Annotated in this window: 48 protein-coding genes and 1 riboswitch (2 of these 49 cut by a window edge); of the genes, 22 read left to right on the top strand and 26 right to left on the bottom strand. The window is 71.9% G+C overall.

Going from position 1 to position 56,562, the window contains the following annotated elements; all coding sequences use genetic code 11:
• Nucleotides 1-1,198, top strand: the 3' portion of a protein-coding gene (locus ACF07B_RS16965; RefSeq protein ID WP_369480583.1) for an NADH-quinone oxidoreductase subunit M. 374 nt of this gene lie to the left of the window's left edge; the window shows 1,198 of its 1,572 coding nt (coding positions 375-1,572); the start codon falls outside the window, past its left edge; its stop codon occupies nucleotides 1,196-1,198.
• The gene (gene nuoN / locus ACF07B_RS16960) at nucleotides 1,195-2,853 is read left to right on the top strand and encodes an NADH-quinone oxidoreductase subunit NuoN (protein ID WP_384234936.1); all 1,659 of its coding nucleotides are present in this window, start codon (nucleotides 1,195-1,197) and stop codon (nucleotides 2,851-2,853) included. Before ACF07B_RS16965 ends, nuoN begins: the two co-directional genes overlap by 4 nt.
• A 61-nt stretch (nucleotides 2,854-2,914) precedes the next feature.
• Here nuoN and ACF07B_RS16955 read toward each other — a convergent pair whose 3' ends face one another.
• A complete protein-coding gene (locus ACF07B_RS16955; RefSeq protein ID WP_392179471.1) occupies nucleotides 2,915-3,505 on the bottom strand; it encodes a hypothetical protein in 591 nt (196 codons plus the stop codon).
• Nucleotides 3,506-3,795: 290 nt separating this feature from the next.
• Between ACF07B_RS16955 and recQ the strand changes: the two genes are divergently transcribed.
• Nucleotides 3,796-5,805, top strand: coding sequence for a DNA helicase RecQ (gene recQ / locus ACF07B_RS16950; protein WP_392179543.1), 2,010 nt, complete (start codon nucleotides 3,796-3,798; stop codon nucleotides 5,803-5,805).
• A gap of 222 nt (nucleotides 5,806-6,027) precedes the next feature.
• Here recQ and fahA read toward each other — a convergent pair whose 3' ends face one another.
• Complete coding sequence (gene fahA / locus ACF07B_RS16945; protein WP_384234939.1) at nucleotides 6,028-7,257, bottom strand: fumarylacetoacetase; 1,230 nt, start codon at nucleotides 7,255-7,257, stop codon at nucleotides 6,028-6,030.
• Between the two features lie 611 nt (nucleotides 7,258-7,868).
• On the opposite strand from fahA, the gene ACF07B_RS16940 reads away from it, so the two are divergent.
• The gene (locus tag ACF07B_RS16940; RefSeq protein WP_369480579.1) at nucleotides 7,869-8,678 is read left to right on the top strand and encodes an HAD family hydrolase; all 810 of its coding nucleotides are present in this window, start codon (nucleotides 7,869-7,871) and stop codon (nucleotides 8,676-8,678) included.
• 215 nt (nucleotides 8,679-8,893) lie between these two features.
• Here ACF07B_RS16940 and ACF07B_RS16935 read toward each other — a convergent pair whose 3' ends face one another.
• Nucleotides 8,894-9,655 (bottom strand): transglycosylase SLT domain-containing protein, encoded by a 762-nt coding sequence (locus ACF07B_RS16935; RefSeq protein ID WP_384234941.1) that lies wholly within the window; start codon nucleotides 9,653-9,655, stop codon nucleotides 8,894-8,896.
• A gap of 5 nt (nucleotides 9,656-9,660) precedes the next feature.
• A riboswitch (cyclic di-AMP (ydaO/yuaA leader) is annotated at nucleotides 9,661-9,819 on the bottom strand.
• A gap of 694 nt (nucleotides 9,820-10,513) precedes the next feature.
• The gene (locus ACF07B_RS16930; RefSeq protein ID WP_392179470.1) at nucleotides 10,514-12,511 is read right to left on the bottom strand and encodes a CocE/NonD family hydrolase; all 1,998 of its coding nucleotides are present in this window, start codon (nucleotides 12,509-12,511) and stop codon (nucleotides 10,514-10,516) included.
• 345 nt (nucleotides 12,512-12,856) lie between these two features.
• On the opposite strand from ACF07B_RS16930, the gene ACF07B_RS16925 reads away from it, so the two are divergent.
• Nucleotides 12,857-13,867 carry a polyprenyl synthetase family protein gene (locus ACF07B_RS16925; RefSeq protein WP_261704940.1) on the top strand — a complete coding sequence of 337 codons (1,011 nt, stop codon included), beginning with the start codon at nucleotides 12,857-12,859 and terminating at the stop codon, nucleotides 13,865-13,867.
• 284 nt (nucleotides 13,868-14,151) lie between these two features.
• Here ACF07B_RS16925 and ACF07B_RS16920 read toward each other — a convergent pair whose 3' ends face one another.
• Nucleotides 14,152-14,721 (bottom strand): hypothetical protein, encoded by a 570-nt coding sequence (locus ACF07B_RS16920; protein ID WP_392179469.1) that lies wholly within the window; start codon nucleotides 14,719-14,721, stop codon nucleotides 14,152-14,154.
• A 426-nt stretch (nucleotides 14,722-15,147) separates the two neighbouring features.
• On the opposite strand from ACF07B_RS16920, the gene ACF07B_RS16915 reads away from it, so the two are divergent.
• From ACF07B_RS16915 to ACF07B_RS16905, 3 genes are read left to right on the top strand one after another with little or no spacing between them, the layout of a single operon-like run.
• Nucleotides 15,148-16,413, top strand: coding sequence for an outer membrane lipoprotein carrier protein LolA (locus ACF07B_RS16915; protein ID WP_392179468.1), 1,266 nt, complete (start codon nucleotides 15,148-15,150; stop codon nucleotides 16,411-16,413).
• 32 nt (nucleotides 16,414-16,445) lie between these two features.
• Nucleotides 16,446-17,549: an ABC transporter ATP-binding protein gene (locus ACF07B_RS16910; protein ID WP_392179467.1), complete on the top strand. Its 1,104-nt coding sequence runs from the start codon at nucleotides 16,446-16,448 to the stop codon at nucleotides 17,547-17,549.
• On the top strand, nucleotides 17,536-18,492 hold the full coding sequence (locus ACF07B_RS16905; RefSeq protein ID WP_392179466.1) for an ABC transporter permease: 957 nt from the start codon (nucleotides 17,536-17,538) through the stop codon (nucleotides 18,490-18,492). The genes ACF07B_RS16910 and ACF07B_RS16905 overlap by 14 nt, the downstream gene beginning before the upstream one ends.
• Nucleotides 18,493-18,501: 9 nt before the next feature.
• Here the strand turns inward: ACF07B_RS16905 and ACF07B_RS16900 are convergent, their stop codons facing one another.
• Both ACF07B_RS16900 and ACF07B_RS16895 read right to left on the bottom strand, forming a co-directional pair.
• The gene (locus tag ACF07B_RS16900) at nucleotides 18,502-19,086 is read right to left on the bottom strand and encodes a flavodoxin family protein (protein WP_392179465.1); all 585 of its coding nucleotides are present in this window, start codon (nucleotides 19,084-19,086) and stop codon (nucleotides 18,502-18,504) included.
• A gap of 263 nt (nucleotides 19,087-19,349) precedes the next feature.
• Nucleotides 19,350-21,929: a hypothetical protein gene (locus tag ACF07B_RS16895; RefSeq protein WP_392179464.1), complete on the bottom strand. Its 2,580-nt coding sequence runs from the start codon at nucleotides 21,927-21,929 to the stop codon at nucleotides 19,350-19,352.
• Between the two features lie 250 nt (nucleotides 21,930-22,179).
• On the opposite strand from ACF07B_RS16895, the gene ACF07B_RS16890 reads away from it, so the two are divergent.
• Nucleotides 22,180-22,737, top strand: a complete 558-nt coding sequence (locus ACF07B_RS16890; protein WP_392179463.1) for a hypothetical protein — start codon at nucleotides 22,180-22,182, stop codon at nucleotides 22,735-22,737.
• Nucleotides 22,738-22,805: 68 nt separating this feature from the next.
• Here ACF07B_RS16890 and ACF07B_RS16885 read toward each other — a convergent pair whose 3' ends face one another.
• From ACF07B_RS16885 to ACF07B_RS16835, 11 genes are all read right to left on the bottom strand, one after another.
• Nucleotides 22,806-23,927, bottom strand: a complete 1,122-nt coding sequence (locus tag ACF07B_RS16885) for a zeta toxin family protein (protein ID WP_392179462.1) — start codon at nucleotides 23,925-23,927, stop codon at nucleotides 22,806-22,808.
• A complete protein-coding gene (locus tag ACF07B_RS16880; RefSeq protein ID WP_369480568.1) occupies nucleotides 23,924-24,235 on the bottom strand; it encodes a hypothetical protein in 312 nt (103 codons plus the stop codon). Before ACF07B_RS16880 ends, ACF07B_RS16885 begins: the two co-directional genes overlap by 4 nt.
• Before the next feature lie 17 nt (nucleotides 24,236-24,252).
• Complete coding sequence (locus ACF07B_RS16875; protein ID WP_392179461.1) at nucleotides 24,253-24,702, bottom strand: DUF4913 domain-containing protein; 450 nt, start codon at nucleotides 24,700-24,702, stop codon at nucleotides 24,253-24,255.
• Between the two features lie 112 nt (nucleotides 24,703-24,814).
• Nucleotides 24,815-26,572, bottom strand: coding sequence for a type IV secretory system conjugative DNA transfer family protein (locus ACF07B_RS16870; protein ID WP_392179460.1), 1,758 nt, complete (start codon nucleotides 26,570-26,572; stop codon nucleotides 24,815-24,817).
• A 205-nt stretch (nucleotides 26,573-26,777) separates the two neighbouring features.
• A complete protein-coding gene (locus tag ACF07B_RS16865; RefSeq protein WP_392179542.1) occupies nucleotides 26,778-28,292 on the bottom strand; it encodes an ATP/GTP-binding protein in 1,515 nt (504 codons plus the stop codon).
• A gap of 32 nt (nucleotides 28,293-28,324) precedes the next feature.
• Nucleotides 28,325-29,818: an SCO6880 family protein gene (locus ACF07B_RS16860; RefSeq protein ID WP_369480565.1), complete on the bottom strand. Its 1,494-nt coding sequence runs from the start codon at nucleotides 29,816-29,818 to the stop codon at nucleotides 28,325-28,327.
• A gap of 142 nt (nucleotides 29,819-29,960) precedes the next feature.
• Nucleotides 29,961-31,097, bottom strand: coding sequence for a hypothetical protein (locus ACF07B_RS16855; protein WP_392179459.1), 1,137 nt, complete (start codon nucleotides 31,095-31,097; stop codon nucleotides 29,961-29,963).
• 1 nt (nucleotide 31,098) lies between these two features.
• Entirely contained in the window at nucleotides 31,099-31,872 is a 774-nt protein-coding gene (locus tag ACF07B_RS16850; RefSeq protein ID WP_392179458.1) for a hypothetical protein, read from the bottom strand.
• A 39-nt stretch (nucleotides 31,873-31,911) separates the two neighbouring features.
• A complete protein-coding gene (locus ACF07B_RS16845) occupies nucleotides 31,912-32,211 on the bottom strand; it encodes a hypothetical protein (RefSeq protein WP_329301164.1) in 300 nt (99 codons plus the stop codon).
• 461 nt (nucleotides 32,212-32,672) lie between these two features.
• A complete protein-coding gene (locus tag ACF07B_RS16840; RefSeq protein WP_392179457.1) occupies nucleotides 32,673-32,930 on the bottom strand; it encodes a hypothetical protein in 258 nt (85 codons plus the stop codon).
• Nucleotides 32,927-33,523 carry a hypothetical protein gene (locus ACF07B_RS16835; RefSeq protein WP_392179456.1) on the bottom strand — a complete coding sequence of 199 codons (597 nt, stop codon included), beginning with the start codon at nucleotides 33,521-33,523 and terminating at the stop codon, nucleotides 32,927-32,929. The genes ACF07B_RS16840 and ACF07B_RS16835 overlap by 4 nt, the downstream gene beginning before the upstream one ends.
• A 196-nt stretch (nucleotides 33,524-33,719) precedes the next feature.
• Here ACF07B_RS16835 and ACF07B_RS16830 point away from each other — a divergent pair, with 196 nt between their 5' ends.
• Genes ACF07B_RS16830 through ACF07B_RS16820 form a run of 3 tightly spaced genes read left to right on the top strand, consistent with a single transcriptional unit; the run spans nucleotide 33,720 to nucleotide 37,899 of the window.
• Nucleotides 33,720-34,754 carry a peptidoglycan DD-metalloendopeptidase family protein gene (locus ACF07B_RS16830; RefSeq protein WP_392179455.1) on the top strand — a complete coding sequence of 345 codons (1,035 nt, stop codon included), beginning with the start codon at nucleotides 33,720-33,722 and terminating at the stop codon, nucleotides 34,752-34,754.
• Between the two features lie 14 nt (nucleotides 34,755-34,768).
• Nucleotides 34,769-35,524 (top strand): hypothetical protein, encoded by a 756-nt coding sequence (locus ACF07B_RS16825; RefSeq protein WP_392179454.1) that lies wholly within the window; start codon nucleotides 34,769-34,771, stop codon nucleotides 35,522-35,524.
• An 8-nt stretch (nucleotides 35,525-35,532) separates the two neighbouring features.
• A complete protein-coding gene (locus tag ACF07B_RS16820) occupies nucleotides 35,533-37,899 on the top strand; it encodes a hypothetical protein (protein ID WP_392179453.1) in 2,367 nt (788 codons plus the stop codon).
• A 41-nt stretch (nucleotides 37,900-37,940) separates the two neighbouring features.
• Here ACF07B_RS16820 and ACF07B_RS16815 read toward each other — a convergent pair whose 3' ends face one another.
• The 3 genes from ACF07B_RS16815 to ACF07B_RS16805 form a co-directional block, all read right to left on the bottom strand.
• Entirely contained in the window at nucleotides 37,941-38,417 is a 477-nt protein-coding gene (locus ACF07B_RS16815) for a VOC family protein (protein WP_369486547.1), read from the bottom strand.
• Between the two features lie 254 nt (nucleotides 38,418-38,671).
• Complete coding sequence (gene rarD / locus ACF07B_RS16810) at nucleotides 38,672-39,757, bottom strand: EamA family transporter RarD (protein WP_392179452.1); 1,086 nt, start codon at nucleotides 39,755-39,757, stop codon at nucleotides 38,672-38,674.
• A 190-nt stretch (nucleotides 39,758-39,947) separates the two neighbouring features.
• Nucleotides 39,948-40,802: an SDR family oxidoreductase gene (locus tag ACF07B_RS16805; RefSeq protein ID WP_392179451.1), complete on the bottom strand. Its 855-nt coding sequence runs from the start codon at nucleotides 40,800-40,802 to the stop codon at nucleotides 39,948-39,950.
• A gap of 91 nt (nucleotides 40,803-40,893) precedes the next feature.
• Between ACF07B_RS16805 and ACF07B_RS16800 the strand changes: the two genes are divergently transcribed.
• The gene (locus ACF07B_RS16800) at nucleotides 40,894-41,307 is read left to right on the top strand and encodes a winged helix-turn-helix transcriptional regulator (RefSeq protein WP_392179450.1); all 414 of its coding nucleotides are present in this window, start codon (nucleotides 40,894-40,896) and stop codon (nucleotides 41,305-41,307) included.
• Between the two features lie 18 nt (nucleotides 41,308-41,325).
• Here the strand turns inward: ACF07B_RS16800 and ACF07B_RS16795 are convergent, their stop codons facing one another.
• The 5 genes from ACF07B_RS16795 to ACF07B_RS16775 all read right to left on the bottom strand — a co-directional run bounded on the left by ACF07B_RS16795 (nucleotide 41,326) and on the right by ACF07B_RS16775 (nucleotide 48,593).
• A complete protein-coding gene (locus ACF07B_RS16795; protein WP_392179449.1) occupies nucleotides 41,326-42,405 on the bottom strand; it encodes a 2-oxoacid:ferredoxin oxidoreductase subunit beta in 1,080 nt (359 codons plus the stop codon).
• Nucleotides 42,398-44,341 (bottom strand): 2-oxoacid:acceptor oxidoreductase subunit alpha, encoded by a 1,944-nt coding sequence (locus ACF07B_RS16790; protein WP_369480899.1) that lies wholly within the window; start codon nucleotides 44,339-44,341, stop codon nucleotides 42,398-42,400. The genes ACF07B_RS16795 and ACF07B_RS16790 overlap by 8 nt, the downstream gene beginning before the upstream one ends.
• A gap of 236 nt (nucleotides 44,342-44,577) precedes the next feature.
• Nucleotides 44,578-45,237, bottom strand: a complete 660-nt coding sequence (locus ACF07B_RS16785; protein ID WP_392179541.1) for a LuxR C-terminal-related transcriptional regulator — start codon at nucleotides 45,235-45,237, stop codon at nucleotides 44,578-44,580.
• Between the two features lie 463 nt (nucleotides 45,238-45,700).
• Nucleotides 45,701-47,056, bottom strand: a complete 1,356-nt coding sequence (locus ACF07B_RS16780) for a sensor histidine kinase (RefSeq protein WP_392179448.1) — start codon at nucleotides 47,054-47,056, stop codon at nucleotides 45,701-45,703.
• 337 nt (nucleotides 47,057-47,393) lie between these two features.
• Nucleotides 47,394-48,593, bottom strand: coding sequence for a sensor histidine kinase (locus ACF07B_RS16775; protein WP_369480897.1), 1,200 nt, complete (start codon nucleotides 48,591-48,593; stop codon nucleotides 47,394-47,396).
• 271 nt (nucleotides 48,594-48,864) lie between these two features.
• Here ACF07B_RS16775 and ACF07B_RS16770 point away from each other — a divergent pair, with 271 nt between their 5' ends.
• The 9 genes in view from ACF07B_RS16770 to ACF07B_RS16730 are tightly spaced (at most 6 nt apart) and all read left to right on the top strand, a layout consistent with a single transcriptional unit that may run on beyond the window.
• Nucleotides 48,865-49,278, top strand: a complete 414-nt coding sequence (locus tag ACF07B_RS16770; RefSeq protein ID WP_362404155.1) for an NADH-quinone oxidoreductase subunit A — start codon at nucleotides 48,865-48,867, stop codon at nucleotides 49,276-49,278.
• Entirely contained in the window at nucleotides 49,269-49,916 is a 648-nt protein-coding gene (locus tag ACF07B_RS16765; protein WP_392179447.1) for an NADH-quinone oxidoreductase subunit B, read from the top strand. Before ACF07B_RS16770 ends, ACF07B_RS16765 begins: the two co-directional genes overlap by 10 nt.
• The gene (locus tag ACF07B_RS16760) at nucleotides 49,913-51,400 is read left to right on the top strand and encodes an NADH-quinone oxidoreductase subunit C (RefSeq protein WP_392179446.1); all 1,488 of its coding nucleotides are present in this window, start codon (nucleotides 49,913-49,915) and stop codon (nucleotides 51,398-51,400) included. The genes ACF07B_RS16765 and ACF07B_RS16760 overlap by 4 nt, the downstream gene beginning before the upstream one ends.
• On the top strand, nucleotides 51,397-52,365 hold the full coding sequence (locus ACF07B_RS16755; protein WP_369480893.1) for an NADH-quinone oxidoreductase subunit H: 969 nt from the start codon (nucleotides 51,397-51,399) through the stop codon (nucleotides 52,363-52,365). Before ACF07B_RS16760 ends, ACF07B_RS16755 begins: the two co-directional genes overlap by 4 nt.
• 2 nt (nucleotides 52,366-52,367) lie before the next feature.
• Nucleotides 52,368-53,096 carry a 4Fe-4S binding protein gene (locus tag ACF07B_RS16750; protein ID WP_392179445.1) on the top strand — a complete coding sequence of 243 codons (729 nt, stop codon included), beginning with the start codon at nucleotides 52,368-52,370 and terminating at the stop codon, nucleotides 53,094-53,096.
• Nucleotides 53,093-53,758: an NADH-quinone oxidoreductase subunit J gene (locus tag ACF07B_RS16745; protein WP_392179444.1), complete on the top strand. Its 666-nt coding sequence runs from the start codon at nucleotides 53,093-53,095 to the stop codon at nucleotides 53,756-53,758. The genes ACF07B_RS16750 and ACF07B_RS16745 overlap by 4 nt, the downstream gene beginning before the upstream one ends.
• Complete coding sequence (gene nuoK / locus ACF07B_RS16740) at nucleotides 53,758-54,141, top strand: NADH-quinone oxidoreductase subunit NuoK (protein WP_369480890.1); 384 nt, start codon at nucleotides 53,758-53,760, stop codon at nucleotides 54,139-54,141. Before ACF07B_RS16745 ends, nuoK begins: the two co-directional genes overlap by 1 nt.
• On the top strand, nucleotides 54,138-56,129 hold the full coding sequence (locus ACF07B_RS16735) for an NADH-quinone oxidoreductase subunit L (RefSeq protein ID WP_392179443.1): 1,992 nt from the start codon (nucleotides 54,138-54,140) through the stop codon (nucleotides 56,127-56,129). The genes nuoK and ACF07B_RS16735 overlap by 4 nt, the downstream gene beginning before the upstream one ends.
• A gap of 6 nt (nucleotides 56,130-56,135) precedes the next feature.
• Nucleotides 56,136-56,562, top strand: partial view of a NuoM family protein gene (locus ACF07B_RS16730; RefSeq protein WP_392179442.1) — the 5' portion only. The gene runs 1,148 nt beyond the window's last position; 427 of the gene's 1,575 nt are visible here — the first part of the coding sequence; its start codon is at nucleotides 56,136-56,138; its stop codon lies off the right edge, out of view.

Here is a 56,562-nt window from a genome sequence, read left to right as displayed (position 1 = left end):
GATCCTGGCCGTCGAGGCGATGGTGATCATCTCCTTCGAGGCCACCGACGTCTTCCTCTTCTACATCTTCTTCGAAGCCATGCTGATCCCGATGTACTTCCTCATCGGAGGCTTCGGGGACCGTGCCCACGAGCACGGCGACGAGGCGGCGGCGACACAACGCTCGTACGCCGCGGTGAAGTTCCTCCTCTACAACCTGGTCGGCGGCCTGATCATGCTGGCCGCCGTGATCGGCCTCTACGTGGTCGCCGGGAGCTTCTCGCTCCAGGAGATCGTCCAGGCACGGGCCAACGGCTCGCTGCACATGGCGACCAGCACGGAGCGGTGGCTCTTCCTCGGCTTCTTCTTCGCGTTCGCGGTGAAGGCGCCTCTGTGGCCGCTGCACACCTGGCTGCCCAACGCGATGGGCGAGGCCACCGCGCCGGTCGCCGTGCTGATCACGGCGGTCGTCGACAAGGTCGGCACCTTCGCGATGCTCCGCTTCTGCCTCCAGCTCTTCCCGGAGGCGAGCAAGTGGGCGACGCCCGCGATCCTCGTACTGGCGCTGATCAGCATCATCTACGGGGCGTTGCTCGCGGTCGGACAGCGGGACATCAAGCGGCTGGTCGCCTACGCGTCGATCTCGCACTTCGGGTTCATCATCCTGGGCATCTTCGCGATGACGACCCAGGGTCAGTCCGGCGCGACGCTCTACATGGTCAACCACGGGATCTCGACCGCCGCCCTGATGCTGGTGGCCGGCTTCCTGATCTCGCGGCGCGGCTCGCGTCTCATCGCCGACTACGGAGGGGTGCAGAAGGTCGCCCCGGTGCTCGCGGGCACCTTCCTGATCGGCGGCCTCGCGACGCTGTCGCTCCCGGGCCTCGCGCCCTTCGTGAGTGAATTCCTGGTCCTGGTGGGCACGTTCACCCGTTACCCGGTGGTCGGCATCATCGCCACCTTCGGCATCGTCCTCGCCGCGCTCTACACCCTCGTCCTCTACCAGCGGACGATGACGGGCCCGGTCAAGGCCGAGGTCGCCGAGATGCCGGACCTCAGGGTGCGCGAGCTCCTGGTCGTCGCCCCGCTGATCGCTCTGCTGATCTTCCTGGGCGTCTACCCGAAGCCGGTCACCGACATCGTCAACCCGGCGGTCAAGCAGACCATGTCAGATGTACACAAGACGGACCCCCAGCCCGAGGTGGAGGCGGCCAAGTGAGCGCATCAGCCGTCCACAGCCTGTGGACAACGGCCGCGACCGCGGCCGATCCGATCTCCAAGATCGACGCACCGAAGATCGAATATGCCCAATTGTCGCCCACCTTGATCGTTCTCGGTGCGGCGGTCGTCGGGGTTCTGGTCGAGGCCTTCGTGCCGCGCAAGTCGCGTTACTACGCACAGGTGTTCGTCGCCGTCGTCGCGCTGGCTGCGGCCTTCTCCGCGGTCGTCGCGCTCGCGGCGGGCGGATACGGCACCACGAAGGCGCACATCGCGGCGATGGGCGCGGTCGCGGTCGACGGACCGGCCCTCTTCCTCCAGGGCACGATCCTGCTCGCCGGAATCCTCGGCGTCTTCACCTTCGCCGAGCGGCGCCTCGACCCCGAGGCGCACGGGAACCGGGTCGACGCGTTCGCCGCGCAGGCCGCGTCGGTACCCGGCAGCGACAGCGAGAAGGCCGCCGTGAAGGCCGGGTTCACCACCACCGAGGTGTTCCCGCTGCTGCTCTTCGCGATCGGCGGCATGCTCGTCTTCCCCGCGGCCAACGACCTGCTGACGTTGTTCGTCGCGCTGGAGGTCTTCTCCCTGCCGCTGTACCTCCTGTGCGCCGTGGCCCGCCGCAAGCGGCTCATGTCGCAGGAGGCGGCGGTCAAGTACTTCCTGCTCGGCGCCTTCGCCTCCGCGTTCACGCTCTTCGGCATCGCCCTGCTGTACGGCTACGCGGGCTCGGTGTCGTACGCGACGATCGCGCATGTCGTCGACGGCACGGTCACGAACGTCGACCCCGCCCTCGCCGGCACCATGGGCAACGACGTGCTGCTGCTCATGGGTATGGCCCTGGTCGTCATGGGCCTGCTCTTCAAGGTCGGCGCGGTGCCCTTCCACATGTGGACGCCCGACGTCTACCAGGGCGCGCCCACCCCGGTCACCGGCTTCATGGCGGCGGCGACGAAGGTGGCGGCGTTCGGCGCGCTGCTGCGCCTGCTGTACGTCGTCCTGCCGGGAATGCGCTGGGACTGGCGGCCGGTCATGTGGGCCGTGGCGATCGTCACCATGCTGGGCGGCGCGATCGTCGCGATCACCCAGACCGACATCAAGCGGCTCCTGGCGTACTCGTCGATCGCGCACGCCGGATTCATCCTCGCGGGTGTCATCGCGACCTCGCCGGACGGTGTCTCGTCGGTCCTCTTCTACCTGGGCTCGTACTCGTTCGTCACGATCGGCGCCTTCGCCGTCGTCACGCTCGTACGGGACGCGGGCGGCGAGGCGACGCACTTGTCCAAGTGGGCCGGTCTCGGACGCAGGTCCCCGCTGGTGGCCGCGGTGTTCGCGGTCTTCCTGCTGGCCTTCGCGGGTATCCCGCTCACTTCGGGATTCGCCGGAAAGTTCGCCGTGTTCAAGGCGGCTGCCGAGGGCGGCGCGGGAGTGCTGGTCGTGGTCGGTGTGATCTCGTCGGCGATCGCGGCGTTCTTCTACATCCGCGTGATCGTGCTGATGTTCTTCAGCGAGCCGAAGCCGGAGGGGCCGACGGTCGCCGTGCCGTCGCCGCTGACGACGACGGCGATCGCGGTGGGTGTGGCCGTCACGCTGGTGCTCGGTGTGGCGCCGCAGTACTTCCTGAACCTGGCCAGTCAGGCCGGGGTCTTCGTGCGCTGAACGGTTCCTCGCGCGGCTCGGGCCCCGCTCCCCTTCCGGGGGAGCGGGGCCCGAGCCGTTCTCAGTGGCCGGTGTGGGCCGTGTGGGACTTTCCGGTGTGGGCCGGGGCGGCCGGGCACTTCACCCTGGGGTTCCAGCGGTCGAACAGCCCGTTGGGGTTCTGCTTCCACAGCCAGACGTGCAGGTCGTAGTGGATCGGCATGCCGGGGTAGTGACCCGGCATCGGACCCTCGAACTTCTGGCCGCCGAACATGGACGGCCGGTCCTTGCTGGTCTTCAGGTTCTGGTCCGAGTCCAGGACGATCCACTCGACCCCGGCGAGCCTGCGCCTTCCGTTCTTGCCGTCCTCGAACAGGAGCGCCGAGGGCTTCGCCGGATCGAGCGAGCCGTAGCGGGACTCGTTGAAGTAGTGGTAGCCCATGCTGCCGTGCCCCGCGGGGTCCGAGGAGCACTGGCGGGGCACGTATCCGTCGGCGAGGGCGACCTTCTCGTCGAGGTATTTGACGCTGGCCAGGTACGCCGTGGCCAGATCCCGCAAGGTCTTCGGGTCGGCGGGGCGGTCCGCGGCCGGGGCGGGGCCGGCGGACAGGGCGAGCGACGCGGCGGCGGCTGTCACGAGGGTGATGACGGTCCGGAGGGGACGCTGGGGCATGCGAGGACTCCTAGGGGAACGAGAGAGGCGTACGGACTGCACGGGTCCGTCGGCTGCGGGCCCCCTCCTCCCGCCCGAGCAGCATGTCCCTCGGCCCCGAAGCACCGCCATGCGAGCGGGGCCAACGGGTTGAACCCCGTCGGGGCGCGCCGTGCGGCGGGGTGAGACCGGACAAGCGCCGATACGTAGGGAAGCCGGTCCCTCGCAGCCTGTGGACAACTCTCGGACTGTCGGCGCGGACCCCTATCGTGGACGCAGTGGTCGAGGCGCGACGTACGGGGGACGAAAAGATGGGCGGGACGGGTGTGATGACCGAAGCGGACGCGACGGAGACGCTGGGCGAGAGCGAGGCACTGGCCGCACTCCACCGAGTCTTCGGGTACGACGCCTTCCGCGGCGAGCAGGAAGCGATCATCGACCATGTGGTGGCGGGCGGTGACGCCGTCGTCCTGATGCCGACCGGTGGCGGAAAGTCCCTCTGCTACCAGATCCCTTCCCTGGTCAGACCGGGTACGGGTGTGGTGGTCTCCCCGCTCATCGCGCTCATGCAGGACCAGGTGGACGCGCTGCGGGCGCTGGGCGTGCGCGCCGGGTTCATGAACTCCACGCAGGACTTCGACGAGCGGCGCGTGGTCGAGGCGGAGTTCCTGGCCGGCGAGCTCGACCTCATCTACCTGGCCCCCGAGCGGCTGCGTCTCGAAAGCACGCTGGACCTGCTGTCCCGCGGGAAGATCTCCGTCTTCGCGATCGACGAGGCGCACTGCGTCGCCCAGTGGGGCCACGACTTCCGTCCCGACTATCTGGCGCTCTCGCTGCTCGGTGAGCGCTGGCCGGACGTCCCGCGCATCGCGCTGACGGCCACCGCCACACGGGCGACGCACAAGGAGATCACGCAGCGCCTGGGCATGCCCGCGGCCCGTCATTTCGAGGCGAGCTTCGACCGCCCCAACATCCAGTACCGGATCATTCCCAAGGCCGACCCGAAGAAGCAGCTGCTGTCCTTCCTGCGAGAGGAGCACGTGGGCGACGCGGGCATCGTGTACTGCCTCTCGCGCAACTCCGTTGAGAAGACCGCCGAGTTCCTCGCCCGCAACGGCATCGAGGCGGTGCCGTATCACGCGGGCCTGGACTCGGGTACGCGTGCCGCGCACCAGTCCCGCTTCCTTCGGGAGGAGGGCCTCGTGGTGGTCGCCACGATCGCCTTCGGCATGGGCATCGACAAGCCGGACGTCCGCTTCGTCGCCCACCTCGACCTGCCGAAGTCGGTCGAGGGCTACTACCAGGAGACGGGCCGCGCCGGCCGGGACGGACAGCCCTCCACGGCCTGGATGGCCTACGGCCTTCAGGACGTGGTCCAGCAGCGCAAGATGATCCAGGGCTCGGAGGGCGACGAGGCGTTCAGGCGCCGGGCCACCGCCCATCTGGACTCGATGCTCGCCCTGTGCGAGACGGCCCGGTGCCGGCGCTCCCAGCTCCTGGCCTACTTCGGCCAGGACCCCGACACCCCGGACTGCGGCAACTGCGACACCTGTCTGACGCCTCCGGAGACCTGGGACGGCACGGTCGCGGCGCAGAAGCTGCTGTCCACGGTGGTGCGCCTCCAGCGTGAGCGGGGCCAGAAGTTCGGCGCGGGCCAGATCGTCGACATCCTGCTGGGGCGCAAGACCGCCAAGGTGATCCAGTTCGACCACGACCAGCTGTCCGTCTTCGGTATCGGCGAGGACCTGGCGGAGGCCGAATGGCGTGGTGTCGTAAGGCAGTTGCTGGCCCAGGGGCTGATCGCGGTCGAGGGTGAGTACGGCACGCTGGTGCTGACCGACGCGAGCGGGACGGTGTTGCGGCGCGAGCGCGACGTGCCGCTGCGCAAGGAGGCGCCGAAGCCGGTCACGTCCCGGTCGTCGGCGCCCAAGGGTGAGCGCAAGGCCAAGGCGGCGGCGGTCGAACTGCCCGCCGAGCTCGTTCCCGCCTTCGAGGCGCTGCGTGCCTGGCGGGCGGAGCAGGCACGCGAACAGGGAGTTCCGGCGTACGTCATCTTCCATGACGCCACGCTGCGGGACATCGTCACCGTGTGGCCCACCTCCGTGAAGGAGCTGGGCGGTATCAGCGGGGTGGGCGAGAAGAAGCTGACGACGTACGGGGAGGGCGTCGTCGGGGTGCTCGCCTCGCTCGCCGACGGTCCGCCCGCGGCCGCGGGGGACAGCGGCAGACCCGAGGCCGCACCGGTTGCGGCGGCTGCCACGGGACCGGACCCGGACTGGCCCGAGCTGGACCAGGAGCCGGAGCCCGAGGACTGGATGTAGCCGGCCCGACGCGGCGGACCGGGGACGGGGGCGACGCACCACCGGTCCAGCCGGTCCCGCGGCTCGGCGAGCCCCGTGGGGGCACGGTGGACCCTCGGCGAGCCCCGTGGGGCACGGTGGCCAGGATCCTGGCCACCGTGACACGGACCCGGACTCGTTCCCGCCGGGTACCTCGCCCAAGGCCTCTGCCGGAGCCTCCTGAGGCGCCGGCCCCGGAGGCCTCTACCGGGAGACGGCCGGCGTGATGCGGCCCCGGACCTCGCCGAGGCCCACCCGGGTCCCGCCCGGACCGGGAGCCCAGGCCGTCATGGTGACCTCGTCGCCGTCCTCGAGGAACGTGCGCTTGCCGTCGGGGAGTTCGAGGACGTCGCGCCCGTTCCAGGTGAGTTCGAGCAGCGAGCCGCGCTCGCCCTCGGAGGGGCCGCTGACGGTTCCGGAACCGTAGAGGTCACCGGTGCGCAGGGAGGCGCCGTTGACCGTCATGTGGGCCAGTTGCTGGGCGGCCGTCCAGTACATGGTGGAGAAGGGGGGTTCCGAGACGACGTGGCCGTTGAGGGCCACGGAGATCCGGAGGTCGTAGCCGCCCGGTTCCTCGGAGGCGTCGTCGAGATAGGGGAGAAGGGGGTGCGTGCGGACGGGCGGGGCCACCAGGGCGTCGTCGAGGGCGTCCAGCGGGGTGATCCACGCCGACACGGACGTGGCGAAGGACTTGCCGAGGAAGGGACCGAGCGGGACGTACTCCCAGGCCTGGACGTCGCGCGCCGACCAGTCGTTGAGCAGGCAGAGGCCGAAGACGTGGTCGCGGTAGTCGCTCAGGGGCACCGGACGGCCCTGTTCCGAGGGGGTGCCGACGACGAAGCCGACCTCCGCCTCGATGTCCAGGCGGACCGAGGGGCCGAAGACCGGGGCGGCGTCCGTGGGGGCCTTGCGCTGGCCCGAGGGACGGACGACATCCGTGCCGGACACCACGACCGTGCCGGAGCGGCCGTGATAGCCGATCGGCAGGTGCTTCCAGTTCGGCGTGAGGGAGTCGGCGGCATCGGGCCGGAAGATCTGGCCGACGTTCCGGGCGTGGTTCTCGGAGGCGTAGAAGTCGACGTAGTCCGCGACGGTGAAGGGGAGGTGCAGTGTCACGTCGGTGAGCGGGTGGAAATGGGGAGCGAGGGTCTCCCGGTGGGCCGGGACGGTCACCCAGGCCGTCAGCGCGCGCCGGACATCGGACCAGGCGGTGTGGCCCGCGGCGAGCAGCGGGTCGAGGGTCGGCTGTGCGAGCAGCCCGGCGTAAGGGGAGCCGAGCGATCGGGCGGCCGCGCCCGCGTCGAGCACGTGGTCGCCGAGCCGTACGCCGACGCGTCGTTCGGGGTCGCCGGCCGGGTCGGTCAGGGAGAACACGCCGTACGGCAGGTTGTGCGGGCCGAAGGGGTCGCCCTCGGGGACATCGAAGGGGGGCATCGGTTGGTGCCTCGCTTTCGGATTCGTACTCGCCATGTGATCCATGCGTTCCACGCGTTTCATGTGGTCGGGGCACACGTTACGGGGGAGTGTCCCCACTGCGGCAGGGCCTAAAGGGTTTGCAATGTCCGTATTGGTCCCGCACTGAGCCGGAGATCGGTGGTCCGTGGGTGCGTCGAAGCCGGACGACGGGTGCCGTTCCTCGGTTCGGTGGCCGCGCTTCACCGGCCTGCCCGCGCCTGCCCGAGGCCGTTCCGGGGTTGCCTCGTTCGGTTCTGTGGCGCGCCGCTCATAGGGGGTGGGGTTCATCGCTGCCCCGCCCAACGGGCATGCCCGCGGCCGGACTTGCCGATGCCAGGCCCCGATGGCCGGCGTGGTGTGTGCGGCGACCGAGGTGGCCTGATGGCTAGTTGGCCTTGATGCAGGGGGTGTTGGGGAGTTGTGGTCGGTCGTGTGCGGGAAAGTCGGTGTGGACGGAAGTGGAGCCTGGGTGATCCGAAGCGGTCGCAACGCGCTTACCACCGTGCGGTGAACGGCGATGCTGACGGGATACCGGACGTCGTCCGGTTCAGGCCGGGCCGATGAGTCGTTCGATCCGTATTCTTCGGATCATGGCCGCTCCGACTGCATATTCACTCATCGCCACTGACCTGGACGGAACGCTGCTGCGCGGCGACGACACCCTCTCCGACCGGTCACGCGCCGCGTTGGCGAAGGTGACCCAGGCGGGTGCCCGGCATCTCGTGGTCACGGGCCGACCCGCACCGCGTGTGCGACCGCTTCTCGATGAACTCGGCGGCGAGGGACTGGCGGTGTGCGGGCAGGGGGCGCAGCTGTACGACGCCGGCACGGACCGCATGCTGTGGTCGGTGACCCTGGACAGGGAACTGGCGGAGACGGCGCTCGGCAAGATCGAGGCGGAGGTCGGGCTGCTGTACGCGGCGGTCGACCAGGACGGCGTGGACGGGCTGACGCTCATCGAGCCGGGCTATGTCATGCCGCATCCGACGCTGCCGGCGGTGCGGGTGCCGCGCCGGGACGACCTCTGGGCGGAGCCGATCAGCAAGGTGTTGCTCCGTCACCCCTCTTTGTCCGACGACGAGTTGGCGTCGGCGGCACGGGGAGTGGTCGGTTCGCTGGCGACGGTCACCATGTCCGGTCCCGGCACCGTCGAACTCCAGCCATGCGGGGTGACCAAGGCGACCGGACTGGCTCTCGCCGCGGCGCACCTCGGGCTCACCCCGGACGCCACGCTCGCGTTCGGTGACATGCCCAATGACATCCCGATGTTCGACTGGGCGGCCCGCGGTGTGGCGATGGCCAACGCCCATCCGGAACTGAAGGCGGTCGCCGACGAGATCACCCTGTCGAACGAGGACGACGGGATCGCGGTCGTGCTGGAGCGCCTCTTCGGCTTCTGACAAATCCCGTCTGCCCGGCGAGGCCAAAGGCCCCAGCGGTGCGGAGTGCGGCAGCGAGGCTCGCTGCCGCACTCGCGGACCCGCTTCCGCCGGCATGTTCGGAGCGCAGCCGGTGACGCGACCGCAACGCACCCGCCGACGGGCCGGGAGGGCGCCGTCGGCGGGTGCGGATGAAGACGTGGTGCGCGGTGCGGGGTGCGCGGTGCGGGGTGCGATCAGTAGGCGCCGTTGACGTTGTCCATCGAGCCGTACTTGTCGGCCGCGTAGTTGCAGGCCGCGGTGATGTTGGCGACCGGGTCGTAGATGTTCCACGACGTGCCGGCCACGTGGTACGCCTGGAACGTGGGGTCGATCACCTGGAGCAGGCCCTTGGAGGGGATGCCCGCGGCGGCGTTGGAGTCCCAGTTGTTGATGGCGTTGGGGTTGCCGGAGGACTCGCGGATCACGTTGCGGTGGATGCCGTCGTAGCTGCCCGGGATGCCGGCCTTGGCCATGACGTCCAGGGATTCCTTGATCCAGCCGTCGAGGTTGTTGGCGTACGTCTTGGCGGCGGCCTGGGTGACGGTGGTCGCCTTGGACTTGGCGACGGCGGTGGTCGCCTTGGCCGTGGTGCTGACGGTCGTCGACTTCAGCGTCTTCGTGCCCACGGTCAGCTTCAGGCCCGGACGGAGCAGGGCGGGGTTGTCACCGATGACCGCGCGGTTCGCCGCGTACAGCTTCTTCCAGCCGCCGCTCTTGGGGTACTTCTGCGCCACCTTGGACAGCGTGTCGCCGGCGACCACCTTGTAGGTGACGAGCTGCACGTTGGGGACCACCGCGGTGTGTGCGGCCTGCGGGGCCTGGGCCGGGGTGGCGGCGCTGGCGCCGGTCGCGCTCACGAGCGGGAGGGCGAGGGCGAGACCGCCCGTTCCGGCGGCGATCATGCCCCGGGTGATGACGTTGGTCTTCATGCGGCTGTGCTTGCCTCGTACGGGCATGACGAAAGTCCTCTCCGACGCCTGCGAGGTGAGCTGTCGGGTTCGGGCGGGAGATGCCCGGCCGCGCTGTGAGCGCGGCTTCACCCCAAGCCGGTCCGGTGTGCCCGGATCGGCGGCTTACCTGTGGTTCCCCCGCTCCTGCCGTGCGTGGGTCGATGGGTTGCCGGGCGGCGGCAGGATTCGGCGATCCGCCCGGGGTCGACCAGAACGTATGCGAGAGCACATGTCCGAAACAAGATGAGATTTGACCGCGAAGATCGCTTTCTCCTGGTTGATGCGCGGGTAAAAAGTCCGATTGCGCCGGAATTGGATCCTCAACTTGCCTTTGGCAAACGGGTTGGGCCGGGAGGGGTGCGCGTCGGGGGCCGACCTCGCCGGTGACTCAACTCACCAGACCAAAGAGCATCAAGGCGTCATGAGGGGGTAATTCGGGCATTGCGCTTGTGGTGGGAGTCGCCGCCGAGCCCTTCGCGGGGCGCCGAGCGGCCCTTGATGCGGCGGGAATTGTGGCGCGGGACACATGGGGGACGTGGCCGTCCGGCGGTGGGAGCGCCGCGTCTGCGCGAGCCAGAGCCGCCCGGACGCGAGCCAGAGCCGCCCGGACGCGAGCCGAAGCTGCCCGAGGACGCGAGCCGGACCCGGGCCGGTGGCCGGTGAAGTGCGCCTCGCGTCAACGGTGTTCGCCACGCGAGCCACACGCCACTGACCTGCCGCTGTACCGGCGCCGTCCTGTCGCTGTCCGGCCTCTGTCCGGCGCGCGGCGATACGCCGGCGCTCGCGCCGTGAGCGCGTCACGCCGGCCCGGGCATGGGGTGCGCGGGGGTCCGGGGGAGTGAACTCCCGTGCCCGTGAGCCCAGTCAGCCGGCTGTGCGCGGGATGCGCTTCTCCCAGGTCCGGTGGAAGACGACCTCGTCCCCGTCCTTGCAGACGAGCTCGTCGGTCGTGACGAAGTCCTGTGCGTCGCAGGTGACGGCGGAGACCGTCTCGACGCGGGCGTCCCACGGCAGGTCCGGGCGGTGCAGCCGGATCGACCAGGTGGAGTGGGCGCGGGCGGACAGCGGGTCCGTGGCGTCGATCGTGTACGTCTCCCGGGCGTCCTCCGTGCATTCGAGGCCGTCGGGGTACACGCGGGTGCCGCCGCGCCCCGGGTTCTCCTCCAGGCGCCAGGTCTGCGCGGCCACGTCGCGCAGGACCAGACGTCGGGGGCGCGGCTCGTCCAGGGTCGCGGAGACGGTCACGCCGAGGGGCTCGAACTGCTCCGGTTCCTCGAAGGCGACCGAGGGGTCCGACTCCGTTGCCCGTACCGGGAGTTCCAGGACGCTGCCGATCGGCTCCAGGGTGAAGCCCGCCTCCGAGCCCGGCTGGGGCCAGATCCAGGGCCAGTACGCGGAGGAGACGCCCAGCCGGATCCGGTGGCCCGCCGGGAACGCGTAGCCGATGGCGTTCAGGTCGAACACCACGTTCTCCGTGGTGCCCGGTTCCCAGGGGACCGCCCGGTCGGGGCCCTGGCGCGCCGAGAGGTTCAGGGCGCCGCGGGTGACGAGCGTGGACGCTCCGTCCGGGGCCACGTCGCACAGCCGGGCGATCACCTGGCCCCTGGGCGCCGCGGACGTCAGCCGCAGATTGACCCGGGGGCGGCCCAGCACCCAGATGTCCTCCGGCACCTCGAACTCGAAGCAGGCCGACCGTGCGTCCTCCTCCCGTTGGTCCGGCGGCAGGTCGGCCTCGTCGCCGGAAGGGGACAGCCGGCCCGCGTCGACCCCCGTGTGCTGCGGGGACCGCACCGGCAGCGGGGCGCCTTGGAGCGCGTACGCGACCGGGGTCACCGAGGGGGAGGGCCAGGCCGGGTCGCCCACCCAGCGGCCGGGGATCCGCGCGTACACCGTCGCCGGAGGGTGCGCGTCCATCACGTACGAGCGCAGCAGGGGGACGGAGAGCGCGTCCGTCTCCTTGTCCTTGAGCCAGTGGTCCCACCAGCGCAGCGTCTCCTGGAGGAAGCCGATCGCCGGGCCCGGCGGCAGGCTCCGGTCCGGGTACTGGCGGGACCAGGGGCCGATGAGACCTCGTACGCGATCCGGTGGCAGGTTCCGCACCAGACGCAGCACCGTGTCGCGGTGCGGGTCGTGCCAGCCGCCGACCGCGAGGACCGCGGCGCGGATGGCCCCGTACTCCTCGCGGACGCTGCCGTGGCGCCAGTACGCGTCCCTGGTCTGGTGCGCCAGCCAGGTGTGCGCGGCGGGGCCGACCGCCTCCAGTCGCTTCTCCCACATGTCCCGCCACATGCCCTCGCCCACGTGCGCGGGGTCCGGCGGGCGGGCGGCGAAGGCGAGCAGTCGGGCCGACCGGGCGTGCGTGTCGACGGCGAGGACGGAACCTCCCGCGTGGTGCGCGTCGTTGTCATAGAGGTCGTCGGTCGAGCAGACCGTGACGATCGCCTTGAGCGGCTCGGGCGCGCGGGCCGCGATCCGGAGGGAGCCGAAACCGCCCCACGCGATCCCGAACATGCCGACCCGGCCGGAGCACCAGGGCTGGGCCGCCAGCCAGGAGACCACCTCCACCCCGTCGTCCGGCTCGGTCCCCACGTCCTCGTCCCCCGGCAGTCCCTCCGAATTGCCGTGGCCGCGCACGTCCACGCGGACGGAGGCGTAGCCGTGCCCGGCGTACCAGGGGTGGCGCTGCTGGTCGCGCGGGGCCGTCCAGTCGGTCAGGCGGTACGGGAGGTACTCCAGGAGCGCCGGTACGGGCTCCTCGGTCAGCGGCCGCCAGATCCGGGCGTACAGACGGGTGCCGTCCGGGAGAGGGATGAGGACGTCCTCGTGAGTGGTCTCGTAAGGAAAGGACGTACGGATGTGCATGAGCGCCACCTCAGAGGGCGGAATGCCGGGCATTTCGCCGCATGTCATCGCGAGTCGGTTCACATCATCTGATCATGAACATACCGTCGGTGACGGGGTGGCGCCCGTGAGCCGGGGTACCCGCCGTTGGGGCACGCAGGTGCTTCCCGTGTGCCTTCCGGGTGTACTCGCGCCTACCGTCTGGCGGAGCGAAGCGGACCGGGGGACGGTGGGCGCTCGTGGTGATCGAAACGTGACCGGATACGCTGACTTGAGTGATGGCAGCGACACATCGACAAACCGTGTCATCGACCGAATGATCGACCGAGTTCGCCATGTGATCGTCAGCAGACAGGAGAACCTCTCGTGACCGTCGTCGGGCCGTTCGGGCTGAGCGTGCGGGACCAGGCTCTCGAAGCCGATGTCCAGGCCGGATTGGCGGCTGTCGAGGAGGGTTTGCTCGAAGCCACCAAGAGCGAGGTCCCGTTCATCACGGAGGCCGCCCAGCACCTCGTGCGGGCCGGCGGCAAGCGGTTCAGGCCGCTGCTCGTGATGCTCGCCGCGCAGTTCGGCGACCCCTACGCGCCGGGTGTCGTGCCCTCGGCCGTGGTCGTCGAGCTGACCCACCTCGCCACGCTGTACCACGACGACGTGATGGACGAGGCCGAGGTCCGGCGCGGGGTGGACAGCGCCAACGTGCGCTGGGGCAACTCGCTGGCCGTCCTCACGGGTGACTTCCTCTTCGCCCGTGCCTCGTACATCCTGGCCGACCTCGGGCCCGAGGCCGTCCGGATCCAGGCCGAGGCGTTCGAGCGGCTGGTGACCGGGCAGATCCTGGAGACCGCGGGGCCGCGCGACGGCCGCGACCCGGTCGACCACTACCTCGACGTGCTCGGCGGCAAGACCGGGTCGCTGGTCGCGGTCGCGTGCCGGTTCGGCGCGATGATGTCGGGCGCCGACGAGACGGTCGTGGACGTGCTCACGCAGTACGGCGAGCGGCTGGGCGTCGCGTTCCAGCTCGCGGACGACGTCCTCGACATCGCGTCCGACTCGCACGAGTCCGGCAAGACGCCGGGGACCGACCTGCGCGAGGGCATCGCCACGCTGCCGGTGCTGCGGCTGCGCGAGCGCGCGGAGCGGCTGGGGCTCGCCGAGGACATCGCGCTGTGCGAGCTGCTCGACTCCGACCTGACGGACGACGCGCGGCACGCGGAGGCGCTGGCCCGGCTGCGGGAGCACCCCGCGCTGGAGCAGGCGCGCCGGGACACCGTGCGCTACGCGGAGGAGGCGCGCGCCGCGCTGGCCCCGCTGCGTGAGTGCGACGCGAAGGCCTCGCTGGTCGAGCTGGTGGACGCCGTGGTGCACCGGGCGGGCTGAGCACCGACCCGGATGCCACCGGTCGTGGGCGGGCTGTGACGCCGGTTCGGGTGCCACGGGTCGCGGGCCGGTCGGGACCGACCCCGCACGGGCCAGGCCGTGACCGGCCTTGTACCGGCCGGGCCGGGATCAGCCGCGTACCGGTCGGGTGGGTACCGGCCCCGTACAGGCCGGGCCGGGATCAGCTCCGTACCGGCCAGGTTGTGACCGGGCCCGCGTCAGCCAGGTTGTGACCGGGTCCGTACCGGCCGGCCCGGGATCAGCTCCGCGCTGGGGGGCGACTGTCAGTAGCCTCCACCGCCTCCCGTGCTCGTCGTGGCCGGTGCCGGTGTCGACGACGTCGAGGCGGGTGTGGTGATCTTCGCTCCGGCCGGCGTCACCGCGAACCACGTTCCGTCCACTCCCTGGCCGGAGGGCTGCTTGGGCTCGGCGTCCTTGGCGTACCGGTAGAGGGGCCAGCCGGCGAGGGTGACCTGGGTGCCGCCGTCGGCGCGTTTCACCGTGGAGACCAGGCTCTTGTCGATGCCCTTCGTGGTCACCCCGCCGTGGGCCGTGGACGCGGGCCAGACCGTGGCGCAGGTGTCGTAGCAGGTGACCTTGGTCGGATTCGCCGAGTCCGCGTCGAAGCGGTACAGGACGTACCCCTTGCCGTCGGTGACGACCGTGCCCAGTTTCGGGACCTCGGCCGTGGCCAGCGTGGACGTCGCCGATCCCGTGGCGCCGCTCTGTGACGAGCCGCCGCTGGTCCCGCTGCCGCTGCTTCCGCCCCCGCCCCCTCCGCATCCGGCGAGCGTGAGGGCCAGGGCGGCGGCGCCCGTGGCGGCGTATCCCGTGAGGTGCCTGATGGCGATCATGGCGATCCCTCGATCCTTTGATCTCTGGAGTGCTGGGTGCTCCGATCGCTGCCACCTGTACGTACGGATTCGAGCCGTTTTTTGCTCGAATGGTCGCCATATCCGATGGCTTCTGGGCGATGCCCCCCACGGGCGGTCCTACGAGTGACCGCCAGGAGTGACCCCAGGGAGTGACCCCCACGAGTGACCCCACGAGTGACCCCAGGAGTGACCCCAGGAGTGACCCCTACGGGTCGGGGGGAGGCACCGGCTCTCACGTCATACCGCAGGACTACGCGGAGTTGAGTCCGGGGGTTGACGCTTTCATCCCGCGATTTTGGTCAGATGGAGAACATCACTCCTCACCGGTCCGGGTGAGAATGGCGGCTTAGGAGTGGAGCACGGAACGAGGGCAGGGCCGCCGCCGACGACGGAGGTAAGTCACACATGGCACCGTACGAATCCGACGACAGCGCGAGGGCCGCGGAGGCCGACGACAGGCTCGCCGGGCGACGCAAGGCCGCGCGGTACGTCGTTCCGGCCGCGGTGGTGGGGGTGGCGGCCGCGACGATCGGACTCGTCCCGGCGCTCGCCGACTCCGGAGACCCCGACCTGCCGAAGGTCACCGCACAGCAACTCATCGAGAAGATCGCCGAGTCGGACGTCCAGCAGCTCTCCGGCACGGTCAAGATCAGCACCGATCTGGGGCTGCCCGACCTGGGCGGTCTGGAGAGCGGCCTGCTGTCCGGCGCGGTCGAGGGCCACGGCGGCTCCTCCGCCGACCCGCAGTCCAAGCTCCTCGAACTGGCCTCGGGCACGCACACGCTGCGCGTCGCGGCCGACGGCCCGGACAGGGGCAAGGTCTCCCTGCTGGACAACGCCGCCGAGTACAGCCTCATCCACAACGGCAAGGACGTGTGGGGCTACGACAGCAAGTCCAACGAGGTCTTCCACTCGACGTCCGCCGAGTCCGGGCACGCCGACGGGGACGCCAAGGGCAAGGCGCCGCGTGATGTCCCGGCCACTCCGAAGGACTTCGCCGACGAGGCGCTCAAGGCCGTGGACGACACGACCTCCGTGACCGTCGACGGCACCGCGCACGTCGCGGGCCGCGACGCCTACAAGCTGGTCGTCAAGCCCCGGCAGTCCGGCACCACGGTCGGCGCGATCAGCATCGCGGTGGACGCGAAGACGGGGCTGCCGCTGAAGTTCACGCTGACCCCGGCGAGCGGCGGCGCGGCCGTCGTGGACGCGGGCTTCACGCAGGTCGACTTCTCCCGGCCGGCCGCGTCGACGTTCGCCTTCACCCCGCCGAAGGGCGCGAAGGTCACCGAGGGCGACGAGCTGAAGGGCGCGAAGGGCGGAGCGTCGAAGGGCGACGAGCCGAAGGACTTGAAGAAGGAGTGGCCGAAGGGTCACGAGGGAACGGCCGACGGCCTCGGCGGTCCGAAGACCATCGGCGAGGGCTGGAACTCGATCGTCGTCCTCGACACCGGTGGCGAGGGCATGCCGTCCGGCGCGTCCGGTTCGACCGGCAACAGCGACGTCGACGGGTTCCTGAACTCCCTCGGCGACCACGTCACCGGCACGTTCGGCTCGGGCACGGTCTTCTCGACCCGCCTCGTCAACGCGCTGATCACGGACGACGGCAAGGTGTACGCCGGTGCCGTCACCAAGGCCGCGCTGGTGAAGGCGGCCGACGCGGCCCAGTAGGCGCGGCCGGGCGAACCGAACCGAGGGAGTCCATGGAGGAGCTGTCCGCCGACGAGCCCGATCCGGCGAGGGCCGGGGGCGCCGCCGTCCCCGAGGGGCGGACGGAGAGCGACCGCGGTGAGCCCGCCCGGGAGCCGGGAGGTTCGCCCGCCGTGTCCGCACGGCGGGCGGGTGACGCCGGGGGACCCGGTGCCGTGTCCGCCGAGGACGCGGTGATCGCCACCCGCGCGCTGAGCAAGCGGTACCGCGGCGGACAGCTCGCCGTCGACGGTCTGGACCTCACCGTCCCGGCGGGCAGCGTCTTCGGCTTCCTCGGGCCGAACGGCTCGGGCAAGACCACCACCATCCGGATGCTGATGGGCCTGATCGAGCCGACCTCGGGCACGGCGCGCGTGCTGGGGCGGCCCATGCCCCGGTCCGCGCGCGCCGTGCTCCCGCACGTCGGGGCGCTGATCGAGGGCCCCGCCCTGTACGGCTTCCTCTCCGGTCGGGACAACCTCGTCCGGTACGACGCCGCCGACCCGATCGCCGATCCCCGGACCCGGAGGGCACGCGTCGGGACCGCGCTGGACCGGGTCGGGCTGACCGCCGCGGCGGGAAAGAAGGCGAAGGCGTACTCGCTGGGCATGAAGCAGCGGCTCGGACTCGCGGCGGCGCTGCTCCAGCCCCGTCGGCTGCTCGTCCTGGACGAGCCGACCAACGGTCTGGATCCCCAGGGCATGCGCGAAATCCGTTCGCTGGTCAGAGAGCTGGCCTCCGACGGCACGACCGTCTTCCTCTCCTCGCACCTCCTCGACGAGATCGAGCAGGTCTGCACCCACGCGGCCGTGATGGCCCAGGGGCGGCTCATCGTCCAGGGTCCGGTGGCCGACCTCGCGGCCGGAGCCCGGGGCCGGCTGGTGGTGACCACCCCGGACGCCGGGGAGACGGCGCGGATTCTGAAGGAACAGGGCGTCACGGATCTCGTCGTGACCGGGACGGGAGTGACCGCGGAGCCGCCTGGCCGTGAACTCGCCGAACTGAACGCCGCGTTGGTCATGGCAGGCGTCCGGGTCCGCGGCTTCGGAGTCGAACGGGCCTCGCTGGAGGACGCGTTCGTGGCACTGACCGGGGAGGGTTTCGATGTCGCGGGCTGAGAGTCCCCCGAAGCGGGATGCCGAGGCGGCGACGGCGGTGACGGGGACGGGGCCGTCCCCGTCCCGGGCCCCGTCGCCGGAGCCGGTGGCCGTCCGCGGGCCGAGCCCGCTGTGGACACTCGGACTCTTCCGCGACGAACTCGTCACCACGTTCCGCCGATGGCGCACGATCGCGCTGCTCGGCGTGCTCGCGGCCGTGCCGGTCCTCATCGGCATCGCCGTCAGGGTCGAGACGAGCGGCGGCTCGACCGCGGGTGGTGGCGGCGGCGAGGGTCCCGCGTTCATCGCGCAGATCACCAACAACGGACTGTTCCTGGTGTTCACCGGGCTGGCCGCGACCCTCCCGTTCTTCCTGCCGATGGCGATCGGTGTCATCGCGGGCGACGCGATCGCCGGCGAGGCCAACGCCGGAACCCTGCGCTATCTTCTCGTCGCGCCCGCCGGCCGCACACGGCTGCTGCTCACGAAATACGCGACGACGATGACGTTCTGCCTGGTGGCGACCCTGGTGGTGGCGGTCTCGGCGTTCGCGGTGGGCGCCCTGCTGTTCCCGCTGGGCGAGCTGACCACGATCTCCGGAACCCGCATCGGTTTCGCCGAGGGGCTCGGCAGAGCGCTGCTCATCGCCCTGGTCGTCGCCGCGTCACTGACCGGTGTGGCCGCGCTCGGCCTGTTCGTCTCCACCCTCACCAACAGCGGCATCGCGGCCATGGCGACGACGGTCGGCCTGCTGATCACCGTCCAGATCCTGGACCAGATTCCCCAGCTGCACGCACTCCAGCCGTACTTCTTCTCCCACTACTGGCTGTCCTTCGCCGACCTCATGCGCGACCCCGTCTACTGGGACGACCTGGTGCGCGACCTCGGCCTCCAGGGCCTGTACGTCGCCGTGTTCGGGTCGGCCGCGTGGGCGCGGTTCACGACGAAGGACATCACCACCTGAGCGGCCGCGTCACGCCTCGTAGGGGAAGCGGGCGAGCGGTGCCTCCTGGGCGAAGAACGTCTTCGCGCGCGTCAGCGCCCCGGTGTCGTCCAGCACGTCACCGGGCCGGCTGCCGTTGCCGAGCAGGACACCGCCGAAGCGCATCCTCATGTAGGCCGCCGTGTGGTTCAACGTACCGATCAGCGGGTCGGCGACCTCCGGCTCCTCGTGCGCGAGCGCGGTGACGCCCCAGAGCGTGCGCCCGGCCAGGGTGGCCTTGAAGTCGACGCCGGGCGTGCGCAGCCAGCCGGACCAGTAGTCCAGGTAGCGCTTGGTCAGTCCGGACACCGAGTACCAGTACAGCGGTGAGGCGATCACGATGTCGGTGGCGGCGAGGGTGGCGTCGAGCAGGAGGCTTTGGGTGCTGGAGGCGGGAGGACGTACGTGGTCGCCGTCCCGGCGCAGGTCCACGAAGTCGGGGAGCGGGTGCTCGGCCAGGGACAGCCAGCGCTGCTCCACGTCGGCGGGCAGTTGTTCGGCTGCCCTGCGGGCCAGCGACTCGGTGTTGCCGCCGGGGCGGCTGCTGCCGAGCACGAACAGGAATTGGCGGGTCACGGCTCCCCCTGAGATACGTCGGCGTCGATTACACGCGTGAACAATATATGCACGCGCATGCACCTGTCCAGGCTGGGGTCTCCCGCCGGGCTCAGGCGGGTGCCTCCGCTGCCACAGCTTTCTCTCGCCCCCTCGGCCCCTACCCGTCCCACCCCTGGGGCTCCGCCCCAGGCCCCTGCTCCTCAAACGCCGGAGGGGCTGGAATTCCCCGGAACCACCACGCGCCCGCAGGCGGGATCCGCGAACGCCGGCGCGAGCGGGTCTCACCGGGCCGGGTGTGGAGGCTTCTGGATCCGAGGTGCAGTGCCCGGCATCGAGCCGGGCACGCCCCCGGCCGGGGAGGCGGAACCCCGGCCGGACTGAAGGCGGGCCGCGCTCGCCACGGGGTTCGTGGGCCCACCGGACGGCGCAGTCGTCGTCGCCCCCGCCACAGCCGGCCTGCGCCAGCTCTCCGGAACCGACGCGTGCCGCTCCACCGTCCCCCGCGCACGCGCCTCCGCGAGCCGGGCCGTCTGCTCGGCCACAGGAGCGAAGCCGGGAGCCGCGTTGCCGCTCTGGGAGGGCACCTGGCGGGCGGCCATGGCTCCCAGAGCGGCCTGGGTGTCCCGAGGGAAGACATCACGGGGCAGCAACTGCGAGGCCGCACCGGTCACCTCGACACGGTGCTGCCTGCCCCCCGCCTCGAAGGTGACCCCGTAGCCGAGGTACTGCCGGTCCCGGTCGAACATCAGATCCCCCCGCACCTGCCCGCCCCCGGCCCGGGTCCGCTCACTCAGCTCCTGGAGGGCTTCCGGCATCGGCGCGGTCCGCCCGAGGCTCGCCACATAGGCCTCCGCCTCCACCCGCCCCTCCCGGAACCGCGGCTTGCCGTCCGGCCCGGTGGACATCCGCACGGCACCCACCCGGTTGTCGGGGTGGATGTCGATGGTGAGGCGGCCGTCACCGCCGTACTCGCGGACGAACCGCTCCCGCAGCGCGGTGAACTGCACCTGGTTCTCCAGCGCGGGAGGAAGGTTCGGTCCGTAGATGGTGACCCGCGCCCCCGTGTCGGCCTCCAGGATGATCTCGGCGTTGGCCACGCCCGTTCCGCCCGCGCCCGCGACCAGCCACGTCTTCGGGGCGTCCTCCGCTCCCGCCGCCCGCGCGTCGAAACGGTTCTCGGCGATCTCGTCCCCGATGAAGACCCGCCCGGGCGCGGCGGCCCTCGCCCGCTCCCACTGGGCGGTCGCGTCCAGCGTCTGGAGCGCGGCCCGCGCCCCGCCGCCCGAGCGCAGCCCGTCCAGCACGCCTTCCTCCCGCAACACCTGGAGTGCCCGCTCCGCGCCGGTCTCCCCGGTCAGCCGGGCGTGCGCCGGTGATCCGGCGGGGAGTTGGCCGCGTACGGCGTCGAGGGCCTCCGGCACGTTCACCGCGTCCCGGCGGTCGACGCCCGGCACCATCTCGGGCGGCAGCCCGGTGGCCACGGTCGGCGTGCCCTCGACCTTCACGTAGACGTCCGGGGAACCGTCGCCGGGCCGGATGTGCGCGTAGAGGCGGCCGTCCTGCCCCGGGACCAGCGCCGCAGTCCCGTCGACGACGGGACCGCGCACGGCGAGCTGGTCCTCCCACAGGCGTACGGCGTCGCGCGGCACCCGCGCGGTCGGGTCGGCGAACTGGTGGGCGTCGCCGAGCCCGTTGGCCCGCATGTCCCTCGTCTGGTCGGGGGACTGGACGATGCCCTGGCCGGGGTCCAGGTGCCAGCGGCCGCGGGCGTCGACGAGCAGGGCCTCGGGGTCGCGTCCGACGAGGCTGGCGCCACCCCCGATGACGACCTGGCGGGCGGGCCACTCGCCGGTCGTGGCGATCTCCGCGCGCAGCTCGGCCAGGGTGGCGGCACCGGCCCGGGTGCGCTGGTCGGCCGCCTGGGCCGCCGCCGCGGCGAGCTCCTCGCGGGGTACGGGGGAGCCGTCGGGCCGGAACCCCGGCAGGGGAGGGGCGTGGGCGGACGCCCCGAGGGGGCGGGCGTGCTCGGCCCGGGACCGGAACTCCCGTAGTTCGGCGGCATCGGCCGCGCTCAACCGCTCGACGGGGACGGCCAGTTCACGCAGGGCGTCGGTCGCCGTCGGGGTCAGGTGCGGGTCGATGATGTCACGGCGGACATCGGCGGCCTGGAGCTCGGGAGTGAAGCGGTCGGAGTCGGCCGGGGCCTGCGGCCGCAGGCCCGCGTGGTCGATGAGCGCCGACAACTCACTCCGGGATGCCGCGCGTCGGGTGGCGTCGAGGGTGACGTCGTTCATGCGGGCGGCCAGGTAGTTCAGTTCGCCGACCCGGCCGAGGTCCTCCTCGGTGAGGCTCAGGCGCCGGTCCGCGTTCCCGAGCCCGCCGCGGGCCAGCAGTTCGTCACGGTTCGGCGCGACGCCCGCGACCTCGGGGTCACCGGCGGCCGCGCGGGTCGCCCGGTCGCGCACCGCGAGCAGTTCGCCGACCTCGTGGCTCAGCGCCCGGCCCACCTGGCGCGGGTCCATCCGGTCGGAGAGCTGGACGACGTGCTGGTCCGAGGTGGTGTTGACGTGGGTCCGCGCGACGGTGCCGGAGGGGAGCGGAACGGCGTCCAGACGCAGGGTGAGGTCCCTGCCCCGGTCGTCGGTGAGCGCGAAGAAGCGGTCGCCCGCGGCGCCGGACCGCAGCTCGACGGAGCTCAGCCGCTGGGCGTACAGGCTCCGCACCACCATCGGCAGGGTGCTCTCCGCCTGCGCGATGACGGCCGCCTGCCGCCCCGGATCGGGCGCGGCGCCGGTGCCCGACACGAAGCGGCTGCCCGCGACGTCGGTCGCGGTGATGACGACGGGCTCCGCGCGCGGCACCGTGCCCGCCCCGGAAGGGCCCGGGCGGACATCCCCCTGGACCTCAGGCGGGACACCCCCTTGAGAGTTCCCCCGGGCATCCCCCGGGGCGTCCCCCCGGACATCGCCTCGGACCTCCCCCCGAGGATTTCCCTGGGTGTCGCGCCGGGCGTCCGCCCGGTCGGAACGGCCGGCGTTCCCGCGGTCGAGCGGTTCCTGGCCCACTGGCACTTTCCCCCTTGAACGGCCTCGTGGCACGTAAGATCTCGGCATGCTGATCGCCCGTTCGACGCAGGAAGCACACCTCTACATGGACCTGCACGCGTGCGTGTGCGGGGCGGAGAGCTTCGAGCGCGAGCACCGTCTCGACGAGCGTGACGGTGTCCTGGTCGCGGTGTACGAGGGCGTCTGCCCCCAATGCGGCCGCGCCCGCTCCTTCGCCTTCCGGCTCACCGACGAACTCCCGCCCGCGCCACCGGTGTTCGGCGGGGCCGAGCCCTCGCGGATCATCGACCCCGGGGAGTTCCTGTGGGTCAGCGACCAGGTCGCCACGGACACGGGACTGCGCCTGCTGCACACCCCGCCCGCCGAGCGCCATCAGCGGCGCGAGGGCTCCGCGTTCGCGCTCGCGGCGGTCGAGGAGGTCCTCAAGTTCCTTCCGGGGGGCGCCGACAGGGTTCCCGGGGAACTGTTCACCTCGGAGCGCGGCCTCGAGGTGTACGACAGGACCCCGCACCGCTTCGAGCGGGCCGCGCTCCTGGAGAACATCGCCCGCAAGCGCCGCATCCTGGAGAGCGTCGACCCCGTCGGCCCGCACCCGGGCGCCTAGACACTGAGCGGCGCTCACGGCGCTCACGGCGCTCACGGCGCTCACGGCGCTCACGGCGCTCACGGCGCTCACGGTGTTCGCGGGGGCCGGGGCGTGGCGCGCGCTACGGCGGAAGCGGCCGGAGACGCGGCGCCCGCCGTGCCCGGCGCACCCGCTGTCCGTCCGGCCGCCGGGGCGCTGCTTCCGCCGCCGGACCGCAGACGTGCGGCGGTGGCCACCCGGATCGTGGCGTCGCCCTGCCGATGGCCGGGCGAGGCGCCGAGCCCGGACACCGGGGCCGCGCCCGTGGGCCCGGCGGCGAACACGCCCCGCTCCGAGGTGATCAGCGCGGTGGCCAGCCCTCCCTCGACCAGCTTCTCCGCGTTCTCGCGGCCCACGGAGAACCCGCGCCCCGAGGTGCTCCGCGCGTACAGGTCCTTGATCATGACCTCGGGGGCCATACGCCCGCCGTACCGGTCGCGGCCCGCGTCGAATTCCGTGCGGCCGTGCTGCCAGCGGCCAGCGTTCTGGGCGAGGCACTGCTCGACGGGGACCTCGACCGAGAGCAGGACGCGCCGGTCGTAGCCGTCGGCCCGAAGATCGCCGAGAAGCTTCTCGTTCCAGCGCTGGTCGCGCAGCGTCGCGTCGTAGAGCAGGTTGAAGCCCTCGGCGCGGGCCCACTGCTCGAAGACCTCCTGGAGGAACGCCGACTCGCGGTGGGTGAGCGAGGCCGTCTCGGACGGCGCGACCGGCCGGCCGTCGGACAACTCGCGTGCGGGTGGCGGCAGATGGGGCGACCCTCCGTGCTCGAAGATCGCCACCTTGAAGTCGTCCGGGTCCAGGACCACGTAGTCGCGTACGTCGATGCCGTGCGCCTGCTTCAGCGCGTGCCCCAGCGCGTCGTCGCGCCCCTGCCACGTGCCGAGCCCGCGCAGCGCGCCGCCCTTGCCGGCGCCGGGCGCCCCGGCGGTGAGCAGGGCGGCGTGGCCGTCGCGCGGCAGGCCCGCGCAGCGTGCCGTGAACTCCTCCAGGATCGCGGAGTGCATCCGCTCGCGGTCCGGCGTCCACAGCGCACCGTGCCGGAACCGGCTGAACGTGTCCGTGTCACCCGGTGCGAGGTCACCGCCCGGTGACATCCGGGTCTGCAACTCCCTGTACAGCGGGCGGTATTCGTCCCTGAGCCCCGCCTCCGGCCTCTCGCCCGTGGTCATGGCCGCCGCTCGGCCCCGTCCGCCGGGCCGTCCGGCCGGCCGTCGATCCTGTGCTGGATCTCCGCCACGTCCTCGCGGGTCACCTGCCCGAGCAGCCGTGCGGCGGCGAGTACGGACAGCGTGTTGTCCTGGTGGGTCGGCTCGGGGTGGCCCTCGTCCAGACCCTCCTCGGCCTCGAAGGGCCAGGCGGCGACGGTCGCGATCATCTCCTCGCGCTCCACGAATCCTGCGGCGTAGAGGCCGAGGTAGGCGCGCAGGGAGGGGGTCGAGTCGGCCGCGGACGTGCCGGGTGCGGGGGTGTCGTTCATGGCGGGGTATTGCTCCTTCACCAGAGACTGGTCTCGTACGGATCCGGGTCGGGCTGCGGGGACGCGGCGGCCGCGTCCTCGTACGACTCGACCGCGGGCGGCGTCTTCGGGCGGTGGCTTTCTCCCTTGCAGCCCGCGAACGGGCCACTGGGGGAACGGAGTTCCGACAGTACGGCGCCGAGGTGGTCCCGGTGCCAGACGGCGGGCCCGGACGCGCCCGCCGCCGGGTCGGTGTGCTCCTGCCAGGCCAGCCACAGCCCGTGCAGCCGGGCGACCGCCTCCGGGTGCTCCCACCAGCGGGGGCACCAGGGCTGCTGCGAGGTGACCTCGCGGCCGTAGACGGGAACGAGCAGGTCGCTCACCCAGACGGCCAGCCGGCTCATCTCCTCCGTGTACTCGGGTCCGTCGAGACAGAGGATGAACGGCGGTGCGGCGGCGGACTTTTGCCCGTCAGCGGCGGTCGTCATCGAGAACACTTCCTTTCGGCGGCGGACGTCATCGGCCCCCGGCCACCGGGGACCGCTGAGGCGGCGGATCTGTTCGGGCTTCGCTCGCTTTGGACCGCTGCGGCGGCGGGTCTCATCGGTGCGTGATCCTCTCGGTCGCGCGGGTGGTGATGGCCTTCACCTCCGCCTGGGCCGCCGTCGCGATGCGGTCGGCGCCCGGTTCGGCGTACCAGGGGCGGAGCCGGACCAGGGCGGGCCTGATGCCGGTGGCCAGGAGCAGGGCGGTGCCCTTGGGCAGCGCGCGGATGCGGTCGGCGGGCAGGATCCGCTCCAGGCGGTACGACGTCGACCGGGACCGCCCGTCCCTGCCCTTGGACCAGCTGACCGTCGAGACGTCGTGCTCGCCGACCAGCCGGGAGACCTTCTCCACGAAGTCGGCGTCGTCCAGTCCCGCGCCGAGCAGCTTGATGGTCGCCGCCGACCAGAGCGCGTCCATGCCCGCCTCGCCCCAGACCCGTGAGCCCTGCCGGTAACTCTGGAGCAGCGTCACGATGTTGATGCTGCGTGAGCCGAAGTGCGAGTACAGGTCGGGGAGATCGGAGATCCGGCAGACGTTCGCCGCCTCGTCGAGCACCGCCGTCATCGGCGGTTCGAGGCGTCCGCCCATCCGTTCGGCGGCGACGACTCCGGCGCGCAGCACGGAGTCCGCGGCCGCGGCCACGACGCCGGCGGCCGAACCGCCGCCGTCCTTGGAGAGCAGGTAGAGCGTGTCGGCGGACAGCACATGGCGGTCGGGGAAGAACTGCGGCAGCGCGGGATCCGGGGTCACCCACGCGGCGATCGCGGGGTCGAGCAGACAGGCCACGCACTGGCGGCTGGTCTCGTAGATGCCGTCCCGGGTCTCCACCGCGCCCAGCACGGTGCCCTGCAACTGGTCGGCGAGCGCCGTCATCCCGGCGTCGCGCAGCAGGTCGACCGGGGTGCGGTCGGCCGGGTCGGCCAGCCAGGCGAGTACCTCGCCGATCGGCCGCCCGCCGCGGTGGGCCGCGTGGAAGAGGGCGGTGAGGGTGTTCTGGGCGGCCGAGATCCAGAAGTCGCGACGGGACGCGTCGTCGTTGACCGCGCCGACGAAGTGCCCGGCCAGCCTGCGGGCGCCCTCGATCGTGGCCGCTTCCGCGAGCATGTCCCACCACAGGCCGCGCGAGGTGTGGGCGATGCCCTGGGGGTCGAAGGTCCAGACCCGGCCCACCCGTTCGCGTTCCGCCCGCGTCACGCTGTACACGTCGGCCTTGTTCGACGTCAGCAGCACACTGCCGCGGGCCCGCAGGACGCGCGGGACCGCGATGCCGGTGGACTTGCCCGCGCGGGGCGCCATCAGATCGAGCTCGACGTCCTCGTAACTGGAGCGCAGTTCCGGGCCGCGGGGTTCCAGGTCGCCGATCAGGTTCCCGGTGTCGTCCGCGGTGACCTTGCCCAGCTTGGCCAGCCCCGGCCGGAGCTCGCGGGCTCGCCGCGCGGCGCCCTTGGGCAGGAGGGCGGCCAGCTCCTTGCGGCCCGCGAGACCGGTGGGCGCGGTCAGCCGGCGTCGTACGAGCGCGATCAGGACGGTGATCACCGCCACGACGGCCCCGAAGACCGTGGCCATGCCCGCGGCGAGCGCCGTCGGCGAGGCCGTCGGCCACAGCGGGCCGGGGCCGTCCTTCACCAGGGCCGAGAGGGTGGACAGGGCGAACGGCGGGGGATGCCAGCCGGCGCCGGTCACCGCCGCGCCCAGGGTTCCACCCAGCCAGGCCCCCAGGAACACGGTGCCGATGAGGAACGCGGCCCCCGGCACGATCCAGGGGAGGAGGTCCTCCCCGGCTCCGGGTCCCGTCCTGCGTGTGCTGCTCATCTCTGCTCCCCCCGTTGGATGTCTCTCGCCCCCGCCGCCCCTGCCCGTCCCATCCCGGGGGCGCTGCCCCCGGCCCCCCGCCGCGCTCCGCGCGGGTTCTCAAACGCCGGACGGGCTGGAATGTCCCCCCGGCCTTCAGGTCCCGGAGGGGCTGGAATGTCCCCCGGCCTTCAGGTCCCGGACTGGCTGGAATGTCCCCCGGCCTTCACGTCCCGGACTGGCTGTAGTTCGGGCCGGGGTTCTTGTGCAGGGACGGCTTGCCCGCCTCCGACCAGCGGGTGTTCGTGTTGTGCAGCGCGCGCTCGGTGTCGGTGATCGACACCTTGATCGGGATGCCGGGACGGCCGCCGACCTTGATCAGGAAGCGTCCGCGTCCGGGCGGCTCCTCGTTGCCGCCGGTGCTGGCCCAGCCGGGCGGGGACGACCACGAGGACACGAGCTCGATCTCGCGTTCGGACATGCCGACGATCTCGCCGAGTTCCCGCATCTCCGAGCGCGGAAGACCGGCGCAGACGACCATGCCCGCCCGCTCCACGAAGCCCCGCGCCTTCGCCCGGTCGGCCTCGCTGCCGAGGGCCTCGGCGTCCTTCAGCGTGTGGGTGATCTTCGCGTCGCCGAGCCCGAGCGAACGGTTCAGCCGGGTCAGCGCGTCGATCCGTTCCACGATGCCGGAGGCCGCCCGCAGCGGACGCCACAGTTCGTCGAGGACGGTGAAGAACCAGCGCTGCGGGGCGAGTCCGGCGTCCGCGAGGGCGTGCGCGGCGGCCACCGTGCCGAGCCCGTCCGACCAGGCCGCGAGCATCGCCGCGGCCGTCAGCTGGGTGTCCGCCTCGCCGATCCGGGAGATGTCCACGCAGACCGCGGGCGACGACGGGTTGATCCGGGTGGACGTCTCGGTGGCGAAGGTGTCGCCGAGCGGGCCGTCGAGCACGCCGAGGAGCGAGCGGTGCAGCGGGTCCACGGCCTCCTGGTAGCGGGCCACGTTCCCGCGGTCCAGCGTCACCGCGCGGACCCGGTCCGGCCCCTCGTCCAGCACTTTCAGCAGATCCGGCAGCAGGGGCGGCCGCCCCGGCTTCGTACGTTCCGCGAGATGGTGCAGACAGGCCGACAGCACCGACTGCTCGTGGTCGTCCATCGGACGCCCGCGGACGATGGTGATCAGCGCGGCGACCATGTTCAGGACCCGGCCGTGCGCCTCCGCGGCCAGGATCCGGCCGCGCTCGCCGCCGATCCGGGCCGCCGCCTCGCCCATCGCGCCCGGGTCGAGGACGTTGATGCCGCCGACCCCGCGTCCGATCGAGATCACCTGGCCGCCCAGCGCCCGTACGGTGTCGGCGTAGTCAGGCTTCAGGTCACCGAGGACCAGGGGCGTGATGCCCGTGGCGGACATGCCGATCAGCATGCGGTTGACCAGGGTCGACTTGCCGAGGCCCGGCATGCCCAGCATGAACAGCGACGGGTTGGAGATGTAACGGGCCCGGGTGAACCAGGAGATGGGGTCGCCGCACACCGTCGCCCCGGTGTGCAGATGCTGCCCGAGCGGAACCCCGGTCATCGGCGCGCCGGAGCCGGCCGCGAACGGCCACAGCCCGCACGCCTGCACGGTGGTCGCGCGCCACAGCGCGGGCGGGTCGACATGCCCGACCTGGCCGCCCGCGGGGCCGTACCAGCCGCGCGGCGGCGCGGTGGCCGGTACTCCCAGGGCGCCCGGTGTCGCCAGGGCGCCCGGTGTCCCCTGTGCCTGCCGCCTGCTCACAGTGCCTCCCTGATCTGGTACGGAACGAGGGTGTGCTCCCACGGGAGCAGGCCGACCGGCAGCGTGCAGGTGAAGGCCGCGGCCTGCATACGGTCGGCGGGGCGCATCAGGATGCGGGACGAGGCCTGGAGGTTGCGCACGGTGATGCCCGCGTCCTGCAACTGCTCCTCGTCGTCCACGGTGACCGTCACCATCAGTGAGAACTCCACGAGTCCCGCGCCCGCCGCCTCCTCGGCCGCGGTCTGCTCGGCGGCCTGCATCTCCGAACTGGCCCGCGCCTGGACGAGACCGCGCCGCGAGCCCGCCATGAAGTGCGCGGTGCGCCGGTCGGACTCGACGATGCGGGCGGAGGTGGCCGGGTCGATGGGCCGGTAGATCAGCGAGACCCGCTTGCGCCGGGTGCCCGGAGCCGGTTCGAGGAGCCCGCGCAGCACGCTGGAGCGGACCGTGCCGCGGGGCGCGAGCGTCAGCATCCAGGTGCGCGAGACCCCCGAGTCGTGTCGGTACGAGGTGACGGTCTCCACGGCCGCGGCCGGGCCCGCGTCGCCCCACTCCACTCCGGTCGCGGCGTGCTCGGCACGGGCGCTGAGCACATCGGGCGCGATGGCGGGGTCGTACGCCACCCGGACGATCTCGGCGAGCCGGTCGGCGGGCAGCGGGTAGGCGCTGCCGCCGCCCGCCGCGACCAGACCGGACAGCAGTCCGGGCAGCCGCATCGACAGATCGGTGACGATGTCGTCCGTGCCGCGCCTGGGGCCGCCCGTCGGGCCGTAGGTCAGGGCGATGTACGTGTGCATCTCGGAGGACGCCGACGGATAGCGCTCGACGACCTCCTCCATCACGGCGCGCGCGGCGGCCGGCGCGTCCGGAGAGATCCGGGGGAGCACCTCGGCCGCGAGCCGGGTCCCGGTGTCCGGGGCGGTCTCCACGACCACCTGGGCGCCGCGCAGGCCCGGCTCGTGCGAGAGCCGCGCGAGCCAGTCGCCCCAGGAGGCCACCCAGATGTCGATCTGCGCGGGGTCGACCAGCGATCCGCCGTCCGGTTCACAGGCCAGCACCACCGTGTACAGGCCGCGGCCCGGGTGGTGCAGCACGCCGAAGGAACGGTTGTAGGCGTCGCGGCCCTCGTGCATCCGGGTGCGCGCCAGCAGTCCGGGCGGCTGGTAGCGCCCGCCGGGGCGCTTGGACAGCGGCCCCGAGAGGTAGGTGTGCGAGCCGGACGACTTGCGCCGCGCCCAGCCGATCCGGATCGCGAGGACCTGGTAGACGTTGCGGCCGTCGACCGTGCGCAGCGCCAGTGGGGCGAGGAAGAGCGCGACCGGTACGAGGACGACGATCGCGGCACTCAGCGAGACCAGCGAAGCGAGCAGCGCCACCAGCAGTCCGCCGAAGGCGACGACGGTGCCGAGCAGACCCAGCGGACCGAGTCCGGGACGGCGGGGCCTGCGCCAGTTCCCGTACGTGGGACGCGTCATGGCGTCGGTGGACATGGGGTTCCTTCTTCCGGCTCGAAGCGCTGGATACGTGACGGGGGTGGAGTTCCGGGGCGGCGGCGGCCGGCCCTGTGACGGCGGTTCGCGCGCCGCCCCGGAACTCCCGGGGGCTCAGGGCCCCTGACCTCGTGGCCGCCGCCTACTGGTTGTGACCCTTCATCCCGTCGTTGTCGTTCAGGGAGTTGGCCACCTCACTGGCCGCCGCGACACCGGTCTGCACGGCGACCGCCGCGGCCTGTACGGCGAGGGTCGCGCCGCCCGTGGCCGCGCCCGCGCCCGCGGCGGCCGCACCGCCCGCCGCCGCGCCACCGGCGCCACCGGCGCCGCCGCTCGAAGCCCCGGCGCCCGCGGACGGCGAGCCCTGGGGACCGGTGGCGCCCCCGCCGCCTCCGCCGGCACCGCCCGCGGCGATGCTGACGGCTCCGGTGGCGACGTTGTTGACCGCGTTCAGCGTGACCGTGCCGCCCGAGGCGCCGCCCAGGGCCGCGGTCGCCGGGACGATCAGCTTGAGCAGGGCCGGCAGGGCGAACACCGCCATGATCAGCATGCCCAGACCGGCGATGGTCTGGTCGAGGTTCTTGGTGTCCTTGGTCATCGACGTGGCCGAGTAGATGATGAGCGCGGCCGCCGGTTTGTACAGCAGCCAGGCCGCGAGCCAGCCGACGTGCTTCTTCCACCAACCCTCGCCCCACCCGGTCATCGAGGAGACGGCGGCCAGCGGCAGTGTGCCGACCAGCATGATCATGACGCCGATGCGGATGTACATCAGACAGATCTGCACGAAGCTCGACAGCATCACCAGCAGGCCGAAGATGAGGATGAGGCCCGGCTGGTCGAGGGTCAGCACACCGAGCATCGTCGACGCCTGGTCGCCGAGGTCGGACTTCGCGTACACGTCCTGCGCGTACAGGTCGGAGGCCCTGGTGAGCGCCTGGACCACCGGGACGGCGACCGCGCCGACGAGGATGACCTTCCACATCCCCATGAACGCCTGCTTCATGGGCTGGCCCTTGCGCTCCAGCGCCATGTGGATCGCCGCGATCAGCAGCGAGGCCACCGCCACGTAGCCGACGAGCCAGTCGACCTCCGCGTCGATCTTGGCGATGGGCCCGGAGGCGTCTCCCACGTCGACGTTCATCCACACACCGTTGAGTGCCTTGAGCACGGCCGCGGTCGCGTCGCCGATCGCCTTGGCGAAGGCCACCACGGCACTGTCGGTGAGCTGCGTCCCGACTTCGTCGATCACACAGTCGTACACCCGCCAGGAACACGACATCTCACACCTCCCAGGTGACGAAGCCCTTGGTGCCGCTGATCTGCGACATGCCCGAATAGACGGTCCCGTCGGCGTCGGGCGCGAGTTTCCAGTCGCCGTCCAGCCAGCGCAGCGTCACCGACGCGGTGCCGTAGGCGTTCTTGCCGGGGACCCGCACGACGAACATCACGGTCGACTTCTCCTTGTCGTACGACAGGACGGTGAAGCCGGCGTAGCCGCCCCCGTCGGGCGCTCCCGAGGTCGGCTTGTCGCCTGCCGCGGCACGGCTCGCGACGAGTGCGTCGCGGCCCGCGCCGGGGACGACCTGCCGGTCGACGACCTGCCGCCAGCCCGGGTAGCTCAGGTGGTCGGTGATGGCGTGGGCGGCCATGACGGAGCCCATCGGCGTGTGGGCGAAGCAGGACCAGACAGGGCCGTGGAACGTGAGCGGGCCCACCGTTCGCGAGACCGGCACCAGACCCGTCCCGTCGGCCTTCCACGTGAAGTCCTTCGGGGCCCGGGTGGGCTTGGCCTGGCCGCTGTCGTCGGTGCGGCAGCCGGCGGGGCGGGCGTCCGCCCCGCCGCCGTGCCGGTCCGCGTCCCCCTCCGCGGAGGGGGACGCCTTGCCGCCGCCCGACGCGTCGGCCGGTGTCCCGTCGCCTCCGCTGAGCATCGTGGCACCGGCGAGTACGAGCAGCACCAGCAGGAACCCGGCCGACAGGACCCAGCTCCGCTGCTGCCAGAACGGCTGTTCCCACTCCCCGCTGCCCCCTTGGGGCCGACCGGAGTTCAGCATGGTTGCGCTCCCTTCGCTCAGGCTCTGACGAGGTGTCGGTCAGGCGAAGACGAAGGTGACGACGGGACCCGCGGTGGCCACCAGGACGCAGCCGCCGAGCACCATGCCGAGGCGGCCCATGTGCTCCGAGCCCTCGCCGCGGCGCATCGAGATCGCCATCATGGCGCCGGTGATGAGCACACCCGCGACGCCCGCCGCGGTGCCGGCCCAGGCGAGGATGCCGAGGACGGTGTCGACCTTGCCGGTGAGCGCGTTCGGCGCGTCGCGGTTGGGGTTGGGGATCTTCCCGTCCGCCAGATAGACGTACTGGTGGGCCTGGGCTGCTATCGCCTTGAACATTGTCTCTCCCCGATACGGCCGGCTGCCGCGCACACGTCCTGGACGGGGCGGAACTGCCGGGTTCTGAGCGGCACTTGCTCGGTACGAGCGGTACGTGCTTGCTGTGAGCGGTACGTGAGGGCGATGAAGATCCGTGGGACGCCCTGCGTTCCCGGTGCACAGTGAGCTTGGCGACTTCTGTGGGCCGGGGCCAAGCGATGTGGGAGACCAGCACCTGTCGGTGACGTGTCCGTGACAGACGGGAAGAGACCGTCATGAAAGACGAGGTGGGAGGCGCGACAAAGAGGTGAGGCACCATCAGGTGTGATGGTGCCTCGGAAGATCTCCCCGATGCGCGCGTGGGCCGGACGGTGTCCGGCGGATGGCGGAAGGCGTACGGCCGGCGGCGCCCGACGGATGGTGGCCGGTCTCCGCCGGACGGCGCCCGTGCGGCGGGGTCGCCTCCGTGAGCGTCGGACGGCTCAGAGCACGAAACCGACGATCGGGCCCGCCGTGGCGCCGATGACGCAGGCGCCCAGCACCATCAGGAACTGACTCAAGTGCTCCTCGAACTCACCGGACTTGACGGCCAGCGCCATCCTGGAGCCCACCATCATCAGACCCGCTACACCGGCGGCGGTGACGAGCCAGGCGATGATGCCGAGGACGTAGTCGAGCTGGCCGGTGACCTTCGCGTCCACGGCCAGCGGGGTGGCGGCGAGCGCGTGCAGGGCGGTCATGGCGCGGTCCTTCCCGTCAGCCGGGCCAGGGAGGCCGCCTCGCGGGGCAGCGGTCCGGAGAGGTCGCCGGTGCGCCACGCGGGCATCCACGGCACCCGGTAGACGTCGATGGCCGAGTTGATGACCTTGACGCGCTGGGTGAGCTGACGCGGCAGCCGGCCGGGCGCGTCCGCGACCAGGACGATGGCGTCGAGATCGAGTCCCGGCGGCGCGTCGCCCCGGCGGAAGATGTCGAGGGTGTGCGACACGGCGTCCAGTCCCGCCGCGTGCGTACGCCCGACGAGCAGGACCGAGGCCGGGTCGCCCCGGTCCGGCCGGGGCCAGTCGCGGCCCGCGTCATGGCCGCCGAAGACGCTGGCGAGCGTGGAGGAACCGGCTCCGCCGTGCGTGGCGATCCAGGAGAACCGGCGCGCGCGGGCCATGGGGCGGCGCTCCTCCTCGTAGTGCGGCGGAGGCTGTTCCGGTTCCCCGGCCGCCCCGCGGATCCATATCTCGGGCCCGTCCGGCCCGCTCCCGTGCGGCACCGCGCCGTCTCTGCCGCGCGGCGGCACTCCTTCGCTCCCGCGCACGGCCACCCTCTCGTTCACCCGCATCGCCACCCCTCGATCCCTCGCATGGGTGCTCTCTTTCGTCGTCGGTGGACCGATCCTCCCGGCGGCGGGGCGAGTTGGGTAACGGGGCGTGAGTTCCTGGGACGAGCCTGTGACGCCGTGGTGACGCGGGAATCGGGTGGGAGCCGAGAGACTCGACTGCATGTACACGACCGGAACATGAGGCTGAGGGGGGCCGATGTCCAACGGGGGCGGATCCACCATGACCTGGGTGGTCGGCGGCTGCCTGGCCGTCGTGATCATGCCGGTGGTCATGATGGTCGCGGTGAGCGGGGCGTCGAGCGAGGAGGATCCGGGGTCGGGCGCGGGCGGGGGCCTGAAGGACGGTGCCGTGCCTCAGAGTTACGTGCCCTGGGTGCTGAAGGCGGGCGCCATGTGCGAGGTCATCAAGCCCGCGGTCATCGCCGCGCAGATCGAGGCCGAGTCGGGCTGGAACCCCAACGCCCGTTCCCCCGTGGGCGCCGAGGGGCTGTCGCAGTTCATGCCGGGGACCTGGCCGAGCTGGGGCAAGGACGACGACGGCAACGGCCGGGCCTCGCCGTTCGATCCCGGTGACGCGATCATGGCGCAGGGCCGTTACGACTGCGCTCTCGCCAAGAAGGTCGAGGGGTACAAGAACCGCGGCGAGGCGAGCGGCGAGACCCTCGACCTCGCGCTCGCGGCGTACAACGCGGGCCCCGGCGCGGTGTACCAGTACCACGGCATGCCGCCGTACACCGAGACCCGGAACTACGTCGCCCGCATCAAGTCCCTGATACCCAAGTACGAGTCGGTGGACGATCCGCCGGGCACCATTCCCCCCGGCCAGAAGCTGGCGATGCCGCTCTCCGGCCATCCGCGGGTGACGTCCCCGTACGGCATGCGCCTTCACCCGATCAAGCACGTCTACAAGCTGCACACCGGCATCGACTTCGCGGCGCCGCTGGGTACGCCGTTCAAGGCGGCCCGGGGTGGCACGGTCACCTTCGCGGGCTGGTCCAACGGTTACGGCAACCGCGTGGTCATCTCGCACGGGACCATCGACGGCGACCGCGTCTCGACGACGTACAACCACATGCGGAGCCTCAGCGTGCACGTCGGCCAGCAGGTGCAGGTCGGCCAGAAGGTGGGCGAGGTGGGCTCCACCGGTCTCTCGACGGGGCCGCACGCGCACTTCGAGGTCCAGCTGAACGGCACGTACGTGGATCCGGCACCCTGGCTGGGGCTGAAGTGAGGAGGGAGGCGAGGATGAGGACGACACGGACGGGTACAGCGGTCCGTACGGGGGTACGCGGGACGTTCGCCGCGCTGGCGGTCGTGTCCGTGGCCGGGGTCCTGGCGTTGACGGGCTGTGGCCTGCGGGACCATCGTGATGACGTGGGCGTGCCGGGTTCGTCGCCCTCCGTGGTGCCGTCCGTGGCACCGAAGGCGTCCCTCCCGCCGGGCAGGCCGCTGGGCACGGACGCACACGTGCCGAGCCCGTCGGGTGTCGACGGGACGGACGCGACGGCAGTATCGGAGGCGTGGGCGGAGGTGGCGTACGGCTATGACACGAAGTACGACTACGGTCCCCACGACGCCATGCTGCGTTCCGCGCGCTGGTTCACCGCGTCCAAGGCCGCGGCCGAGCGGTCGTACCACCCCGCGAGCGGGGCGGGCGCCCAGTGGAACACCTGGGCCGGCCACCGGGCCTGGATCACCGTGGACGTGACCGCGGACGACGACGCCGACGGCCCCGCCGACACGGCCGTCCTGGCCTACCGCGCGCTCTTCGTGGAGGGCACGGCCCACGGCCGCGACGGCTGGACGAGCGCGGGTCCGCGCGCGAACGTCTACCTCAAACTGACCCGGGCGGGTGGCGGCCGTCCGTGGCACGTCGCCGAGGTGACGACCGTGGAGGCGGCCGACCCGCCTCCCCTGCCGTCAGCCTCCGAGCCCTCGACGCCGGCCTCGGCCTCGGCCTCGACGATGTCCCCGAACCCGTCCTCGACCACCCCTTCGTGAGGGAACCGATGTCTCGACTCAGCCGCGAACAGAAGCGGGAACTCAAGCGGCAGCGCTCGGCGGCAGGTGCCGGAGGGCAGCCGACCGCCGGGACGGCGCCGATCGAGGTGCACGTGACGGCGTCCGCGGACGCCGCGGTGGCGCCCGGGGCCGCCGGGGTGCAGGGCTGTGCCACGGTCGGCGGGATGCCGGTCGTGGCCGCGCCCGGCGAGACGGTCCAGGGCGCGATCCTGAACTACCTGCACCGCCTCGCCCTCGCCACCGGTCACCCGGTGCTGGCCAGCATCCACGACGAACGCATCGGCTTCGTCGTCCCGCTCCAGGTGCACGTCGACGGTTCCAGCCGCTACACGGCGGAGCCGGTACGGGTGGCACCTCCCGCGCCGCCCGTGCGGGGGAGCGAGTCCCGGCCCGATAGGCGCCCGCAGCTTCCGCCCCAGGAGCACCGCCACACCCCATCCGAGGGCCACCCCCACGCCCCGGCCCACGACTTCACCGAGCCCTCGCCCCGGCAGCCACAGCCACCGGTTCGTGAGCAGCACGCGCAGCCCCCGGCTCCGGAACGGCGTCCACAGTCCCCGGCTCCCGAGCGCCCGCCCTTCGGAGCCGGGGGACACCAGCAGCCCCCGGCTCCCGAGCGCCCGCGGCATCCGGTCGGCGAGGTCCCGCAGACGCCGTTCCAGGGGAGGCCGCAGTCTCCGGCCGAGGGCGTACCGCAGGCCCCCGCCCAGCGACGTCCGGAGGTCCCGACTCCGCCGCTTCCGCCCGTCCCGATGCCCGCCGAGACGCCCGTACACGCGTCAGAGGCTCCGGACGCTCCGGACGCTCCGGAGGCCCCGGCCGTCCCGCGCCGGGACAAGGCGACGTTCCTCCTGCGCGCGGTGCCGGAACCCCCTGCGCGACCGATCCCGGGACCGGAGTCCGGCACACCGTCGGCCCCGGCGACGACACCCGAGCCGGTGCCCGCACCCGCGTACCCGCCCACGGCACCGCCCGCCCGCCCGGAGTTCGTCGGGGAGTCGCGGCCGACGCCGGTGCGCCCGCAGGAGCCGGCGGTGACGGCGGAGTTCGTGCCGCAGCCCGCGGCGGAGCCGGCGCCTCGCCCGGAGTTCGTCGGGGAGTCGCGGCCCGCGCCGGTGCGTGGGCAGGAGCCGGCGGTGACGGCGGAGTTCGTGCCGCAGCCCGCGGCGGAGCCGACGCCTCGCCCGGAGTTCGTGCCGCAGCCCGCGCCGGTGCGTGGGCAGGAGCCGGCGCCTCGCCCGGAGTTCGTCGGGGAGTCGCGGCCCGCGCCGGTGCGCCCGCAGGAGCCGGCCGTGACCGCCGAGTTCGTGCCGCAGCCGCAGCTACAACCGCAGCCCGTGCAGCCGGCATCCCCGGAATCCGTGCCCGCCCCGGCGCCCGCGCCCGTGCCCGCCCCCGCGGCGATGGCCGAGCCGGTCGTCACCGCGGGTCCCGGTGCGGGGGCCGGTCCGGCGAACGGCGGTGCCGTCGCTCCTGCCCCGGGCCCCGATCAGGTGCCCGCGGCCGACCCCGCCGTGCCCGGTACTCCCACGCCGTCCACCTTCGTGCTGCGGGCGGTACCCGAACCGAAGCCGCTGCCCGGGGCCGCGTCGACACGCGTCCTGCGGGCCGTGCCGGAGTCGGCGGCCGCCGCGGTGCCCGCTCCGACGGGAGAGTTCGGCCCGGTCCCGGAGCCGGAGCGCGTCCCCGAGCCGAAGGCGGCCGCCCCGGAGCGGAAGCCCGCTTCCGCGATGGAGGCCCTAGCGCTGCTCGGCCCGGAGCCGGAACCGAAACCGACCCCCGCCCGCGGCTTCGACGCCGTGGCCGAGGCGGTGCTCGCGCCGAGTCCGCGGGAGCCGGCCGCGGAACGGGACGCCGCCTCGGCGTTCCTCGCCGAGCCCGTCGCCCGGATCAACGAGGCCGTGAAGATGGGCCGGATCGAGGCCGCCGCGGGCATGGCGGAGCGCGCCGTCGCGGAGGCGGCCCAGGCACTGGGCCAGGAACACCCCGAGGTGCTGAAGCTGCGCGAACTGACCGCGTACATCGCCTACCTGGCGGGTGACGCGCTCAGGTCGTTCCATCTCTCGCTGGATCTCGCGAGGGTCCGCCGACGTCACCGGGACTCCGGGGCCGCCTACGGAAACGTCCAGAGCGCCGCCGCCGCGTGGCGGGCCGTCCGCGATCCCCTCCAGGGCCTGCACCTCGGGCGGGACCTGATCGGACTGTGGACCGAGCTCGCGGCCGACGACGGTCCCGCCGCCGACGACCTCGAACAGCTCGAATCGGCCCGCACCCGCATGATCCGCCTCGCGGAACGCGCCCGTCTCGCCGCGGACAACCCCTACGCCCGGACGCCCCGCGCCCACGGTGAGTGAGGAGCGGAGCGGCCGGGCGGCGGCGCTGCCGCTGCCCGGCCTCAGCTGACGCAGAACTCGTTGCCCTCGGGGTCCGTCATCACGACCCACTCGCCCGCGGGTTCCTTCACCTCGCGCAGGACGGCGGCGCCCAGCGAGGTCAGGCGCTCGACCTCGCCGGCGCGCCGGCCCTCGCCGGGATGCAGGTCGAGGTGGAGCCGGTTCTTCTGCGTCTTGGGTTCGGGGACCCGCTGGAAGAGCAGGCGCCGCCCGAGGCCGGTACCGCGTTCCTCGTCGTACGGGTCCTCGGGATGCCGTACGGCGATCAGGTCCCGGAAGGCCGGGCGGCCGTGGAAGTCGACGGTGGCCTCGGCCGGCAGGGCGCCGAGGCTCAGCAGTTGCTCGATGAAGGCGCTGTTGTCCTCGACCGTGTAACCGAGCGCGGCGGACCAGAAGTCGGCCTGCGCGTGCGGATCCGCGGAGTCGATGACGAGTTTCCAGTGGACGGGTGTGGTCGCGGGCACGGGAGTCGGCGTCATGAGCCACTCATAGTGGGTGTCCGGCCGAGCGGGCAAGGACACGCGCCGGACCCGCCCTCATGTCGTACGGAGGAAGACCCCGCCGGTTGGCCCCGGGCCCGCCTTCACGTCGTACGGAGGAAGGCCCCGCCGGTTGGCCCCGGACCCGCCTTCACGTCGTACGGAGGAAGGCCCCGCCGGTTCGCCCCGGACCCGCCCTCATGTCGTACGGGAGAAGGCCCCGCCGGTTCGCGCCGGGCGAGGCCGCCCGTTCGTCACGAGGTGCCGTGCGACCCGGTCCGACCGGCGGAGCCGACGGTGCCGGCGGCGATTGCCGCGGCCTCGGGCGCCGTGCCCGCGGCGACGGCGGCGACCTCCGCGATCCCGGCGGTGGCACCCGCGGCACCCGCCCCGGTGCCGGCGGCCGTCGCCGCCGAGTCCGCGCGGGCCGCTTCCCGCAGGGCCCGCGCACCGCGGCGCGCGGCGCGCAGCGCGTCGAACGTCAGGAGCGACAGCGCGAGCCACACCAGCGCGAACCCGGCCCACCGCTCGGCCGGCATGGCCTCGTGGAAGTAGAAGATGCCGAGGAGGAACTGGAACACGGGCGCCATGTACTGGAGCAGGCCCAGGGTGGACAGCGGCACGCGGATCGCGGCGGCGCCGAAGCAGATCAGGGGGATCGCGGTGACCACACCGGTCGCCGCGAGCAGCGCGGCGTGCCCCGGCCCCTGCGCGGTGAACGTCGCGTCGCCGCGCGAGCCCACCCACAGCAGATACGCCAGCGCGGGCAGGAACTGGATCGTGCTCTCGGCGGCGAGCGATTCGAGGCCGCCGAGGTTGACCTTCTTCTTCGCCAGGCCGTACGTGGCGAAGGAGAAGGCGAGACAGAGGGAGATCCACGGCGGGCGGCCGTAGCCGATCGTCAGGACGAGGACGGCCGCGGCGCCGACGCCCACGGCGGCCCACTGCACCGGCCGCAGCCGCTCCTTGAGGAGCAGCACGCCCATCGCGATGGTGACCAGGGGGTTGATGAAGTAGCCCAGCGAGGCCTCCACCACGTGCCCTGAGTTGACCGCCCAGATGTAGACGCCCCAGTTGACGGTGATGACCGCCGCCGCGACCGTGATCAACGCCAGCTTGCGCGGCTGCCGCAGCAGTTCGCCCGCCCAGGCCCAGCGCCGCGTCACCAGCAGCAGGACGCCGACCACCGCCAGGGACCACACCATCCGGTGGGCGAGGATCTCGATCGCTCCGGCGGGCTTCAGCAGCGGCCAGAAGAGGGGGACGAGCCCCCACATCCCGTACGCCGCGAAGCCGTTCAGCAGACCTATGCGCTGCTCGCCTCTCGACTTCCCGGCCACCGGCGTCTCCTTCTCCCACGGTCTCGGACGACTGTCGCGTCCCGCGCTCCGGCGCTCCCGCGGGGTCGGGGAACTTCCGTGCAGCATGAAAGAAGGTAGCGCCGTACGCTCCCGCCTGTCATGCCCGTATCGCCATACGGTCATGACAGGCGGGGGCGTACGGGACGGGCACCCGGTGCCCGCCGGGACGTCAGCCCTTCAGCGCCGCCGCGACGGACTCGCTGATCGGCGTGGTCGGGCGGCCCGTGAGCCGGGACAGGTCGCCGGGCGTGGCGGCCAGCTCGCCCTTCTCGATGGAGACGTCGACACCCGCGAGGATCCCGGCGAACGCCTCGGGCAGCCCGGCGCCGGTCAGGATGGAGGCGAAGGTCTCGGGGGAGACGGGGTTGTAGGTGATCTCCTTGCCGGTCTGCCGGCTCAGCTCGGCGGCGTACTCGGCGAAGCCCCACGCCTCGTCGCCGCTCAGCTCGTACGTCGTGTTCTCGTGCCCCTCGCCGGTCAGCACCGCGACCGCGGCGGCCGCGTAGTCGGCGCGCGAGGCGGAGGCGATGCGGCCCTCTCCGGCGGCCTGGACGACGGCCTCGTGCTCCAGCACCGGGGCGAGGTTCTCGGTGTAGTTCTCGTGGTACCAGCCGTTGCGCAGCAGCGTGTAGGGCAGCCCGGAGGCGAGCAGGACGTCCTCGGTGGCGCGGTGGTCGTCGGCCAGCGCGGCCGTCAGGCCCCCGGGGGCGCTGGTGTAGGCGAGGAGGGAGACCCCCGCCGCCCGGGCCGCGTCGATGACGACCCGGTGCTGCCCGACGCGGCCCTTGTCGAACTCGTTGCCCGAGATCAGCAGCACCTTGTCGCCCGCCGCGAACAGGCCGTCGAAGGTCTTGGGCGTGTTGTAGTCGGCGACCGCGAGCCGTACGCCGCGGGCCGCGAGGTCGGCGGCCTTGGACTCGTCCCGCACGACGGCGGTGATCTCCTCGGCGGGGACCTTCTCCAGCAACTGCTCGACCACGTGACGGCCGAGGTGTCCGGTGGCTCCGGTGACGACGATGCTCATGGCGTACATCTCCTTGTGGGGTGCGGATGTCACTCACCCTAGGAGCTGCACTAACTGTTGGAAAGTACCCACCTTGAAGTAAGGTACTGGCATGGCCGTAAGCAGCAAGGCAGCGGACGGGTACGACGCCGGCGAGGCGATGTGCCCCTACCGCCTGGTCCTGGAACACGTCACCAGCCGCTGGGGCGTCCTCGTCCTGATCGAGCTCCTGGAGCGTTCGTACCGCTTCAGTGAGCTGCGCCGCGCGATCGGCAGGGTCGGGAGAGGGGTCAGCGAGAAGATGCTCACCCAGACCCTGCAGACGCTGGAGCGCGACGGGCTCGTCCATCGCGACGCCAAGCCGGTCATTCCGCCGCGCGTCGACTACTCCCTGACCGACCTGGGCCGCGAGGCCGCCGAGCAGGTGCGGTCGCTGGCGCTGTGGACCAATGAGCGCATGGCCGACGTCGAGCGGGCCCGCGGCGCCTACGACGAGGCCCGGGCACTCAAGGCCCGGGCCTCCTAGGAACCTCTTGCGACGGACTCAGCCGACGACCGTCCAGGTGTCGCCGCCGGCGAGGAGCGCCGCGAGGTCGCCCTTGCCGTTCTGTTCGATGGCGGTGTCGAGCTGGTCGGCCATCTGCGTGTCGTAGACCGGCCGGTCGACCGAGCGGAACACCCCGATGGGGGTGTGGTGCAGGGTGTCGGGGTCGGCGAGGCGGGACAGCGCGAACGCGGTGGTCGGGGACGCGGTGTGCGCGTCGTGGACGAGGACCTGCGAGGCGTTGTCGGGGGTGACGGTGACGACCTGGAGGTCGCCGGTGCGCGGGTCGCGGACCACACCGCGGGAGCCGTCGGCGCCGAAGCGGATGGGCTGTCCGTGCTCCAGGCGGATGACGGCTTCCTCGGCCTGCTGTCTGTCCTTGAGGACCTCGAACGCGCCGTCGTTGAAGATGTTGCAGTTCTGGTAGATCTCCACCAGGGCCGTGCCGGGGTGGGCGGCGGCCTGCCGCAGCACGTCGGTGAGGTGCTTGCGGTCCGAGTCCACGGTCCGGGCCACGAAGGACGCCTCCGCGCCGATCGCCAGGGACACCGGGTTGAAGGGGGCGTCCAGCGAGCCCATCGGTGTCGACTTGGTGATCTTGCCGACCTCGGAGGTCGGGGAGTACTGGCCCTTGGTGAGTCCGTAGATCCGGTTGTTGAAGAGCAGGATCTTCAGGTTCACGTTGCGGCGCAGCGCGTGGATCAGGTGGTTGCCGCCGATGGACAGCGCGTCGCCGTCGCCGGTGACGACCCAGACGGACAGGTCGCGCCGGGAGGAGGCGAGCCCGGTCGCGATGGCCGGGGCGCGGCCGTGGATGGAGTGCATCCCGTAGGTGTTCATGTAGTACGGGAAGCGGGACGAGCAGCCGATGCCCGAGACGAAGACGATGTTCTCCTTCGCCAGGCCGAGTTCGGGCATGAAGCCCTGGACGGCGGCGAGGATCGCGTAGTCACCGCAGCCGGGGCACCAGCGCACTTCCTGATCGGACTTGAAGTCCTTCATGGACTGCCTGGCCTCGGCCTTGGGGACGAGAGAAAGCGCCTCGATCGTGCCCGTGCCTTCCGTTGACGTGTCAGCCATCGATGGCCTCCTTGAGAGCCGTGGCGAGCTGCTCAGCCTTGAAGGGCATGCCGTTGACCTGGTTGTACGAGTGCGCGTCCACCAGATATCTGGCCCGCACGAGGGTGGCGAGCTGACCGAGGTTCATCTCGGGGATCACCACCTTGTCGTAACGCCCGAGCACCGCTCCCAGATTCCGCGGGAAGGGGTTGAGGTGACGCAGATGCGCCTGTGCGATGTGCTCCCCGGCGGTGCGCAGCCGGCGGACCGCGGCGGTGATCGGCCCGTACGTCGAACCCCAGCCCAGGACAAGGGTGTTGGCCGCCGTGACGGTGCCCGCGGTGGGGTCGTCGACCTCCAGGTCCGGAACGTCGATGCCGTCGATCTTGGCCTGCCGGGTGCGGACCATGAAGTCGTGGTTGGCGGGGTCGTACGAGATGTTGCCGCTGCCGTCCTGCTTCTCGATACCGCCGATGCGGTGCTCCAGGCCGGGAGTTCCCGGGACGGCCCAGGGGCGGGCGAGGGTTCCCGGGTCGCGCTTGTAGGGCCAGAAGACCTCGGTGCCGTCGTCCAGCGTGTGATTGGGACCCTGGGCGAACTGCACCCGCAGGTCGGGGAGTTCGTCGGTCTCCGGGACGCGCCACGGCTCGGAGCCGTTGGCCAGGTAGCCGTCGGAGAGCAGCAGGACGGGCGTCCGGTACGTCAGCGCGATCCGGGCCGCCTCGATGGCCGCGTCGAAGCAGTCGGCCGGGGTGCGCGGCGCGACGATCGGCACCGGGGCCTCGCCGTTGCGCCCGTACATCGCCTGGAGAAGGTCGGCCTGCTCGGTCTTGGTCGGCAGTCCCGTCGAGGGTCCGCCGCGCTGGATGTCGATGACGAGCAGGGGCAGTTCGAGGGAGACGGCGAGCCCGATCGTCTCCGACTTCAGCGCCACACCGGGACCGGACGTGGTCGTCACCGCGAGCGAGCCGCCGAACGCCGCGCCCAGCGCCGCGCCGATGCCCGCGATCTCGTCCTCGGCCTGGAAGGTGCGCACGCCGAAGTTCTTGTGCTTACTCAGCTCATGCAGGATGTCCGAGGCCGGGGTGATGGGGTAGGAGCCCAGGTAGAGCGGCAGATCGGCCTGCCGGGAGGCGGCGACCAGCCCGTACGACAGGGCGAGGTTCCCGGAGATGTTCCGGTAGGTGCCGGTCGGGAAGGTCTTCGACGCCGGCGCGACCTCGTAGGAGACGGCGAAGTCCTCGGTCGTCTCGCCGAAGTTCCAGCCGGCCCGGAACGCGGCGAGGTTGGCGGCCGCGATGTCGGGCTTCTTGGCGAACTTGGTCCGCAGGAACTTCTCGGTGCCTTCGGTGGGCCGGTGGTACATCCACGACAACAGGCCCAGCGCGAACATGTTCTTGGAGCGCTCGGCTTCCTTGCGGGTGAGCTCGAACTCCTTCAGCGCCTCGACGGTCATCGTCGTGAGCGGGACGGGATGGACGTTGTAGCCGTCCAGCGAGCCGTCCTCCAGCGGACTGGTGGCGTAGCCGACCTTCTGCATCGCGCGTTTGGTGAACTCGTCCGTGTTGACGATGATCTCGGCGCCGCGCGGCACGTCCGCGATGTTCGCCTTCAGGGCGGCCGGGTTCATGGCCACGAGGACGTTGGGCGCGTCGCCCGGCGTGAGGATGTCGTGGTCGGCGAAATGCAGTTGGAAAGACGAAACGCCCGGCAGTGTGCCTGCGGGCGCGCGGATCTCGGCAGGGAAGTTCGGCAGGGTCGAGAGGTCGTTGCCGAAGGAGGCAGTCTCCGAGGTGAAGCGGTCGCCGGTGAGCTGCATACCGTCACCGGAGTCCCCCGCGAACCGGATGATGACCCGGTCGAGCCGACGGACGTCCTTCGCCCCCGGCGGTTTGCGCTGTTCTCCTACGACGGCTTCGTCGGCCTGTTCCGTTGGGCTGCTGACCTTGCTCGTCACTGAACTGGACCTCCTTTGAGGCGGCTGTCCGGGAGTGGCCTTCCCGCAGACCCTTCCTTTTCCAACCCTACGTCGGTAAGGGTCGCCTTCCTTGGGCCATTCGTATCGTGGACGTCGCTTTGAGACGTCCTGACATCCTGACGTGTCACGATTTTTCCCGCCCCCGGTCCCTTCCTCGAACGACGTTCCCCGCTCACCCTTTGGTTCTGCTCGACAACTGACAGACTGTCAGTCCGTCACGAGTTCAGGTACGTGAGGACGGCCAGAACACGCCGATGATCCCCGTCACTTTGTGACAAGCCGAGCTTCTGGAAGATGTTGCTGACGTGCTTCTCGACGGCGCCGTCGCTGACCACCAGCTGACGGGCCACGGCGGAGTTCGTCCGGCCCTCGGCCATGAGCCCGAGGACCTCGCGCTCCCTCGGCGTCAGCCCGGCCAGCACGTCCTGCTTGCGGCTGCGGCCCAGCAGCTGCGCCACCACCTCCGGGTCGAGCGCGGTACCCCCCTGGGCCACCCGCACCACCGCGTCCACGAACTCGCGCACCTCGGCGACCCGGTCCTTGAGCAGATAGCCGACGCCGCGGCTCGAACCGGCCAGCAGTTCGGTGGCGTACCGCTCCTCCACGTACTGTGACAGCACGAGCACACCGAGTCCCGGATGGGTCTTGCGCAGCTGCACGGCCGCCCGCACGCCTTCGTCGGTGTGCGTCGGCGGCATCCGTACGTCCGCCACGACGACGTCCGGCAGCGCGTCCTGCGCCGCGAACTCGGTGATGGTCTTGATCAGCGCTTCGCCGTCCCCGACCCCTGCAACGACATCATGCCCACGGTCGGTCAGCAACCGGGTCAGGCCCTCCCTGAGCAGCACTGAATCCTCGGCGATGACGACCCGCACCCTGTCCTCCACGATTTCTCGGCCCCCCAGAGCCCGCCCCCGGCCGCCCCCGGCTCCGCCGGGTTCGTGCCCGCTCGTACGACAGACCCCAGCATTCCAGCATTCGGACCCGGATGCGCCCGGGCGACGTGAAGAGGGGGGCGGTGGCGGCCTCGACGCGGTGCGTCGGCGGGCCCGGTGGCGGGGGTGGAGGGTGTTGGCGGACTGGGCGGGGCCCTTGCCGGCCCCTGAGGGGTTCTGCTCTTCAGGTTGATTTTTCGTTCCGGTGGCCCGGCTGTTCCGCGGCACCGGCCGCCCGGACCTTGCCACCCCTGGCAGGCAGGGCCCAGACGTCCACCCCCAGTGGGGTATGCGGAACGGGACCGCCCCCGGTCGGGTACGCCGGCCCGCCGCTCCCGCCCAGACGCACGCGAGGACCCCGGTGGTGTGCACCGGGGTCGCCGCGTGCGGGTGGCCGGGTGTCTCAGCCCCGCCAGGGCAGCTCCGCCGTGATCATGGTGGGACCGGCCGGCGGCGAGTCCACCACCAGGATCCCGTCCACCGCGTCGAGCCGCTCCGTGAGCCCCGCCAGGCCCGAGCCCTCGGTGACATCGGCCCCGCCGGCCCCGTTGTCGCCGACCTGGATCATCAGCCGGTTCTCCACCCGCCACACATCGACGGTCGCCCGCGTCGCCCGGGAGTGCTTGCTGACGTTCTGGAGCAGTTCGGAGACGGTGAAGTACGCGATCCCCTCGATCGCGGGCGCCGGCCGCGCCGCCAGATCCACTTCCACCCGCACCGGCACCGTGCACCGCGAGGCGATCGAGGACAGCGCGGCGTCGAGCCCGCGGTCGGTCAGCACCGCCGGATGGATACCGCGCGCGAGATCCCGCAGCTCCTGCAACGCCGTCTTGACCTCGCCGTGCGCCTCGTCCACCATCCGCGCCGCGGCCTCGGGGTCCTCGGCCAGCTTCTCCTTGGCGAGCCCCAGGTCCATCGCCAGGGCGACGAGCCGGGCCTGCGCCCCGTCGTGCAGATCCCGCTCGATACGGCGCAGGTCGGCGGCGGCCGTGTCGACCACGACCCCGCGGTCGGACTCCAGCTCCACCACGCGCGTGGCCAGCCGCGAGGGGCCGAGCAGCCCGCGCACCATCAGCCGGTCCACGCTGGTCAGCGCCCGCACGATCCACGGGGTCGCCATCGTGAAGAGCAGTCCCACCAGGGCGGTCACCGTGATCTCGAACGGGTTGTCCAGATAGATCGAGTGCGTGCTGTCGCCGTACAGCTGGAGTCCGTCCTGACCGCCGTACATCGGGAAGATCCAGAACCACAGGGGATACGTCAGCAGCGCCCACCCGTACACCCAGAAGTTCACCGCGACGACGAAGGAGAACACCGACCACGGGAACTGGACCACCGCGTACAGCAGGTGCCGCCAGGACGTGCCGCTCTTGAGCACGGCGCCCATCCACGCCATCGCCCCCTGCTTCTTCGTGCTCAGGGGCTCGGGCTCGGCCACCTCGACACCGAGCAGTCCGCGCGCCCGCGCCCGCTCCAGCGAGCCGAGGCCGCGGCAGCCGGCCAGCGCGGCGGCGAGCACCGGAACGCCCAGGAACGTGACCAGCAGGCCCGCGCCGAGCGAGACCATCGTGACCGCGAACGTGAACATGAGGATGCCGAGCGGCAGGCCCAGCAGCACGTAGCCGAACTCGCGCAGGCTGCGGGCCTCGAACGGCGCCCGCAGGGGGGCCGGAAGCCGGTGCCGACGCTCTCCGGCACCCGCGTCGTCGAATCCGGGACCGCTCCGGTGCCCGTATCCGTGTCCGTACTCCGTGGCCATCGGTTCGTCCGTTCTCTCGTCTCGTCCTGCGCCTCTTCGCGTTCCGCGCGCTTCGGTCCGCGCGTCGGCTGCTCCCTCTCCTTCAAGCGTGCCGCCTGGCAGGCCCGCGGGACATGCGGCGGATCGGCGTCTTGTACGGGGGGTTTTCCCTACCTCGCCCCGGCGGACCGGTGAGGACCACCGGCCGGCGCCCTCACGGGTCCCCCGGCCGGAGGTCTCCACCGAGTCGGCCGTGGGCTACGACGCGGACTTGTGCCCTGGGCCACGACGCGGGCTCGCGCCGTGGGCTACGACGCGGACTTGTGCCCTGGGCCACGACGCGGGCCCGTGCCCTGGGCTACGACGCGGGCTCGTTCTGGCGGTCCCGCCACGGCAGTTCGGCCGTGATCACCGTCGGGCCGCCCACCGGTGAGTCGACGATGAACAGCCCGTCCACCGCGCCGAGCCGGTCCGCGAGCCCCGCCATGCCCGTACCGCCGTCGACGCCCGCCCCGCCGCGGCCGTCGTCCCGGACCTGGATGAGCAGACGGTCGTCCGACCGCCAGAGGTCGACCGACGCGGACCTCGCCCCGCTGTGCTTGCTGACGTTCTGGAGCAGTTCGGAGACGGTGAAGTACGCGATGCCCTCGATGGCGGCGGCCGGCCGCGTCTCCAGCTCGGTGGACACCTTCACGGGCACGGTGCACCGCGAGGCGATCGAGGACAGGGCGGCGTCCAGACCCCGGTCGGTCAGGACCGCCGGGTGGATGCCGCGGGCCAGATCACGCAGTTCCTGAAGGGCCAGCTTCACCTCGCCGTGCGCCTCGTCCACCATCGTCGCCGCCGCGTCGGGGTCCTCCAGGAGTTTCTCCTTCGCCAGGCCGAGCCCCATCGCGAGGTTGACGAGCCGGGCCTGCGCCCCGTCGTGCAGATCGCGCTCGATACGGCGCAGGTCGGCGGCGGCCGTGTCGACCACCACCCCGCGGTCCGACTCCAGTTCGGCGATGCGCCGCTCCAACTCGTCGGAGGGCGACAGCAGTCCGCGCACCATCGCCCGGTCGGCGTTCGTCAGCCCCCGCGCGATGAACGGCAGCACCGGCCACAGCACGAACAGCGACACGAGCGTCACCGTGAAGGTGACGATGCCCCAGGGCAGCCGTATGAGGCCGTACAGCACCGCCCGCCAGCCCACCGGGTCCTTCAGGCTCGACCACAGCCAGCCGAAGAAGCCGGTCCGGCGCACCGGCAACGGGCTCGGTTCGTCGATCCGCAGCCCCAGCAGCCGCCGCGCCCGCCCGCGCTCCAGCTTGCCCAGCTGCCGTGAACCGCGCAGCCCGGCCGCGAGCAGGGGCAGCCCGACGACGGTCACGGCGAGCCCCGCACCCGTGGCGAGCATCGTCACCACGTACACGAACCCGATGATCGCGGCCGGCAGATTCGCCAGGAGGTGGGCGATCTCCTTCCAGGTCCCCGGGTCCAGGGCGAGACGTACGGCGGGCGGCCGGTCACCGTCGGACGGGGTGTCCGACGGGCCGGCGGGCGGGATGCGTTCGGTCATATCCGCTACCCTGCCCGGCGGCGCGCCGCCGCGCCATGAGGTGGGCCGCCGCGATGCACTGGGGATAACCCCACCCTGCCGGGGCCTGTTCACACCGTGAGACGTGAACACGTCACTGATGGTCGAGGGATGGTCGAGGCGTGACAGGCTGCTTACGCTCTCTTTAGCAGGCCCTAGACTCCCGTCCGTACAGATCGTCGAACATGGCGCATCACAGAGTGCGCGACGGCGTACGACGGGGTGCAACGAGGTCACGGAGTGAGGGGCTGACGTGCCGGAACCGACCGTTCTCGCGGCGACCGGAACCGTCGTCGCGGCGGACTACTTCCAGTCCTACTCGGTCGTCGGACTGCTCGCCGTCGTGGGCGTGCTGTTCGTCGCCGTCGCCTTCGGGGCCGGCCGGCTGCTGCGGCCCGTGGTCCCCACCCCCGAGAAACTCCTGACCTACGAGTGCGGCGTCGACCCGGTCGGCGAGGGCTGGGCCCACACCCAGGTCCGCTATTACGTGTACGCCTTCCTCTACGTCATCTTCGCCGTCGACTCGATCTTCCTCTTCCCCTGGGCCACGGTCTTCGCCGCTCCCGGCTACGGCGCCGCGACGCTCGTCGAGATGTTCATCTTCCTCGGCTTCCTGGCCGTGGGCCTGCTGTACGCATACAAGAAGGGCGTCCTGACATGGACGTGACCCCCTCCACCCCGGAACAGCCGGTGCTGCTGCCCGAGCCGAAGCGGCTCGGCGCGCTCGCCCGCCTCGCACCCGAGCCCATGAAGGTGGTCCTGAACTGGGGCCGCCGCTACTCGCTCTGGGTCTTCAACTTCGGCCTCGCCTGCTGCGCGATCGAGTTCATCGCCGCGTCGATGGCCCGCCACGACTTCATCCGCCTGGGCGTGATCCCGTTCGCGCCGGGCCCCCGACAGGCCGACCTGATGGTGGTCTCGGGCACGGTCACGGACAAGATGGCGCCCGCCGTCAAGCGGCTGTACGAGCAGATGCCCGAGCCGAAGTACGTCATCTCCTTCGGCGCCTGCTCCAACTGCGGCGGCCCGTACTGGGACTCCTACTCCGTCACCAAGGGCGTCGACCAGATCATCCCCGTCGACGTCTACGTCCCCGGGTGCCCGCCCCGGCCCGAGGCCCTGCTCCAGGGCATCCTCAAGCTCCAGGAGAAGATCGCCAGGGAATCGCTGGGGGAGCGCTACGGGTCCGACGCGCCGCGCCCGTCCACCGCCGCGCTCCAGAGCGGCCTGGTGGAGCCGCCGGCCCCTTCTGCGACGAGCGTTCCGGGGACGGATACGACCGCCCCCGGTGAGGAGGACCGATGACCGTCGGCTGGCTCCCCGGCCCCGCCGAGGAACTCTTCGGCCCCGACGCCACGGCCGAGGAGTCGTACGAGGTCCTGACCGTCGATGTACCTCCGGCTTCCTGGACCGCGGCCCTGGAGACGGCCCGCGACACCCTGGGCTGCACCTACTTCGACTGGCTGAGCGCCGTGGACGAACCCGGCACCGGCTTCCGCGTCTCGGCCCACGTCGTGGCCCTGTCCCCGGTACGCCGCCTCCTCGTCCGCACGACCGTCCCGCACACCGCCCCCGTCCTCCCGTCGGCGGTCTCCGTCTACGCGGGCGCCGCCTGGCACGAGCGCGAGACCCACGAGATGTTCGGCGTGACGTTCGAGGGCCACCCCGGCCTCGACCCCCTGCTTCTGCCGGACGGCTTCGAGGGACACCCCCTCCGCAAGGACTTCGTCCTGGCCGCCCGCGTCGCCAAGGCCTGGCCCGGTGCGAAGGAGCCCGGCGAGTCCGAGCACGGCGGCCCGAAGCGCCGCCAGATGCTGCCGCCCGGCGTACCCGACCCCAACGAGTGGGGCCCCCTCAAGGGTCAGCTCCCCCCGGCTCCGTCCCGCCCGGCCCGTGGCGCGGCCCGCCCCGCCGGCGACCGCCCGGTCCGCAGGGCCCGTACGGCGGGGGAGGGCTCGGCCAGTCAGACACCCACCGCCCCTACCGGACCGGCTGCCCCTGCCGCCCCTGCCGCCCCTGCCGGAACGGACACCACGGCGTCCGTGGCCGCGTCCGCAGGCGCTGCGGGAGCAGACGCGGCGTCCGTCGACGCGGGCGCCACCGCCGGTGCCGAAGCCGCGCGCCCCGCACGCCGATCGCGCAGCGTGAGCCAGGGCTCCGCCAGCCAACGCGCCCAGGAGACACCCCCTCCGCCCCCGACTCCCGCCCCCCAACCGGGGGCTGCGAACGAGCCGACGGCCGCGAACGAGCCGACGGCCGCGACGGAACCGGCGGCTGCGAACGAGCCCACGGAACCGGCGCCCGCGAACGCGCCGACGGCCGCGACGGAACCGGCGGCTGCCTCGGAACCGGCGGCTTCCTCCGAACCGGCCGCTCCGGCGAGCGCCGCGCGGGCAGCCGAGCCCGACTCGGCGACGAAGCCCGCCAGAAGGCCGGCCGCACCGCGCGGCTCCGACGCGCCGTGGCACCAGCCGAAACCGGCGTTCGACGAGCCGGAACCGGCCCCTGAGCCGAAGCCGACACCGGAGCCGACACCCGAGCCGAAGCCGAAGGCCGCTCCGGCCCCGGCCCAAGAGTCGAAGCCCGAGTCTGCTCCGGCCCCGGCCCCCGAGCCGAAGCCTGATGCCGCGCCGGCCTCGAAGCCCGAGCCGACACCGGGGCCGAAGCCCCAGGCCGCTCCGGCCCCGAGCCCGAGCCCCGAGCCGAAGCCCGATGCCACGCCCGCCCCGGCCCCGGCGCCCGAGCCGAAGCCGCTCAGCCCCGACGACCCCTCCGGAGGTACGCAGTGAACGACGCTCTCGACGTCGCCCTACGCCTCCTCGTCGTCTTCGTCGTGTTCCTGACGTTCCCCCTGATCGTCGGCCAGACCGAACACAAGGTGATGGCCCACATGCAGGGCCGGCTCGGCCCGATGTACGCGGGCGGCTTCCACGGCTGGGCCCAGCTCGTCGCGGACGGCGTGAAGTTCGCGCAGAAGGAGGACATCGTCCCCGCGGGCGCGGACCGGCGGATCTTCCAGCTCGCCCCCGCGGTCGCCCTCCTCCCGTACCTCCTGGTCCTCCTCGCCATCCCGATCGGCCCGGGGGAGGGCGCGGTCGGCGAGGTCGTCGACGCGGGCATCTTCTTCGTCCTCGCCGTCATGGGCGTGGGCGTCCTCGGCTCGCTCATGGCGGGCTGGGCGTCGGCGAACAAGTTCTCCCTCCTCGGAGGCCTGCGCACGGCCGCCCAGCTCCTCGCGTACGAGCTTCCGATGCTCCTGACCGCGGCCTCGGTCGCGATGGCGGCGGGCACGGTCTCGCTCCCCGGCATCGTGGACGCCTTCCAGTGGTGGTGGCTGCCCTGGCAGATCGTCGGCGCGATCGTGTTCTTCGTCGCCGGCCTCGCCGAACTCCAACGGCCCCCCTTCGACATGCCCGTCGCCGACTCCGAGATCATCTTCGGCGCGTACACCGAGTACACGGGCCTGCGTTTCGCCCTGTTCCTGCTCGCCGAGTACGCGGGAATCGTCGTCCTGTGCGGCCTGACCACCGTCCTCTTCCTGGGCGGCTGGCACGGCCCCTGGGGCGCCGACGGCCTCGGCTGGGTCTGGACGCTCCTGAAGGCCGCGATCCTCGCCTTCGTCGTCATCTGGCTCCGCGTCACCTACCCCCGCCTGCGCGAGGACCAGCTCCAGAGACTCTCCTGGACCCTCCTCGTCCCTCTGTCCCTCGCCCAGATCGCCCTCACCGGCATCGTCAAGGTGGTGATCGCGTAACCATGGCCCCCATTCCTGGCTCCGGCCTCGCCAAGGGCCTGGCCGTCACCCTCCGCACGATGACGAAGAAGACCGTCACCGCGCAGTACCCGGACGTCCAGCCCGAACTCCCGCCCCGCACCCGTGGTGTCATCGCCCTCTTCGAGGAGAACTGCACGGTCTGCATGCTGTGCGCCCGCGAGTGCCCGGACTGGTGCATCTACATCGACTCCCACAAGGAGACGGTCCCGGCCGCCGCCCCGGGCGGCCGCGAGCGCAGCCGCAACGTCCTCGACCGCTTCGCCATCGACTTCTCCCTGTGCATGTACTGCGGTATCTGCATCGAGGTCTGTCCTTTCGACGCGCTGTTCTGGACCCCGGAGTTCGAGTACGCGGAGACCGACATCCACGAACTCACCCACGAGCGCGACAAGCTCCGCGAGTGGATGTGGACCGTCCCGGCCCCGCCCGCCCTCGACCCCGGCGCCGAGGAGCCCAAGGAGATCGCGGCCGCCCGCAAGACCGCCGACAAACTCGCGGCCGAACAGGCAGCCGAGGCCGAACGGGCCGCCCAGGCAGCCGAAGCAGCCGAAACGGCCCAGCCACCGCAGGCAGCCGACACAGCTGAAGCGACCCGGCCACCGCGGGCAGCCGAGACACCGCAGCCACCGCAGGCGGGGCAGGCCGAGGACGCCGGGCGGCAGGAGCCTCCGGTCACGCCTCCCTCGGGCCCGCAGGAGGGACAGTCGTGACCTTCGCAGCAGCCACGGCCACGGTGGCCCGCGCGACCACCACCGTCGCCGCCGAGCACCACGGCTTCCTCTCTCCCACCGGCGTCGAGATCGCCTTCCTCCTCGTCGGCCTGCTCACCTTCGGCGCCGCGCTCGTCACCGTCACCACCAAGCAACTGGTGCACGCCGCGCTGTGGCTGGTCGTCGCCCTCGGCGGCCTCGCCGTCGAATACCTCTTGCTGACGGCCGAGTTCATCGCCTGGGTACAGGTCCTCATCTACGTCGGTTCCGTCGTCGTCCTCCTGTTGTTCGGTCTGATGCTCACCAGGGCCCCGATCGGCCGCTCCCCTGACGCCGACTCCGGCAACCGCTGGGCGGCCCTGACCGTGGCCCTCGCCTCGGCCGGCACCCTGGTCTGGGTCGTCGTCGACGCGTTCCGCGCGACGTGGGTCGATCTGAACGGCGCCGCCACCGGTTCCACCGAGGTGACCGGAGCCAGCCTCTTCCAGAACTGGGTCCTTCCCTTCGAAGCGCTCTCCGTCCTCCTCCTCGCCGCCCTGGTCGGCGCGATCGTCCTCTCCCGCAAGGCGAAGGCGGACACCGCCGCGGCGACCACGACCGCCACCACCCCGCGACTCCCCGGAAGCCGCGACGGCGAGCAAGACAAGGAAGGTGCCCGCTGATGCACCTCGCCTATCCCGCCGTGCTCGCCGCCCTCCTGTTCTCCACGGGCCTGTACGGAGTCCTGGCGCGCCGCAACGCGATCCTGGTCCTGATGTCCGTCGAGCTGATGCTCAACGCCGTCAACCTGAACCTCGTCGCCTTCGACGTCTGGCTCTCCAAGGCCGCCCGCGACACGCTGCACTCCGGCCAGGCCCTGACCCTGTTCACCATCGCCATCGCCGCCGCCGAGATCGGCATCGGCCTGGCGATCGTTCTCTCCGTGTACCGCAACCGCGGCACCTCGGACATCGACAAGCTCCGCGACACCGCCGAGGGCCACGGCCCCGACGACCCCGACAGCGACGACGCCCCCGCGGCCGAGAAGGCTGAGGCCACCGCGTGACCACGACCACCCTCGCCGTCCTCGTCCCCCTCCTTCCGTTCCTCGGCGCCACCGCCGGACTCCTTTTCGGCCGCACGGCCCCGGGCTTCGTCCGCCCGCTCGCCGTCCTGCCGACCCTCGCGTCGCTCGTCCTCGCCGTGACGGTCGCGGTCGACCAGGGCGGCGGCCCGGCCATCAACTCGCGCACCGAACTCACCCCGACCGGCTCGGTTCCCATCGAGCTGGGCCTGCACATCGACGGCTTCGCCGCCCTCGTCGCCGTGCTCGTCGGCGTCGTCGCCACCTGTGTGCAGATCTACTCGACGGGCTACCTGCGCGACGACCCGCGCTATCCCTCGTACGCCGCTCTCGTCTCCCTGTTCACCTCCGCGATGCTGCTCGTCGTCTACTCCAGCGACCTGATGGTGCTCCTGGTCGGCTGGGAGATCATGGGCATCTGCTCGTACTTCCTGGTCGGCCACTACTGGGAGACCCCGGAAGCCCGCGCCGCCTCGCTCAAGGCCTTCCTGGTCACCAAGCTCGGCGACGTCCCCTTCCTCATCGGTCTGTTCGCGCTGGCCACCGACGCCGGCTCGTTCCGGATCACCACGGTCCTCGGCACCGTGGCGAGCGGCGGACTGCACCACCCGACCGTCGTCGCCCTGCTGCTCCTCGCGGGAGTGGCGGGCAAGTCGGCACTGTTCCCGCTGCACACCTGGCTGCCCGACGCGATGGCCGGCCCCACACCGGTCTCCGCGCTGATCCACGCCGCGACGATGGTCGCCGCCGGTATCTACTTCGTCGCCCGGCTCCTCCCCGTCTTCCAGGCCTCCACGGCCGCGATGGTCGTCCTCGCCGTCATGGCCGGTGTCACGATGGTCGGTTCGGGACTCGCGGCACTCGCCCAGGACGACATCAAGCGGGTCCTCGCCTACTCGACGATCGGTCAGCTCGGCTACATGGCCGGTGCCCTCGCCGTCGGCGACCGCGGTGCCGCCGTCTTCCACCTCCTCGCGCACGGCGCCTTCAAGGCGCTGCTGTTCCTCGCCGCCGGCGTGATCATCCACGCCTCCGGCACCAACTCGCTGGCCGCCATGTCCCGGATGAAGGACCTGCGCGCCCGCGTTCCCGACGCCTTCTGGACGATGACCGTGGCGCTGCTCGCACTCGCCGCGATCCCTCCCTTCAGCGGCTTCTTCTCCAAGGAGGCCGTCCTCGGCGCCGCCGAGCACGTCGCCACCGGTCACACCGAGCAGGCCCCCGGCGCCGCCGGCTGGATCGTCCTGGTCACCGGACTGGTCACCGCCGTACTCACCGCCGCGTACGCCACCCGGCTGTGGCTGCTGGCCTTCCGCGGTCACGGAGCCGAGGCCCCCGACCACGGCAGGCAGCCGGTCACCATGACGGCCGTGCTGTGGGTGCTCGCCATCCCCTCGCTCGTGTTCGGCCTGGCGATCGGCCCGCTGCCCGACTGGTTCGACGGCCACGACCTGACGCCGGTCCTCACCACCTCGATGCTCGGCACAGGGCTCGCTCTGGTCGGCGTGATCGTCACCTACGGCGCCTGGCAGCACACCACCGCTCTGGCGGCCCGCGTCCCGCTGGGCGCGGTCGCGGCCCACCCCGGCGCCGACGCCGGACAGGTCGAGGCCGAGGCCATCGCCACCCACGAACCCGCCTTCGGAGACGTGGCCTACGCCCCCGACCCGGCGGACCCGGGCCGGCTGCTGCTCGGCCCGCTGCACCGCCACGCGGCCGTCGGATTCCACCTCGACACCGTGTACACCGTGCTGTTCGTCCGCCCGGTCCAGGCCGGAGCCTCGCTCGTCCGGTTCCTCGACCGAGAGGTCGTCGACACCTACGTACGCGGCGCGGGAGCCCTACCCCGCTGGCTGGGCACCGCCGTACGGCGGGCGCAGACCGGCAACGTCCAGACCTATGTGAGCGCGCTGCTCGCCGGCACCGTCGTCCTGGTGGTCGCCGCCCTCCTCGTCGCCACGGGAGCGTGAGCAGCGGTGATCGATATCAGTGAATCCGTGATGCAGATTCTTCTCGCGTTGATCGTCGTCGGCCCGCTCGTCGGGGCCGCCGCCGCCCTTCTCCCGGCCCCGCCGGGACTGAAGGGGAAGTCGCCCGAACAGGCGGTGCTGCGGCACGGCGTGACCGTCACGGGCGTGGTCCTCATCGCCGCGATCGTCCTCGCGCTCGGCTTCGACCACGACCACCCGTCGAAGATGCAGGCCACGACGGACATCAGCTGGATCCCCGCACTCGACGTGCGGATCCACCTCGGCATCGACGGCATTTCCCTCCCCCTTCTGGTCCTGACCGCGCTGCTGACCTTCCTCTGCGCGCTGTACTCCTACTTCAAGATGCCCGCGGGCCCGACCCCGAAGGCGTTCGTCGCACTGCTGCTCGTCCTCGAGTCCGGCACCCTCGCGA

This window comes from Streptomyces sp. NPDC015532 (assembly GCF_043078065.1).
Lineage (GTDB): Bacteria > Actinomycetota > Actinomycetes > Streptomycetales > Streptomycetaceae > Streptomyces.
This window is presented reverse-complemented; position numbering and strand designations above follow the sequence as displayed.

Coding starts and splice junctions, on each gene's coding strand:
- ACF07B_RS16955 (WP_392179471.1), bottom strand. CDS start 3,505: ATGCCCCAGCGTCCCCTCCGGACCGTCATCACCCTCGTGACAGCCGCC.
- recQ (WP_392179543.1), top strand. CDS start 3,796: ATGGGCGGGACGGGTGTGATGACCGAAGCGGACGCGACGGAGACGCTG.
- fahA (WP_384234939.1), bottom strand. CDS start 7,257: ATGCCCCCCTTCGATGTCCCCGAGGGCGACCCCTTCGGCCCGCACAAC.
- ACF07B_RS16940 (WP_369480579.1), top strand. CDS start 7,869: ATGGCCGCTCCGACTGCATATTCACTCATCGCCACTGACCTGGACGGA.
- ACF07B_RS16935 (WP_384234941.1), bottom strand. CDS start 9,655: ATGCCCGTACGAGGCAAGCACAGCCGCATGAAGACCAACGTCATCACC.
- ACF07B_RS16930 (WP_392179470.1), bottom strand. CDS start 12,511: ATGCACATCCGTACGTCCTTTCCTTACGAGACCACTCACGAGGACGTC.
- ACF07B_RS16920 (WP_392179469.1), bottom strand. CDS start 14,721: ATGATCGCCATCAGGCACCTCACGGGATACGCCGCCACGGGCGCCGCC.
- ACF07B_RS16915 (WP_392179468.1), top strand. CDS start 15,148: ATGGCACCGTACGAATCCGACGACAGCGCGAGGGCCGCGGAGGCCGAC.
- ACF07B_RS16910 (WP_392179467.1), top strand. CDS start 16,446: ATGGAGGAGCTGTCCGCCGACGAGCCCGATCCGGCGAGGGCCGGGGGC.
- ACF07B_RS16905 (WP_392179466.1), top strand. CDS start 17,536: ATGTCGCGGGCTGAGAGTCCCCCGAAGCGGGATGCCGAGGCGGCGACG.
- ACF07B_RS16890 (WP_392179463.1), top strand. CDS start 22,180: ATGCTGATCGCCCGTTCGACGCAGGAAGCACACCTCTACATGGACCTG.
- ACF07B_RS16885 (WP_392179462.1), bottom strand. CDS start 23,927: ATGACCACGGGCGAGAGGCCGGAGGCGGGGCTCAGGGACGAATACCGC.
- ACF07B_RS16880 (WP_369480568.1), bottom strand. CDS start 24,235: ATGAACGACACCCCCGCACCCGGCACGTCCGCGGCCGACTCGACCCCC.
- ACF07B_RS16875 (WP_392179461.1), bottom strand. CDS start 24,702: ATGACGACCGCCGCTGACGGGCAAAAGTCCGCCGCCGCACCGCCGTTC.
- ACF07B_RS16870 (WP_392179460.1), bottom strand. CDS start 26,572: ATGAGCAGCACACGCAGGACGGGACCCGGAGCCGGGGAGGACCTCCTC.
- ACF07B_RS16860 (WP_369480565.1), bottom strand. CDS start 29,818: ATGTCCACCGACGCCATGACGCGTCCCACGTACGGGAACTGGCGCAGG.
- ACF07B_RS16855 (WP_392179459.1), bottom strand. CDS start 31,097: ATGTCGTGTTCCTGGCGGGTGTACGACTGTGTGATCGACGAAGTCGGG.
- ACF07B_RS16850 (WP_392179458.1), bottom strand. CDS start 31,872: ATGCTGAACTCCGGTCGGCCCCAAGGGGGCAGCGGGGAGTGGGAACAG.
- ACF07B_RS16845 (WP_329301164.1), bottom strand. CDS start 32,211: ATGTTCAAGGCGATAGCAGCCCAGGCCCACCAGTACGTCTATCTGGCG.
- ACF07B_RS16840 (WP_392179457.1), bottom strand. CDS start 32,930: ATGACCGCCCTGCACGCGCTCGCCGCCACCCCGCTGGCCGTGGACGCG.
- ACF07B_RS16835 (WP_392179456.1), bottom strand. CDS start 33,523: ATGCGGGTGAACGAGAGGGTGGCCGTGCGCGGGAGCGAAGGAGTGCCG.
- ACF07B_RS16830 (WP_392179455.1), top strand. CDS start 33,720: ATGTCCAACGGGGGCGGATCCACCATGACCTGGGTGGTCGGCGGCTGC.
- ACF07B_RS16825 (WP_392179454.1), top strand. CDS start 34,769: ATGAGGACGACACGGACGGGTACAGCGGTCCGTACGGGGGTACGCGGG.
- ACF07B_RS16820 (WP_392179453.1), top strand. CDS start 35,533: ATGTCTCGACTCAGCCGCGAACAGAAGCGGGAACTCAAGCGGCAGCGC.
- ACF07B_RS16815 (WP_369486547.1), bottom strand. CDS start 38,417: ATGACGCCGACTCCCGTGCCCGCGACCACACCCGTCCACTGGAAACTC.
- ACF07B_RS16805 (WP_392179451.1), bottom strand. CDS start 40,802: ATGAGCATCGTCGTCACCGGAGCCACCGGACACCTCGGCCGTCACGTG.
- ACF07B_RS16800 (WP_392179450.1), top strand. CDS start 40,894: ATGGCCGTAAGCAGCAAGGCAGCGGACGGGTACGACGCCGGCGAGGCG.
- ACF07B_RS16795 (WP_392179449.1), bottom strand. CDS start 42,405: ATGGCTGACACGTCAACGGAAGGCACGGGCACGATCGAGGCGCTTTCT.
- ACF07B_RS16780 (WP_392179448.1), bottom strand. CDS start 47,056: ATGGCCACGGAGTACGGACACGGATACGGGCACCGGAGCGGTCCCGGA.
- ACF07B_RS16775 (WP_369480897.1), bottom strand. CDS start 48,593: ATGACCGAACGCATCCCGCCCGCCGGCCCGTCGGACACCCCGTCCGAC.
- ACF07B_RS16765 (WP_392179447.1), top strand. CDS start 49,269: ATGGACGTGACCCCCTCCACCCCGGAACAGCCGGTGCTGCTGCCCGAG.
- ACF07B_RS16760 (WP_392179446.1), top strand. CDS start 49,913: ATGACCGTCGGCTGGCTCCCCGGCCCCGCCGAGGAACTCTTCGGCCCC.
- ACF07B_RS16750 (WP_392179445.1), top strand. CDS start 52,368: ATGGCCCCCATTCCTGGCTCCGGCCTCGCCAAGGGCCTGGCCGTCACC.
- nuoK (WP_369480890.1), top strand. CDS start 53,758: ATGCACCTCGCCTATCCCGCCGTGCTCGCCGCCCTCCTGTTCTCCACG.